Annotated in this window: 46 protein-coding genes and 1 pseudogene (1 of these 47 only partly in view); 31 read left to right on the top strand and 16 right to left on the bottom strand. The window is 64.0% G+C overall.

The window, feature by feature from the left end; translation table 11 throughout:
- Window positions 1-425 precede the first annotated feature (425 nt).
- The 4 genes from IVA82_RS29935 to IVA82_RS29920 all read left to right on the top strand — a co-directional run bounded on the left by IVA82_RS29935 (window position 426) and on the right by IVA82_RS29920 (window position 3117).
- Entirely contained in the window at window positions 426-980 is a 555-nt protein-coding gene (locus tag IVA82_RS29935) for a TetR/AcrR family transcriptional regulator (protein ID WP_247383042.1), read from the top strand.
- 50 nt (window positions 981-1030) lie between these two features.
- A complete protein-coding gene (locus IVA82_RS29930) occupies window positions 1031-2224 on the top strand; it encodes an MFS transporter (protein WP_247383041.1) in 1194 nt (397 codons plus the stop codon).
- Window positions 2225-2359: 135 nt separating this feature from the next.
- Window positions 2360-2779 (top strand): DUF4118 domain-containing protein, encoded by a 420-nt coding sequence (locus IVA82_RS29925; RefSeq protein WP_247383038.1) that lies wholly within the window; start codon window positions 2360-2362, stop codon window positions 2777-2779.
- A gap of 140 nt (window positions 2780-2919) precedes the next feature.
- Entirely contained in the window at window positions 2920-3117 is a 198-nt protein-coding gene (locus IVA82_RS29920) for a hypothetical protein (protein ID WP_247383037.1), read from the top strand.
- Window positions 3118-3420: 303 nt separating this feature from the next.
- On the opposite strand, the gene IVA82_RS29915 is transcribed toward IVA82_RS29920, so the two are convergent.
- Window positions 3421-4392, bottom strand: a complete 972-nt coding sequence (locus IVA82_RS29915) for a LysR family transcriptional regulator (RefSeq protein WP_247383034.1) — start codon at window positions 4390-4392, stop codon at window positions 3421-3423.
- A gap of 118 nt (window positions 4393-4510) precedes the next feature.
- On the opposite strand from IVA82_RS29915, the gene IVA82_RS29910 reads away from it, so the two are divergent.
- From IVA82_RS29910 to IVA82_RS29860, 11 genes are all read left to right on the top strand, one after another.
- Window positions 4511-5548 (top strand): class 1 fructose-bisphosphatase, encoded by a 1038-nt coding sequence (locus IVA82_RS29910; RefSeq protein ID WP_247383033.1) that lies wholly within the window; start codon window positions 4511-4513, stop codon window positions 5546-5548.
- An 11-nt stretch (window positions 5549-5559) separates the two neighbouring features.
- Window positions 5560-6435: a phosphoribulokinase gene (locus tag IVA82_RS29905; RefSeq protein WP_247383032.1), complete on the top strand. Its 876-nt coding sequence runs from the start codon at window positions 5560-5562 to the stop codon at window positions 6433-6435.
- A gap of 16 nt (window positions 6436-6451) precedes the next feature.
- Complete coding sequence (gene tkt, locus IVA82_RS29900; protein WP_247383031.1) at window positions 6452-8476, top strand: transketolase; 2025 nt, start codon at window positions 6452-6454, stop codon at window positions 8474-8476.
- Window positions 8477-8487: 11 nt separating this feature from the next.
- A complete protein-coding gene (fba, locus tag IVA82_RS29895) occupies window positions 8488-9573 on the top strand; it encodes a class II fructose-bisphosphate aldolase (protein ID WP_247383030.1) in 1086 nt (361 codons plus the stop codon).
- A 42-nt stretch (window positions 9574-9615) separates the two neighbouring features.
- A complete protein-coding gene (locus IVA82_RS29890; protein ID WP_148741586.1) occupies window positions 9616-11076 on the top strand; it encodes a form I ribulose bisphosphate carboxylase large subunit in 1461 nt (486 codons plus the stop codon).
- 11 nt (window positions 11077-11087) lie between these two features.
- Complete coding sequence (locus IVA82_RS29885) at window positions 11088-11495, top strand: ribulose bisphosphate carboxylase small subunit (protein WP_247383029.1); 408 nt, start codon at window positions 11088-11090, stop codon at window positions 11493-11495.
- 98 nt (window positions 11496-11593) lie between these two features.
- Window positions 11594-12529 (top strand): CbbX protein, encoded by a 936-nt coding sequence (gene cbbX, locus IVA82_RS29880; RefSeq protein WP_247383028.1) that lies wholly within the window; start codon window positions 11594-11596, stop codon window positions 12527-12529.
- Complete coding sequence (rpe, locus tag IVA82_RS29875; protein ID WP_247383027.1) at window positions 12526-13263, top strand: ribulose-phosphate 3-epimerase; 738 nt, start codon at window positions 12526-12528, stop codon at window positions 13261-13263. Before cbbX ends, rpe begins: the two co-directional genes overlap by 4 nt.
- 228 nt (window positions 13264-13491) lie before the next feature.
- On the top strand, window positions 13492-13698 hold the full coding sequence (locus IVA82_RS29870) for a hypothetical protein (RefSeq protein WP_247383025.1): 207 nt from the start codon (window positions 13492-13494) through the stop codon (window positions 13696-13698).
- Between the two features lie 169 nt (window positions 13699-13867).
- Window positions 13868-15406 carry a Do family serine endopeptidase gene (locus IVA82_RS29865; RefSeq protein WP_247383023.1) on the top strand — a complete coding sequence of 513 codons (1539 nt, stop codon included), beginning with the start codon at window positions 13868-13870 and terminating at the stop codon, window positions 15404-15406.
- 273 nt (window positions 15407-15679) lie between these two features.
- Window positions 15680-16042, top strand: a complete 363-nt coding sequence (locus tag IVA82_RS29860; protein WP_247383022.1) for a hypothetical protein — start codon at window positions 15680-15682, stop codon at window positions 16040-16042.
- Between the two features lie 6 nt (window positions 16043-16048).
- On the opposite strand, the gene IVA82_RS29855 is transcribed toward IVA82_RS29860, so the two are convergent.
- On the bottom strand, window positions 16049-16366 hold the full coding sequence (locus tag IVA82_RS29855) for a DUF6496 domain-containing protein (RefSeq protein WP_247383021.1): 318 nt from the start codon (window positions 16364-16366) through the stop codon (window positions 16049-16051).
- Between the two features lie 90 nt (window positions 16367-16456).
- Window positions 16457-16651 (bottom strand): DUF3072 domain-containing protein, encoded by a 195-nt coding sequence (locus IVA82_RS29850; RefSeq protein WP_247383019.1) that lies wholly within the window; start codon window positions 16649-16651, stop codon window positions 16457-16459.
- Between the two features lie 115 nt (window positions 16652-16766).
- On the opposite strand from IVA82_RS29850, the gene IVA82_RS29845 reads away from it, so the two are divergent.
- Window positions 16767-16988: a hypothetical protein gene (locus IVA82_RS29845; RefSeq protein WP_247383055.1), complete on the top strand. Its 222-nt coding sequence runs from the start codon at window positions 16767-16769 to the stop codon at window positions 16986-16988.
- A gap of 321 nt (window positions 16989-17309) precedes the next feature.
- Here IVA82_RS29845 and IVA82_RS29840 read toward each other — a convergent pair whose 3' ends face one another.
- Both IVA82_RS29840 and IVA82_RS29835 read right to left on the bottom strand, forming a co-directional pair.
- Entirely contained in the window at window positions 17310-17549 is a 240-nt protein-coding gene (locus IVA82_RS29840; RefSeq protein WP_247383018.1) for a hypothetical protein, read from the bottom strand.
- A gap of 123 nt (window positions 17550-17672) precedes the next feature.
- Window positions 17673-17930, bottom strand: coding sequence for a hypothetical protein (locus tag IVA82_RS29835; RefSeq protein WP_247383017.1), 258 nt, complete (start codon window positions 17928-17930; stop codon window positions 17673-17675).
- Window positions 17931-18069: 139 nt separating this feature from the next.
- Here IVA82_RS29835 and IVA82_RS29830 point away from each other — a divergent pair, with 139 nt between their 5' ends.
- Window positions 18070-18291: a hypothetical protein gene (locus tag IVA82_RS29830; RefSeq protein WP_247383016.1), complete on the top strand. Its 222-nt coding sequence runs from the start codon at window positions 18070-18072 to the stop codon at window positions 18289-18291.
- Here IVA82_RS29830 and IVA82_RS29825 read toward each other — a convergent pair.
- Window positions 18288-19778: an HWE histidine kinase domain-containing protein gene (locus IVA82_RS29825; RefSeq protein ID WP_247383015.1), complete on the bottom strand. Its 1491-nt coding sequence runs from the start codon at window positions 19776-19778 to the stop codon at window positions 18288-18290. The two genes, IVA82_RS29830 and IVA82_RS29825, sit on opposite strands and share 4 nt — an antisense overlap.
- Window positions 19779-19789: 11 nt before the next feature.
- Window positions 19790-26080, bottom strand: coding sequence for a HAMP domain-containing protein (locus IVA82_RS29820; RefSeq protein ID WP_247493663.1), 6291 nt, complete (start codon window positions 26078-26080; stop codon window positions 19790-19792).
- A gap of 261 nt (window positions 26081-26341) precedes the next feature.
- On the opposite strand from IVA82_RS29820, the gene IVA82_RS29815 reads away from it, so the two are divergent.
- The gene (locus IVA82_RS29815) at window positions 26342-26638 is read left to right on the top strand and encodes a hypothetical protein (RefSeq protein ID WP_247383013.1); all 297 of its coding nucleotides are present in this window, start codon (window positions 26342-26344) and stop codon (window positions 26636-26638) included.
- 6 nt (window positions 26639-26644) lie between these two features.
- On the opposite strand, the gene IVA82_RS29810 is transcribed toward IVA82_RS29815, so the two are convergent.
- Window positions 26645-27154 carry a DUF4142 domain-containing protein gene (locus IVA82_RS29810; protein ID WP_247383012.1) on the bottom strand — a complete coding sequence of 170 codons (510 nt, stop codon included), beginning with the start codon at window positions 27152-27154 and terminating at the stop codon, window positions 26645-26647.
- Between the two features lie 94 nt (window positions 27155-27248).
- Here IVA82_RS29810 and IVA82_RS29805 point away from each other — a divergent pair, with 94 nt between their 5' ends.
- The 3 genes from IVA82_RS29805 to IVA82_RS29800 all read left to right on the top strand — a co-directional run bounded on the left by IVA82_RS29805 (window position 27249) and on the right by IVA82_RS29800 (window position 27975).
- A complete protein-coding gene (locus IVA82_RS29805; protein WP_247383011.1) occupies window positions 27249-27443 on the top strand; it encodes a hypothetical protein in 195 nt (64 codons plus the stop codon).
- A gap of 108 nt (window positions 27444-27551) precedes the next feature.
- The gene (locus IVA82_RS48625) at window positions 27552-27683 is read left to right on the top strand and encodes a hypothetical protein (RefSeq protein ID WP_256469734.1); all 132 of its coding nucleotides are present in this window, start codon (window positions 27552-27554) and stop codon (window positions 27681-27683) included.
- An 85-nt stretch (window positions 27684-27768) separates the two neighbouring features.
- The gene (locus IVA82_RS29800; protein ID WP_247383010.1) at window positions 27769-27975 is read left to right on the top strand and encodes a hypothetical protein; all 207 of its coding nucleotides are present in this window, start codon (window positions 27769-27771) and stop codon (window positions 27973-27975) included.
- A 144-nt stretch (window positions 27976-28119) separates the two neighbouring features.
- Here the strand turns inward: IVA82_RS29800 and IVA82_RS29795 are convergent, their stop codons facing one another.
- Window positions 28120-28374 carry a hypothetical protein gene (locus IVA82_RS29795; protein WP_148741604.1) on the bottom strand — a complete coding sequence of 85 codons (255 nt, stop codon included), beginning with the start codon at window positions 28372-28374 and terminating at the stop codon, window positions 28120-28122.
- Window positions 28375-28553: 179 nt separating this feature from the next.
- Between IVA82_RS29795 and IVA82_RS29790 the strand changes: the two genes are divergently transcribed.
- Window positions 28554-28718: a hypothetical protein gene (locus IVA82_RS29790; protein ID WP_247383008.1), complete on the top strand. Its 165-nt coding sequence runs from the start codon at window positions 28554-28556 to the stop codon at window positions 28716-28718.
- A 22-nt stretch (window positions 28719-28740) separates the two neighbouring features.
- Window positions 28741-28905: a hypothetical protein gene (locus tag IVA82_RS29785; RefSeq protein ID WP_247383007.1), complete on the top strand. Its 165-nt coding sequence runs from the start codon at window positions 28741-28743 to the stop codon at window positions 28903-28905.
- On the opposite strand, the gene IVA82_RS29780 is transcribed toward IVA82_RS29785, so the two are convergent.
- From IVA82_RS29780 to IVA82_RS29750, 7 genes and pseudogenes are all read right to left on the bottom strand, one after another.
- The gene (locus IVA82_RS29780) at window positions 28876-29364 is read right to left on the bottom strand and encodes a DUF3147 family protein (RefSeq protein WP_247383006.1); all 489 of its coding nucleotides are present in this window, start codon (window positions 29362-29364) and stop codon (window positions 28876-28878) included. The two genes, IVA82_RS29785 and IVA82_RS29780, sit on opposite strands and share 30 nt — an antisense overlap.
- The gene (locus IVA82_RS29775) at window positions 29364-29711 is read right to left on the bottom strand and encodes a DUF3147 family protein (RefSeq protein WP_148741608.1); all 348 of its coding nucleotides are present in this window, start codon (window positions 29709-29711) and stop codon (window positions 29364-29366) included. Before IVA82_RS29775 ends, IVA82_RS29780 begins: the two co-directional genes overlap by 1 nt.
- A complete protein-coding gene (locus IVA82_RS29770; protein WP_247383005.1) occupies window positions 29708-30310 on the bottom strand; it encodes a phosphatase PAP2 family protein in 603 nt (200 codons plus the stop codon). Before IVA82_RS29770 ends, IVA82_RS29775 begins: the two co-directional genes overlap by 4 nt.
- 42 nt (window positions 30311-30352) lie before the next feature.
- The gene (locus tag IVA82_RS29765; RefSeq protein ID WP_276578021.1) at window positions 30353-31411 is read right to left on the bottom strand and encodes an SDR family oxidoreductase; all 1059 of its coding nucleotides are present in this window, start codon (window positions 31409-31411) and stop codon (window positions 30353-30355) included.
- Between the two features lie 50 nt (window positions 31412-31461).
- On the bottom strand, window positions 31462-32073 hold the full coding sequence (locus IVA82_RS29760; RefSeq protein ID WP_247383003.1) for a DUF4142 domain-containing protein: 612 nt from the start codon (window positions 32071-32073) through the stop codon (window positions 31462-31464).
- Window positions 32074-32158: 85 nt separating this feature from the next.
- Window positions 32159-32386, bottom strand: coding sequence for a hypothetical protein (locus IVA82_RS29755; RefSeq protein ID WP_247383002.1), 228 nt, complete (start codon window positions 32384-32386; stop codon window positions 32159-32161).
- Between the two features lie 183 nt (window positions 32387-32569).
- Window positions 32570-32716, bottom strand: a pseudogene (locus IVA82_RS29750) (thiamine pyrophosphate-binding protein); the annotation flags it as partial.
- A gap of 136 nt (window positions 32717-32852) precedes the next feature.
- Here IVA82_RS29750 and IVA82_RS29745 point away from each other — a divergent pair.
- The 8 genes from IVA82_RS29745 to IVA82_RS29710 all read left to right on the top strand — a co-directional run.
- Window positions 32853-33227 (top strand): PRC-barrel domain-containing protein, encoded by a 375-nt coding sequence (locus IVA82_RS29745; protein WP_247383001.1) that lies wholly within the window; start codon window positions 32853-32855, stop codon window positions 33225-33227.
- Window positions 33228-33247: 20 nt separating this feature from the next.
- On the top strand, window positions 33248-33409 hold the full coding sequence (locus tag IVA82_RS29740; protein WP_247383000.1) for a hypothetical protein: 162 nt from the start codon (window positions 33248-33250) through the stop codon (window positions 33407-33409).
- A 191-nt stretch (window positions 33410-33600) separates the two neighbouring features.
- The gene (locus IVA82_RS29735; RefSeq protein WP_247382999.1) at window positions 33601-34752 is read left to right on the top strand and encodes an HlyD family secretion protein; all 1152 of its coding nucleotides are present in this window, start codon (window positions 33601-33603) and stop codon (window positions 34750-34752) included.
- Complete coding sequence (locus IVA82_RS29730; protein ID WP_247382998.1) at window positions 34749-36362, top strand: DHA2 family efflux MFS transporter permease subunit; 1614 nt, start codon at window positions 34749-34751, stop codon at window positions 36360-36362. The genes IVA82_RS29735 and IVA82_RS29730 overlap by 4 nt, the downstream gene beginning before the upstream one ends.
- Before the next feature lie 164 nt (window positions 36363-36526).
- On the top strand, window positions 36527-37528 hold the full coding sequence (locus IVA82_RS29725; protein WP_247382997.1) for a nitronate monooxygenase family protein: 1002 nt from the start codon (window positions 36527-36529) through the stop codon (window positions 37526-37528).
- A 108-nt stretch (window positions 37529-37636) separates the two neighbouring features.
- On the top strand, window positions 37637-38053 hold the full coding sequence (locus tag IVA82_RS29720; RefSeq protein WP_247382995.1) for a hypothetical protein: 417 nt from the start codon (window positions 37637-37639) through the stop codon (window positions 38051-38053).
- A 292-nt stretch (window positions 38054-38345) separates the two neighbouring features.
- Entirely contained in the window at window positions 38346-39920 is a 1575-nt protein-coding gene (locus IVA82_RS29715; protein ID WP_247382993.1) for an alkaline phosphatase D family protein, read from the top strand.
- Window positions 39921-40105: 185 nt separating this feature from the next.
- Window positions 40106-40557, top strand: partial view of an aldo/keto reductase gene (locus IVA82_RS29710; RefSeq protein ID WP_247382992.1) — the 5' portion only. Its footprint extends 367 nt past the window's final position; only the first 452 of its 819 coding nucleotides appear in the window; it begins with the start codon at window positions 40106-40108; its stop codon lies off the right edge, out of view.

Genomic DNA, 40557 nt, shown 5'->3' with positions numbered 1-40557 from the left:
ACTCATCGGCAGCCAACGTCACCTCCCGCGAATCCATCATCGCCAGAGAATCACATCCATCGGCCACAGGTTAGATTTGCTTGCTCCACAGTCAAAAAATCACACCCTCTGAGGTGCGCGCTCTGCGGCGCATCGCGCCGCAGAGCAAGCCTCGAAGGGCGACGGCCCGGCTGCATCTCGGCCGTTCATCCTTCGAGGCTCGCTCTGCGATTCTCTGCATCGCAAGGCTCGCACCTCAGGATGACGAAATATGAAGCTTCGGTCCGAGGAAGTCACGAAGTTGGGCGACACACCCAAAGTTTCTCAACATCACAACCAATTGCCTTGATTCGGAAACGATCATTCCCTATCCTTCCGCGATGCAAAAGGCCGCCCGCCGATCCCTGCCTGTTGCCCGTCCGCCCGGGCGTCCCCGCGAGTTCGACATGGACACTGCGCTGGACAGGGCCGTGCGGGTGTTTCGCGAGCGCGGTTATCATGCCACCTCGATCGGCGACCTCACCGCGGCGATGCGGCTTGCGACCGGCAGCGTCTACAAGGCGTTTCGTGACAAGCATGCCGTGTTCCTCGCAGCCTTGGAGCGCTACGTCGCGCTGCGCCAGGAGCAGACCCGCAATGCCGCGGCGAAGGGCACCAATGGGCGGGAGCGGCTGCGTCACGTGCTGCTGTCCTATGTCGAGCACTCCCAGGGCAGCGAGGGGCGGCGCGGCTGTCTCGTGGTCGGCAGCGCGGTCGAGCTCTCCGCGCTCGATCCGGTGGTCGGGGCGCGCGTCAATTCGCAGCTCAAGACCAACGAAAGCTTCATCGCCGGCCTCATTCGCGAGGGCCAGGCTGACGGCTCTATCCCCCGCCATGTCGAAGCCGACGACACCGCGCGGCTGATGATCTGCATCACGCAGGGCCTGCGCGTCGTCGGCAAGGCGCGCCTGCCGCTCGATGGCGAGCGCCTGGTCGGCGTCGCGATGAAGCTGCTCGCCTGAATTCTTGTCATATTAGGGAATAAATGTTCCCTATCTATGGAGTCCCGCAAATGACGATGAATGCCACGATCGAGACCGCGCCCGAGCCGGACGCGGTGTCGCAGCGACTGACCTTCGTGCTGGCCGCGGCCTGTGGCATGGTCGCCGCCAACATCTACTATGCCCAGCCGCTGATCGGTCCGATCAGCGCCGCGCTCGGCCTGTCGCATGCCGCGGCGGGGCTGATCGTCACCATGACGCAGATCGGCTACGGCACCGGGCTTCTGCTGATCGTGCCGCTCGGCGATCTCGTCGAGAACCGCACGCTGATCTGCTCCGTCATCACGCTCGGTGCCGCGGCGCTGCTTGCCGCCGCGTTCGCCACCCATGCGTTGCCGTTCTTGATCGCCGCATTATTCATCGGGCTCGGCTCGGTCGCGGTGCAGATCATTATCCCCTATGCGGCGCATCTGGCGCCGGAAGCCATCCGCGGCCGCGTCGTCGGCAACGTCTCGACCGGCCTGATGCTCGGCATCATGCTGGCGCGCCCGGTGTCGAGCTTCGTCACCGCGGCCCTGTCGTGGCACGCTGTGTTCTTCGGCTCGGCGGCGCTGATGATCGCGCTTGCCGCAGCGCTCTGGATGACCCTGCCCAAGCGCAAGCCGGTGGCGCGCATGCACTATGGCGAGTTGCTGCTGTCGATGCCGCATCTGGTGCGCACCACGCCGCTGCTGCGGCGCCGCGCGCTCTATCAGGCCAGCCTGTTCGGCGCCTTCACGCTGTTCTGGACCGTGGCGCCGCTCCAACTCGCGAGCGCATTCGGCTTCACCCAGCGCGGCATCGCGCTGTTCGCACTCGCCGGCGTCGCTGGCGTATTTGCGGCGCCGATCGCGGGACGGCTGGCCGATCACGGTCATAGCCGCGTGGCAACCCTGGTTGCGATGCTGCTCGTCGCCGTGGGCTTCCTGATTACGTATCTCGGCGCGGCCGGATCGGCGTTCAATCTCGCCTGCCTGTTTGTCGCCGCCATCGCCATCGATTTCGGCGTGCAGGGCAATGTCGTGCTGGGCTTTCGCGCCATCTTCGGGCTCGGGCACGCGCACCGCAGCCGCCTCAACGGCCTCTACATGGCGACGTTCTTCGCCGCCGGCGCTGCAGGCTCCGCGCTCGGCGCGTGGGCTTTCGTCCAAGGCGGCTGGACGCTGGCATCGGGGATCGGCCTCGCCTTGCCGGTCGTGGGCTTGCTGTATGCCGCGACCGAGTAGCAAGCTGGGGCAAACACGGTGTGCGCCGGGCCGTTTACCAAGACCTCGTGGCTGCGATTTCCGCCTCGCGATTTGCCCGCCGCTGTTGTACTTTGGTCGTAATCGGGCCTGGTCAACAGGTGGCAGGGGAGGCTTATGGAGCGTGCGGGACTGTTCGGCGTACCGCGGGTACGGCCGTGGGGGTGGCAGGCGTTCGTGCTCGGATTTGCGATCGTGGCCGTGTCGGCCTCGGTTCAGGGCATCTGCGTCGTGCTCGGCGCCAAACTTTATTTCGCGACCTTCCTGCCCAGTATCTTCGTGGTGGGAATTCTGGCCGGCGCGCCGGCCGCGGTATTCGCGGCGCTCCTCACCGTTCCGGTGGTGTGGTGGGCATTCATGCCGCCGTTCTTCGAGTTCAATGCGCTGACCAGCGCCAATACCGATTCCATCAACCTGTTCTTCCTGCTCGCCGTGCTGCTGATCGGCCTTGCCGATCTCTGTCGCGAGACCATGGCGATCATCAGCCGCGGCGGCTTGAGGCCGTCTGGCGAGAGCGCGGCAACGAATTCGCAATAAAAGGGCCGGGCGCGAGCGGGGCGCGTTGCGTCGGCGCAACAGTCCGGCAACCATTTGCGCGCTCGCCCTGCGCCGCTAACTTTTCGAAAAAGATTTGGCCGCAAGTTCTCCCGCGGGAATGACGAGGGAGTTTTCGAAACATGAACGGCCAGGCCATTTTGGAGAACGTGCGCCGCTATCGCGGGATCGCATCGCTCTATCGCCAGACCGCCGTCTTTCGGCCGAGCCAGAGCTGGTCGCTTCTGGAGCAGGCCGGGGAATGGGAAGCACGGGCGCTGAGGGAGCTGGAAGCCTATTTCGCCGGCCGCGCGGATCACGCCGTCCAGTTCGCTGCCTGATCGTTAACCATCGCCGCGGTCGTACAGGCGCGGACCTGATCTTGCGTGGTGGGTTGTCCGCCTCTACCGGAAACCGTGCTGTGCAAGGCTCGCGAGCGGGCGGATCCAGGCAGACGGTGGCAACTACGGAGTTGTCTCGGTGCTTGTGTGTGCTAGCAAGGCGCTGACCACGATATTTACGTCGGCCCGGGGGCACGCGATGACCACCTTCAACCGCATCTTCACGACCGAGCGTTTGCTCCAGATCATCGTCATCCTGGCCGCGACGGTCGCGATGAAACTGATGGGCTGAACGCCGGCGAGCTATCGCCCGCCGAATTCGGGCACCTCGGGCAGATAGTTCGAGCCCTCCGAGCCCAGAAAATCAAACATCGCCTGCGCCGGCGGCAGCAGCACCTTGTCGCTGCGGCGGATCACGTACCATTGCCGCACGATAGGCAGGCCCGCGACATCGAGCACGATGAGCCGGCCCTCAGTGAGCTCATGCGCGACGGTGTGGGCCGAGATGAAGGCGACGCCGAGTCCGGCGATCACCGCCTGCTTGATGGTCTCGTTGCTGCTCATCTCCATGCCGATGATCGGCTCCAGATCCGACTTCTGGAACATGCCCTCCATCAGCGTGCGCGTGCCTGATCCCGGCTCGCGGGTGAGGAAGGTTTCGTGCACGAGGTCGGTCAGGCTGAGGCCGGCATCCTTCTCCAGCCAGTGCCCCTTGCGGGCGACGATGATGTGCGGATTGCGCCCGAGCTGGCGGACGTCGACGCTGACGTCGGCCGGTGGCCGACCCATCACGGCCAAGTCGAGGTCATAGCCGTGCATGGCCTCGCGGATCTCCTCGCGATTGCCGATGGTCAGCTTGATCTCGATCTTCGGATACCGCTTCGAGAATGCCGCTATCGCGTGCGGCACGAAATATTTTGCGGTCGAGACCGCGCCGAGATGCACCGTGCCGCCGGTTCGCCCGGCGAGCAGGTCGAGCGCGCCCTGGCAGTCAGCGATTGCGGCTTCGACGCGCTCGGCGAGCGTGAGAACCTCCCTGCCTGCCTCCGTCAGCAGCATGCCGTCGCCGGTCCGCTGCACCAGCGGCAGGCCTGCGAGATCCTGAAGCTGGCGCAGCTGCTGGGTGACCGCCGGCTGCGTCAGCCCCAGATGGCTCGAGGCCGCTGTGACGCTGCCCTTGGCCGAGAGCGCCACAAGCGAACGCAGCTGCCGGATCGTGAGATGCCGGAGCTGCGCCACCAGGCGGGTATTATAAGATAATTCTTTGGCGCTCATTATGATTAGAAATTTTCCTTATTAAGCCATCCCTGTCAATCTCCTGATGCTGGGACGGACCATACCAACCTCCGCCAGGGAGGGAACTGGAGACGGCGCCAGCAAGGGATGGACGCACATGACCGGGCAACTCAGGCTGGACGACCACCTTCAGCGGTATTCCGAGACCGCACCCCACGCGCTGGCGGTTGCAGCCGCGGTCGATGCCATCGCGGCGGCCGCAATCGAGATCGCCGACCTGATCGGTACCGGAGATCTCGCAGACGCATCGGGCTTCACGACCGGGCGCAACAGCGACGGCGATCTCCAGTGTAACCTCGACGTCCAGGCGGATGCGATCCTTCGCCGCTACCTCGGCAAGTTGCCGATTGCGGCGCTCGCCTCGGAGGAGATGCGCGAGCCACAGTTCGGCGACCGCGACGCGAAGATCTGCGTCGCCTTCGATCCGCTCGACGGCTCTTCCAACATCGACATCAACATGACCGTCGGCACGATCTTCTCGATCCTGCCGGCGCCGGACGATCTCTCGCTCGCCTTTCGTCAGCGCGGCTCGGCACAGCTTGCGGCGGGATTCGTCACCTACGGCCCACAGACCTCGTTGGTGCTGACCCTCGGTGACGGCGTCGACATCTTCACGTACGACCGCAGGTCCGGCGGCTTCCGTCTGGTGCGCAGCGCCGTGCAGATTTCCGAGGCCTGCGACGAGTTCGCGATCAACGGCTCCAACCGCCGGCATTGGGATCCGCCGGTGCGTGCCTTCGTGGACGAGTGCCTCGCCGGGGTCGACGGGCCGGCCAACCATGATTTCAACATGCGCTGGATCGGCTCGCTGGTCGCGGAGGCCTATCGCATTCTCACCCGCGGCGGTGTCTTTCTCTATCCGTCCGACGCGCGCCCCGGCTATGGCGATGGCCGCCTGCGCCTCACCTACGAGGCGCACCCGATGGCCATGATCATCGAGCAGGCCGGCGGCTCCGCCTCGACCGGGCGCGAGCGCATCCTCGAGCTGTCAGCGGAAAGCCTGCACCAGCGCGTGCCGCTGATCATGGGATCGAGCAATGCGGTGCAGCGCGTCGCAGAATTGCATTGTGACCCGCTGCTGGTCGCAAGCGTCTCCGCGCCCTTGTTCGCGCGGCGCGGTTTCTTCCGGCTTTGAGGAGATAGGACATGTCCAGGAAGCATCCGATCATTTCCATCACCGGCTCCTCCGGCGCGGGCACGACCTCGGTCAAGAAGACGTTTGAGCAGATATTCTTCCGCGAACGCGTCAACGCCGTCTACATCGAGGGTGACGCGTTTCATCGCTACGACCGCACCGAAATGCGCACGCAGATGGCCAAGGAGGCCGAGCGCGGCAACAAGCATTTCAGTCATTTCAGCCCCGAGACCAATCTGTTCGAGGAACTGGAGCGCGCGTTCCGCGACTATGGCGAGACCGGCACTGCGACGACGCGGCACTACGTCCATGACGCCGAAGAATCCGCCTTGCACGGCGCGCCTCCCGGCACCTTCACCGAATGGAAGCGGCTGCCCGAAAACTCGGATCTGCTGTTCTACGAAGGTCTGCACGGCGCCGTCGTCACCGACAAGGTCAATGTCGCGCGCTACGCCGACCTCAAGATCGGGGTGGTGCCCGTCATCAATCTCGAGTGGATCCAGAAGCTGCACCGCGACCGCAGCGCCCGGGGCTATTCGACCGAAGCCGTCACCGACACCATTTTGCGGCGTATGCCGGACTACATCCACTACATCTGTCCGCAATTCACCGACACCGACATCAACTTCCAACGCGTGCCGACGGTTGACACTTCAAATCCGTTCATCGCGCGCTGGATTCCGACGCCGGACGAATCGATGGTCGTGATCCGTTTCAAGAACCCGCGCGGCATCGACTTTCCCTATCTGCTCTCGATGCTGCCGCACAGCTTCATGTCGCGCGCGAACTCCATCGTGTGCCCGGGCGCGAAGCTCGACCTTGCAATGCAGCTCATCCTGACGCCGCTGATCATGCAGCTGATCGAGCGCAAGCGAAATTTGAAGTGAACAAGGGGAGAATCCGATGAACATCTCCGTCCACGCCGAAGCCGACCTCTATGCGGTCAGCCACAACGATCTCGCCAACGCGGTCCGCTTCCTTGCGATCGATGCCATCGAGACCTCGCAGTCCGGCCATCCCGGCTTGCCGATGGGCATGGCCGACGTCGCGACCGTGCTGGTCTCGCGCTTCCTGAAATTCGACTCGGCGCATCCGAACTGGCCGGACCGGGATCGCTTCGTACTGTCCGCGGGCCACGGCTCGATGCTGCTCTACGCGCTGCTCCATCTCACCGGGGGCGATGTCAGCCTCGACGACATCAGGGCGTTCCGGCAGTGGGGCTCGAAGACGCCGGGCCATCCGGAATACGGCCACACGCCGGGCATCGAGACCACGACGGGGCCGCTGGGGCAGGGGATCGCGACCGCCGTCGGCATGGCGCTCGCCGAGCGGATAGCCAATGCGCGGCACGGCGATGGTCTGGTCGATCATTTCACCTATGTGATCGCCGGCGACGGCTGCCTGATGGAGGGCATCAGCCAGGAGGCGATCTCGCTGGCGGGGCATCTGCAATTGTCCCGGCTGATCGTGCTGTTCGACGACAACGGCATCTCGATCGACGGGCCGACCTCGCTCGCGACATCGGACGACCAGCTCGCGCGCTTCGCCGCCTCCGGCTGGTCGGTGCGCCGCATCGACGGGCACGATCCCGAGGCGATCGCGCAGGCGATTGCCGAAGAACGTGAAACCTCACGGCCGTCACTGATCGCCTGTCGCACTATCATCGGCTATGGCGCGCCGGATCGCCAGGGCACCGAGAAGGCGCATGGCGCTCCGCTCGGTCCCGAACAGACGGCGGCGGCGCGGCGAACGCTCGGCTGGGACTACCAGCCCTTCGTGGTGCCGATCCCGATCCTGAAAGCGTGGCGGATGGTCGGCCAGCGCGGACAAGTGGCGCGCCTGGCCTGGCTCGATCGCTATGAATGCGCGGCGCCCGAGCAGCGCGACCTGTTCATCGAGGGCAAGGCAGTTGCGCTTCCCGCCGCTTATGCGCTAGCCGCGGCGAAATTGCGCGAGCGCTTTGCCACCGAGCGTCCGAAGCTGGCGACCCGGCAGGCCTCGCAACAGGTGCTCGACGGTATCGCCGGGACAATCCCCGGCCTGGTCGGTGGCTCGGCGGACCTGACCCACTCGAACCTGACGCACGCCAAGGTGCAGACGCCCGTCACGCGCGCCGCATTCGCAGGTGACTACATCCACTACGGAATCCGCGAGCACGGCATGGCGGCCGCGATGAACGGCCTCGCGCTCCATGGCGGGTTCATTCCCTATGGCGGCACCTTCCTCGCCTTCTCCGACTACAGCCGGCCGGCGATCCGGCTTGCGGCCTTGATGCGGATCCGCGTGATCCACGTGATGACCCATGATTCCATCGGGCTTGGCGAGGACGGACCGACACATCAGCCGGTCGAGCATCTCGCGGCGCTGCGGGTGATTCCAAATCTGCTGGTGTTCCGTCCTGCTGATGCGGTGGAAACGCTGGAAGCCTGGGACTGCGCGCTTGGGGCCGAGGATCGTCCGTCCGTGCTATGTCTGTCGCGCCAGGCATTGCCGACCTTCCGCAGCGATGCACGCGGCAGGAATCGCGTGGCGCGTGGTGCCTATCTCCTGGTCACGCCGGATGGCGGCCGTGACGTGACGCTGATCGCGACCGGCTCGGAAGTGTCGATTGCGCTGGAAGCGGCCCGCCTGCTTGCGACCGAACACGTCCGCGCGGCCGTGGTCTCCGCGCCTTGCTTCGCCCTATTCGAGGAGCAGTCGGAGGACTACCGCGCCGAAGTTCTCGGCGCCGCGCCGCGCATCGGCATCGAGGCCGCCGTTCTTGGCGACTGGCCACGCTGGCTCGGTGCCGATGGTGAGTTCGTCGGCATGCGCGGCTTCGGCGCCTCGGCGCCGGCGCCCGTGCTCTACCGCGAATTCGGCATCACCTCGCAAGGCATCGCGGACGCCGCCCGGCGGGCGATCGCCCGCGCAGGCAAGACACAATAGGAGGACATCCCGTGGCACGTATCACCCTTCGGCAATTGCTCGATCATGCAGCTCACCATGGCTACGCGGTGCCGGCGTTCAACATCAACAATATGGAGCAGGGGATCGCGATCATGCAGGCTGCGGCCGAGGTCGATGCGCCCGTGATCATCCAGGCCTCGCGTGGCGCTCGCAGCTATGCCGGCGATCTCATGCTCTCGCACATGATCGATGCGCTGGAGCGGACCTATCCGGACATTCCCCTGTGCATGCACCAGGACCACGGCAATGACGAGGCGACCTGCGCATCCGCCATCGCGCACGGATTCACCTCGGTGATGATGGACGGCTCGCTCAAGGCCGATGCCAAGACGGCCGCCGATTACGACTACAACGTCGCGATCACCCGCCGCGTCGTCGATCTCGCCCATTGGGTCGGCGCGTCGGTCGAGGGCGAGCTCGGCGTGCTCGGTTCGCTCGAGCACGGCGGCGGCGAGCAGGAGGACGGTCACGGTGTCGAAGGCAAGGTCAGTCACGACCAGTTGCTGACCGATCCCGACCAGGCCGTCGACTTCGTCCGGGCAACTAAAGTCGATGCGCTTGCTATTGCGATGGGCACCTCGCACGGCGCCTACAAGTTCAGCCGCAAGCCGGATGGTGACATCCTGGCGATGCGGGTTGTCGAGGAGATCCATCGCCGGCTGCCGAACACGCACCTTGTGATGCACGGCTCATCCTCGGTGCCGCAGCCGCTGCAGGACATGTTCAACCAGTTCGGTGGCGAGATGCCGCAGACCTGGGGCGTGCCGGTGGAGGAGATCGTCCGCGGCATCAAGAGCGGCGTGCGCAAGGTCAATATCGATACCGACTGCCGGCTGGCGATGACGGCGGTCTTCCGCAAGGTTGCCGCGCAGGCGCCATCCGAATTCGATCCGCGAAAGTTCCTCAAACCCGCGATGGATGCGATGCGCGTTCTGTGCCGCGAACGTTTCGAGCAGTTCGGTACCGCGGGTCATGCCGGCAAGATCAAGGTGGTCCCGATGAGCGAGATGGCGCGGCGCTACCGCGCCGGCGAATTCGACCCGCGGATCGACGAGCGCGAACCCGTCGCGGCCTGAGCCATTCAGAAGAGCAGAAGAGAGAGAAACAAGGAGACAGTCATGAACGCACATACCGGCACGGTCCGCGGCAAGGAGCGCTATCGCTCGGGCGTCATGGAATACAAGCGCATGGGCTACTGGGAGCCCGACTACGTGCCGAAGGACACCGACGTCATAGCGCTGTTCCGCGTGACGCCGCAGGAGGGGGTCGACCCGATCGAAGCATCCGCTGCGGTCGCCGGCGAATCCTCGACTGCAACCTGGACGGTGGTGTGGACCGACCGCCTGACGGCGGCGGAGAAATATCGGGCAAAGTGCTATCGCGTCGATCCCGTGCCGGGCTCGCCGGATTCATATTTTGCCTACATCGCTTATGACCTCGACCTGTTCGAGTCCGGCTCGATCGCCAACCTCTCCGCCTCGATCATTGGCAACGTCTTCGGCTTCAAGCCGCTGAAGGCGCTGCGCCTCGAGGACATGCGTTTTCCGGTCGCCTATGTGAAGACGTTCCAGGGGCCGGCGACCGGCATCGTGGTTGAGCGCGAGCGGCTCGACAAGTTCGGCCGGCCGCTGCTGGGCGCGACGATCAAGCCAAAGCTCGGCCTGTCCGGCCGCAATTACGGCCGCGTGGTCTACGAGGCGCTGAAGGGCGGGCTCGATTTCACCAAGGACGACGAGAACATCAACTCGCAGCCGTTCATGCACTGGCGTGATCGCTTCCTCTATTGCATGGAAGCCGTGAACCGTGCGCAGGCCGCCTCGGGCGAGGTGAAGGGAACCTATCTCAACATCACCGCCGGGACCATGGAGGACATGTACGAGCGTGCGGAATTCGCCAAGGAGCTCGGATCGTGCATCGTCATGATCGATCTCGTGATCGGCTACACCGCGATCCAGTCGATGGCGAAATGGGCGCGCCGTAACGACATGATCCTGCATCTGCACCGTGCCGGCCACTCGACCTATACGCGGCAGAAGAGCCACGGCGTGTCATTTCGCGTCATCGCCAAATGGATGCGGCTTGCCGGCGTTGACCACATCCATGCCGGCACGGTGGTCGGCAAGCTCGAGGGCGATCCCAACACCACGCGCGGCTATTACGACGTCTGCCGCGAGGACTTCAATCCGATGAAGCTCGAGCACGGCCTGTTTTTCGACCAGTCCTGGGCGAGTCTGAACAAGATGATGCCGGTGGCGTCGGGCGGCATCCATGCCGGCCAGATGCATCAACTGCTCGACCTGTTAGGGGAGGACGTGGTGCTCCAGTTCGGCGGCGGCACCATCGGCCACCCCATGGGGATTGCGGCCGGCGCGATCGCCAATCGCGTCGCCCTGGAGGCGATGATCCTCGCGCGCAACGAGGGCCGCGACTACGTCCATGAAGGTCCGGAGATCCTGGCCAGGGCGGCCGAGACCTGCACGCCGCTGAAGGCAGCGCTCGAGGTCTGGAAGGACGTCACTTTCAACTATCAATCCACCGACACGCCGGACTTCGTGCCGACAGCGTTGGAAACCGTTTGAGGAGACATGAGATGAAACTGACGCAAGGCTGCTTCTCGTTCCTGCCCGATCTGACCGACGACCAGATCACAAAGCAGGTGCAATATTGCCTGGCCAATGGCTGGGCGGTGAACATCGAATTCACCGACGATCCGCATCCCCGCAACACTTATTGGGAGATGTGGGGTCTGCCGATGTTCGATCTCCAGGACGCCGCCGGCGTGATGATGGAGCTCGCCGAGTGCCGCCGGGTGTACGGCGACCGTTACATCCGTATCAGCGGCTTCGACTCCAGCCATGGCTGGGAATCGGTGCGGATCTCCTTCCTGGTCAACCGCCCGCCGCAGGAGGCCGAGTTCGAGCTGGTGCGGCAAGAGGTTGGCGGGCGCGCGATCCGGTACACCACTGTGCGAAAGCCGGCGGCCCACGCCTCGCAATAGACGTTTCCTTTCCGCGCGGAGCACTCCCTGCTCCGTATCCTTGGCGGACCACTGCTTCGCCGCTTCCCCGCGGCGAAGCCCTTTTCTTCGAGGTGCCGATGCTTGATGTGCCCCATGCAACGACCACTGAAGGCGGCGGCGAGACCAGGTTCGATCTCCGCAAGGAAGCTGAAGCGGCCGGAATCACGGATACGCTGCAGCAGCTCGAGCAGGAGCTGGTCGGCTTGAGGCCGGTCAAGAACCGCGTACGCCAGATCGCCTCGCTGCTGCTGATCGAACGCATTCGCCAGCGTGCGGGCTTGGCCTCTGCGCCGCCGACGCTGCACATGTCATTCACGGGCAATCCCGGCACGGGCAAGACCACCGTGGCGCTGCGCATGGCGAAAATTCTGCACGGCCTCGGCTTCGTGCGGCGCGGGCAGGTGATCTCGGTGACGCGCGACGATCTCGTCGGCCAATATATCGGCCATACCGCGCCGAAAACAAAAGAGATATTGAAGAAGGCGATGGGCGGCGTGCTCTTCATCGACGAGGCCTATTACCTGCATCGGCCCGACAACGAGCGCGACTACGGCCAGGAGGCGATCGAGATCCTGCTCCAGGTCATGGAGAACCAGCGCGAGGACCTCGTCGTGATTCTTGCGGGCTATGGCGAGCGGATGACGAGCTTCTTCGCCAGCAATCCCGGCTTCCGCTCGCGCATCGCGCATCATATTGACTTTCCGGACTATGGGGAGGCCGAGCTTCTCGTCATCGCGGAGCTGATGCTCAGGGAGCGCGGTTATCGCTTCTCGGCCGCCGCGCGCGAGGCCTTCGAGAAATACATCGAATTGCGCCGGACCCAGCCGTTCTTCTCCAATGCGCGCTCGATCCGCAACGCGGTCGACCGCATCCGCTTGCGACAGGCCGATCGGCTGGTCTCCGATCTCGACCGCATGCTTGATGTCGCCGACCTTGAAAGGATCGATCCCGCCGACGTGCTGGCGAGCCGCGTCTTCAGCGGCGGTGCCGATGTCCGGAGTGCAAAGCCATGACCAGAGAGATTTTCATTGCGCCGTCGATCCTGGCTGCGGATTTCGCACGTCTCGGCGAGGAGATCGCAGCCATCGATGCGGCCGGCGCCGACTGGATCCATTGCGACGTGATGGACGGACACTTCGTGCCGAACATCAGCTATGGCGCCGACGTCATCAAGGCGATCCGGCCGCTGACGAAGAAGGTCTTCGACGTCCATCTCATGATCGCGCCGGTCGATCCTTATCTGGAGGCCTTCGCGAAGGCGGGCGCCGATGTCATCACCGTGCATGCCGAAGCCGGTGTCCATCTCGACCGCTCGCTCCAGGCCATTCGCGCGCTCGGCAAGCAGGCCGGTGTCAGCCTGTGCCCGGCGACCCCGGAACACGCGATCGAATATGTGCTTGACCGCGTCGACGTCGTATTGGTGATGACGGTCAATCCGGGCTTTGGCGGCCAGTCCTTTCTCGAATCCCAGCTTGAGAAGATCAGGCGCATTCGAACGATGATCGGCGACCGGCCGATCCGGCTCGAGGTCGATGGCGGCATCACGCGCGACAATGCCGCTGCCGTTGCCGCCGCGGGCGCCGATACGCTGGTAGCGGGTTCGGCCGTGTTTCGCGGCAACGGCAGTGCCGACTATGCCGGCAACATCGCAGCCATCCGCCTCGCCGCCGAGGCCGGCCGGGTTCGCAAGCTGCAACCTAGTTCCACGCAGCCGATGCGCGCCGGCGAAAGCGCGCGCCTCCGGTAGACTACGGCAGCTATGAACGGCGAGCGCCGGCTCTACGCCCAGCTCGCTGGCCGGCGAGCCATGTTCCACGGTGTAGAGTCTGCGCCGATTGGAACTAAATTCCTCACGCGCGTTTCTCAAAACTTAACTGCGATCAGGCGGGCCGTGCTCGCAGCAAATGTTTTGCACAACCGCCATCGGCCTGACGCAAATCAGGAGGATAAGCCAGTGAACGCGAGGGAGGGTCTCATGGAGAACGTACGTCGCTACCGGGCGCTGGCGTCCCTCTGTCGTCAGCAGGCGGCCTACCGGCCGCTCCAGAACTGGGAATTGCTTGGTCAGGCCGAACACTTCGAGTATCTTGCCGAGGTCGCGCTGAAGGCGCATTTCGACGCGTGCAATGCGCAACGCGAAGAGGGCGGTGTCGCAGCGTGGGAGACCCCGGTCGCGGCTTGACAGCACTGTTGTGTTTTTTGTGTTTTTCCGTATGGACCGCTGACGCTGCCTCGGCAAATTGCGGCCGCGACTCCTTTGCCAAGATTTAATCGCGTGGACGGGACGCCGTAAGGTGCCAGCGCCCATGTTGCGTGCAAGGCGACGCCTTCACCAACATGGACATTTCGACATGACCGACCGCGTCAATTCCGACACCAGCACGTCCCGCAAGATTCTGAGGCCGCGCCGGCTTGCGCTGCTCGGCACCGTAGCCGCGCTCGGCGTGGCGATGCTTGCTGCTTCTCCCGGTCCTTCGCCGTTCGGTGCGACCTCCTTCGTTGCGCCGGCGCAGGCGGCGGAAGCCGCCGCAACGCCGCCGGGCTTCGGCGACCTCGTTGCCAAGGTCAAACCTGCCGTCATCTCGGTGCGGGTCAGAATCGACCAGGACAACGACAAGAGCGCGATGCTGCAACAGAACCGGATGAACTCCGATGAGGATTCGCCGTTCGACCAGTTCTCCCGGCAGCTTGGTTTCCGTGGCCCCAACGGCGTGCCGCGCCAGCGTCACCAGGTGATCACCGGCGAGGGCTCGGGCTTCTTCATCTCCGCTGACGGCTATGCGGTGACCAACAACCACGTTGTCGACCATGCGCAGTCCGTGCAGATCACGACGGACGACGGCGCGATCTACACCGCGAAGGTGATCGGCACCGATCCGAAGACCGATCTGGCGCTGATCAAGGTCGATGGCAAGAAGGATTTCCCGTTCGTCAAATTCTCCGACCAGAAGCCGCGGATCGGCGACTGGGTGGTCGCGGTCGGCAATCCCTTCGGCCTCGGCGGCACTGTGACCGCCGGCATCGTCTCGGCCAGCGGCCGCGACATCGGCAACGGTCCCTACGACGACTTCATCCAGATCGACGCCCCCATCAACAAGGGCAATTCAGGCGGTCCGGCCTTCGATATGACCGGCAACGTGATCGGCGTGAACACCGCGATCTTCTCGCCCTCCGGCGGCTCGGTCGGCATCGGCTTCGACATTCCGGCCTCGACCGCAAAGCTCGTCATCGCGCAGCTGAAGGACAAGGGCGCAGTCACCCGCGGCTGGCTTGGCGTCCAGGTGCACCCCGTGACGGCGGATATTGCCGACAGCATCGGCCTGAAGGAGGCAAGGGGCGCGATCGTCGACAATCCGCAAGGTGGCAGTCCGGCGGCGAACGCCGGCATCGAGGCCGGCGACGTCATTACGGCCGTCAATGGCACTGCGATCAAGGACTCGCGCGATCTCGCCCGCACCATCGCCACATTGGCGCCGGGCAGCTCGGTGAAGCTCGATGTCTGGCACGAGGGCGAGAGCAAGACGATGACGCTCGCGCTTGGCGAGCTGCCGAAGGAGCGGCCGGCCCAAGGCTACGGAAAGACCGATGACGACAAGGTCCAGCCGGACGCCGGCACGCCGCGCCTTGGCCTCAGCCTGGCTCCCGCAGGCGACGTGCAGGGCGCCGGCCAGAACGGCGTCGTGGTGACCGAGGTCGATCCGCAAGGTCCGGCCGCGCAGCGCGGCATCCAGACCGGCGACGTCATCCTCAATGTCGGCGGCAAGGCCGTCGCCAGTGTTGGCGACGTCCGCTCCGAGCTGACGCAGGCCAGATCGTCCGGCAGGCGCAGCGTGTTGTTGCAGGTGAAGAACGCGGAGGCGACCCGATTCGTCGCAGTGCCGCTCGCGTAAGTCGTACGCCTACCCGCACAAGTCCAAAAAGGCGGTCTTCGGGCCGCCTTTTCCTGTCGACACGCAAGTTTCCCAGAGAGTGCCGATAACATTCTCGTCAACGGCAGGAATGATGACAGGTTCGTCCGAAAAAGCCGCGTTCGCTTATCAGACTTGGGAGTTGCATGTGCTCGGCGGCAATGAAGCTACCGGCGCGAGTTGCAAGGATGGAACTTCGAGCGTCCGGCCGCTTTGTGGAACTGGCCGGCGGTTCGCATTTGATCGGTGCCGAAGATGGTTCGATTGAAGCTCTTTCTGAGAAGTGCGCTGCTCGTCGCGCCCTTCGTGCTGTCGATCGGAAGCGCCTTGGGCCGCGACGATGGCCGCTACGCCGATTCTCCGCTCAAGCCGTGGTTCGACAGCCTGCGCAGCCATCTCGGTCCGTGCTGCTCGGATGCGGACGGGCTTGCCGTCGCCGATCCCGACTGGGAATCGCACAACGGGCACTATCGCGTGCGGCTCGATGGGCAGTGGGTCGAGGTGCCCGATGAAGCTGTCATCACCGAGCCGAACCGTGCCGGTCGCACCATGGTGTGGCCGGTCAAGACCTCGTTCGGGATATCGATCCGTTGCTTCATGCCGGGCAGCATGATCTGACGCCGGTCAGCGCGACCGCTTGGCGGATTTGCGCTTTGACGTCTTCTTGGACGTTTTCTTAGATGCCTTCTTGGATGTCTTCTTCGACGTTCTCTTGGACGTTCTCTTGGCGGTCTTCCGCTTCGAGGCTTTCTTCGGGAGCTTCTTGCCCTTCTTGCGCGCCTTCGAGAGGCCGATCGCGATCGCCTGCTTGCGGTTCTTCACGCGTCCGCCACGACCGCCACGTCCACTCTTTGCGGTGCCCTTCTTGTAGCGCCGCATCTCGCTTTCGACATCACTGCCGGAGCTGCGCGAGTAGCGGCGCTTCTTTGCCTTGCGTGCCATCAATGTTCTCCCTTGGGCCGAGGGGAAAACCGTTCGTAGCAGGCATGGTTCCGAAACCATGCCCTGCGACACGCCAAGGCAGCAGGCAGGCTAGAATGAATTCGCCAGCTCGATCTCCGCCTCCAGTGCCTGGATGCGACGCGCGGCTTCAGCGAAGGACAGATCCCGCGCGTATTGTGCAGGCTGGTAAGTCTCTTCGCTGAGCCGCTTCAGCTTGAGCCCCTGTGTCCGCGTCATCTGCTCCGAAAGCACGGCCCTGGCGTCGTACCGCACCTGAATCTGCATTTCCCATCTCCGTTCTGAATTCGTGGCTTGACTATATGTTCTTATTTTGTTCTAACAAGCCATGGACAACAGAATTAATGAAATCCGACGGAAAATCAGCGCCTTGCGGCTGGAAATGGCCGAGATCGAGGCATCTGTCCGCGACCTCGTTAACCGTGATCGCGACTGCACCGAACAGGCGCTGTCGCAAATGGGCCTCCGGCGGAAAATCAACCTGCTGATCACCGAATGTGAGGCGGCGGGCGGTGGCGACGTCCTGCCCGACATTGGGGACAGGGTGCGTCTTCGGACCGTCAGGCAAGTTGGCAAGCCAGCAGGCGCGACCGCGCCCCGCTGAGATTTTTTTTGGTGGCCCACCGTGGAGGAGCGCCGGACGCCCGCGCGCCGAGCTTTTCGAATTGGACTCCGCCATTGGGCAATTGCATTGCGAGGGTCTCGACGAGGCGACAACGCAAGCTCTGATCGCACGCAAGCGCGTACGGCTCGAGCATCTCGTGAAGATGAATTCCGCAGGCGGCGGCCTTAACATCGCTGACAATCGACGCAGCTAGCGCGGGGTGCACATCCACCGCAGCGCGGTGTGACCGGTGCCCCGGCATCGCTGAACAGAAAAGCCCCGCGTCACCGCGGGGCTTTGTGATTGAGTCGTCGACGGCACTCACTTGGTGTTGGTGGTGCCCTTGTTCGTCATGGTACCGCCCTGATCGGAGCCGGGACCAGAGCCGCCTTGGCCGGAGGGGTCAGCGCCCTTTGAGGATTTGGTGTTGGCGCCCGTGGTCTGCGACGATGACATCGAAGATCCTTGCTTGGCCTTGTGCGACTTCGCTTGAGCAGCGAAGGGGGCCGCGGCAAGGCCGGTTGCCAACATCATGGCGAGAGCGAGCTTGGTCGTCTTCATTGCGCGGGAACTCCTGAGTTAAAATGACGCAGGCAGCCAACTGCCGTTCGCTGCAGGAGTTCCCCGCAAAACGTTGCGCCGCTTCACATCTGCTTCAAAATTCCTTGCGCTATTCCTTGCGCTTCAAAATTCCTCGTTCTCGGCGAGAATGAACACGACACCGGTGAGTGTCGCTCCGATCGCGAACGTGGTCACTAGCGTGATAATGAAGACGATGGCGGCTTCACGGCCGCCGTTGTGGATCAGCGCGGCGACGGCAGGGTTCGTGAGTGCGAGCACAAGGCCGAAGACGAGGCCCAGTGCCGCGCCCATCATCGCGTGCGTCATCACGCGGATGGCGCCGGTGCGAGAGATAAGTCCGGAGGGCTTCTTCGTGCGCATGGAGCCGCCCCTTTGATTTGCAGGGAAACGCGACCGAGGATCGCAGGTTCCACTTACATGAACAAATTGTCACGGCAGGCTTCATCCGGCGTTCAGGCCGGACTTGCGAGGATGGCGCTATCAACACGGGACATTCGATATGGGCAAGGTTGTCTTTCTTTACCGCTCGCTGGCCTATCACAGCGCGGCCGCGGATATACTGCGCAAGGCGCGCAAACTGCCGCACGGCGCGGAACGAAGTGCGGCCCGCCGCTACGCGAGGGCGCTACGCGATCTCGCTCAGACGGAAGCCTGGCTCGAAGGGCGCGTCGCCGAGGAAGCGCGACCGCTGCGGCGAATGAGGAGGGCGGCGTCCGGCTAGCCCGACGCGCGCTGCAACTCCGTCGACGCGGCGGTGCCGAATTTGTCGGGTGCGGAGGACGCTGCAATCTTGCGGGTCAACGGCACCTGCAGGCGGCACAACAGCCCCTCGGGCCGCCAGTCGAACAGCGCCTGTCCGCCGAGCTGGGATTCGACGCTCGCCAGCAGGCTGCGTGTGCCGAAGCCGCGCGACTTCGGCGGCCTCACTAGCGGGCCACCGGATTCCTCCCACGTCACGGCGAGTGCGTCGTTATCGACCTTCCAGCCGATCGTGAGCCGGCCGGACCGCGTCGAGAGTGCGCCATACTTTGCGGAGTTGGTGAAGAGTTCATGCAGCGCCAGCGCCAGCGTCTGAGCGGTGGCAGGCACGAGCTGTACCTCGGGACCCGCGAGCCTGATCTGGCCGCCGAGCGAATAGGGCGCAAGTTCCTCGTCGATCAGCTTCGACAATTCGGCGCCCTGCCAGCTCGACAGCGACAGGATGGTGTGAACGCGTGCCAGCGCATTGATGCGCCCTTCGACGGCATTGACATATGCCTTGACCTCGTCGGCACGGGTGAGGCGCACGATCGATTGGGCCAGCGCCAGCGCATTCTTGGCGCGATGGTCGACTTCACGTGCGAGCAGATTCTGCCGCTCCTCGGCACGCTTGCGTTCGGTGATGTCCACGGTGACACCGCTCACCCGCACCACGCGGCCGCTCCCATCGACGGTCGCGGCAGCCGTGCCGACGCACCAACGCACGTCGCCGTCGGGCCGCACAATGCGGAACTCCGTTTCATAAGCGCGCGAGCCCTTGTTGAATTCGGCGATCGCCTTGCGCAACTCATCGACGTCATCGGGGTGCAACAGAGCCTGAACGTTGGCCGGATTGACGTTAAAATTCTCAGGGCTAACGCCGAAGATGCGATACTGGCCTTCATCCCACATCCAGTCGCCGTTGATCCAGTCCCAATCCCACGATCCCATCTTGCCGGCGGCGATCGCCATGCTGCGCCGCTGTTCGCTCTCCCGCAGCTTTGCGGTGGAGTTTTCCAGCTCGGCGGTGCGCGCGCGGACGCGATCCTCGAGCTCCTGGTTCAGCCGCTCGAGCTCGCGCGTCTTGCGATAGAGCTCGGAAAAAACCTTGATCTTGGCGCGCAGCACCTCCGGCACGACCGGCACCGGAACGTAGTCGACCGCGCCCATCTCGTAGCCGCGGAGGCGATCGATATCGCTCACTTGAATGGCCGAGATGAAGATCATCGCGGTCTTCTGGAAGCGCGGATGCTCCCGGATCATCGCGGCAAGCTCGAAACCGTCGAGGTCCGGCATGCAGACGTCGACCAGGATCACGGCGATCTCGGTCTTCAGCAGCACCTCCAGCGCCTCGCGACCCGACGACGCGATCACGAGGTTCTCGCCGAGTTCCTTCAAGATGACCTCGTAGGCGAGCAGCTTGGCCGGCTGGTCATCGACGAGGAGGATGTTGACCTTTTCGTGGTCCATTCTGGTCCCGATCAGCGATGCAGCCACATGCGAATCGCAAGCAGCAATTGGTCGGTGTTCACGGGCTTGGCGAGGTAGTCGGACGCGCCGGCTTCCAGGCATTTCTCGCGGTCGCCCTTCATCGCCTTGGCGGTCAGCGCGATGATCGGCAGGCGGGCGAAGGCCGGATTCTCGCGAATAACACCGATGGTCTGATAGCCATCCATCTGCGGCATCATGATGTCCATTAGGACGATCGCGATTTCCGGATTGGACTCGGCCAAGGTTACTGCCTCTCTTCCGGTGGTCGCAGTCAACACCTTCATGCCCCGCCGTTCCAGCACGCTCGACAGTGCGAAGATGTTGCGGGCGTCGTCGTCGACGAGCAGCGCGGTCTTGCCGATCAGGTCCTCGTCGGAACTGTTCAATTTTTCCAGCATACGCTGTTTCTCGACCGGCAGCTCCGTGATCACGCGATGCAGGAACAGGGCGGTCTCGTCGAGCAGACGCTCCGGCGATTCCACGCCCTTCACCACGATGCTGCGCGCCATGGTGTGCAGCTCCGCATCTTCCTCCGCCGAGAGCTCGCGGCCGGTGAACACTACCACCGGAATGTTCGAGAGTGCATCGTCCTTGCGGATATGGTCCAGCACCTCGAAGCCGCTCATATCGGGAAGCCGCAGGTCGAGTACGATGCAATCGCAGGGTGCCTCACGCAGCATCGAGAGCGCATCGGCGCCGGTACCGGTCGTCACGATCTCGATGTCGTCGTGATCCAGCAGCTCGCGAATCGAGAGCTGTTCGGCTTCGTTGTCCTCGACGATCAGGAGCCGCTTGCGCCGCGGCCGCGCATATTCCTTGATCTGCGTCAGCGCCGCGGCGACGCCTTCGGTCGTCGTCGGCTTGTTCACGAAGGAGAAGGCGCCGCGGGCGAGCGCATGCTGACGGTCCTCGTCGAGCGTAATGATCTGCACCGGAATATGGCGCGTCAGCGGATTGTGCTTGAGCTGGCTCAGCACCGTCCAGCCGAGCATGTCGGGCAGGAAGACGTCGAGTGAGACGGCTCTCGGCTGATATTGCTTCGCAAGCTCAAGGGCCTCCGCGCCGCGTGCGGCGACCAGCACCTTGAATCCCTTGTCGCGGGCGAGATCGACCAGCACGCGCGCATAATGCGGGTCGTCCTCGACGATCAACAGGATGCTGTCACCGGGCTCGAGATTGAGCCGATCGTCGGGAAGCTGCTCGATGACACGCTCGGGCGCCGTCGCTGCCTGCTGAAGTGCCGGCGGTTGGCTGTATTGTTGTGGCGCGGCGCGCGGTGCAAGCGTCGGCCCTGAATATTTCAGTGGCAGATAGAGCGTGAAGGTCGAGCCCCTGCCAGGCGCGCTGCGCAGGTGGATTTCTCCGCCCAGCAGGCTTGCGAGCTCGCGGCTGATGGCAAGGCCAAGGCCGGTGCCGCCATATTTGCGGCTGGTGCCGGCGTCGGCCTGCTGGAACGCCTCGAAGATCAGCTTCTGCTTCTCCAGGGGGATGCCGATTCCGGTATCGGACACTTCGAACGCGATCACGGCCGGTGCGGTGTTCAGCACCGGATGATCCGTACTCCAGCCGCCGAGCACGGCGCCGACCTTCAACCGCACTTCGCCTTCGGCGGTGAACTTGAAGGCGTTGGAGAGCAGGTTCTTCAAGACCTGTTGCAGGCGCTTGGAGTCGGTGACGAGGCTGCGCGCGAGGTTCGGATCGACGTCGATCTTGAACGACAGGTTGCGATTCTCCGCCTCGTGCCGGAACGGCCGCCCGACGGTATCGAGCAGGTTCGCCGTCAGGATCTCCTCGGCGTCGACCGTCACCGTGCCGGACTCGATCTTGGAAAGATCGAGAATGTCGCTGATGAGGTTGAGCAGGTCGGTGCCGGCACCGTGGATGGTGCGGGCGAACTCGACCTGTTTGGCCGAGAGGTTGCCGTCCGGATTGTCCGTGAGCTGCTGGCCGAGGATGAGGATCGAGTTCAGCGGCGTGCGCAGCTCGTGGCTCATATTGGCCAGGAATTCGGACTTGTACTTCGAGGTCAGCGCGAGCTCGGTCGCCTTTTCCTCCAGCGCGCGGCGGGCCTGCTCGATCTCCTGGTTCTTGCGCTCGACCTCGACGTTGCGCTCGGCGAGCTGCTGCGCCTTCTGCTCGAGCTGGTCGTTGGTCTGCTGCAACTCGCGCTGCTGGGTCTGGAGCTCGCCGGCGAGCTGCTGCGACTGCTTGAGCAGGCCTTCGGTCTGCATCGTCGCCTCGATCGAGTTGAGCACGATGCCGATGGAATCGGTGAGCTGCTCCAGGAAGGTCATCTGCGAGGTCGTGAACGAGGCGAGCGAGGCGAGCTCGATCACGGCCTTGACCTGGCCTTCGAACAGGACCGGGAGCACCACGAGGTTTTTCGGTGCGACGCGGAGCAGCGCCGAATTGATCGGCACCACGTCGGCGGGAATGTCCGCGACCACGCGCGGGCGCCGGTCGAGCGCGCATTGGCCGATCAGCCCGTCGCCGAACTGCAGCACCTGCTGATACGGATAGACGCCGTCGCCGGCGTAGGAGGCGAGCAGGCGAAGCTGCGGGCTATCCTCGTTTTCGACCTGATAGATCACGCCGGTATGCGCGCTCACCAGCGGCGACAATTCGCTGAGCAGCAGCCGGCCCACAGTGGTGAGGTCGCGCTGGCCCTGAAGCATGTTGGTGAATTTGGCAAGGTTGGTCTTGAGCCAGTCCTGCTCGGTGTTCACGTCCGTCGTCAGACGGAGGTTCGTGATCATCGTGTTGATGTTGTCCTTCAGCTCCGCGACTTCGCCGCGGGCGTCGACCTGGATCGATCGGGTGAGGTCGCCCTTGGTCACCGCGGTCGCCACCTCAGCGATCGCGCGCACCTGCGAGGTGAGGTTGGCCGCCAGCAGGTTGACGTTGCCGGTGAGGTCCTTCCAGGTGCCGGCGGCGCCGGGCACGTTGGCCTGACCGCCGAGCCGGCCTTCGACGCCGACTTCGCGTGCCACCGACGTCACCTGGTCGGCGAAGGTCGCGAGCGTCTCCGTCATATTGTTGATGGTGTCGGCGAGCGCCGCGACCTCGCCCTTTGATTTCACGGTCAGGTTCTGCTTCAGATCGCCGTTGGCGACCGCGGTCACCACCTTGACGATGCCGCGGACCTGCTCGGTCAGGTTCGCCGCCATGAAATTGACGGTGTCGGTGAGATCTTTCCAGGTGCCGGCGACGCCCGGCACCTGCGCCTGGCCGCCGAGCTTGCCTTCGGTGCCGACCTCGCGGGCGACGCGGGTGACCTCGCCGGCGAAGGCGTTGAGCTGGTCCACCATGGTATTGATGGTGTTTTTCAGCTCCAGGATCTCGCCCTTCACGTCCACTGTGATCTTGCGCGACAAGTCGCCGCGCGCGACGGCGGTCGTGACTTCGGCGATGTTGCGGACCTGCGTGGTGAGGTTCGCAGCCAGCAGGTTGACGTTGTCGGTGAGGTCCTTCCAGGTGCCACCGACGCCGGGCACCACGGCCTGACCGCCGAGCCGGCCCTCGGTGCCGACCTCGCGGGCCACGCGCGTCACCTCGGCGGCGAAGGAGCGCAGCTGCTCGACCATGGTGTTCAGCGTGTCCTTCAGCAGAAGGATTTCGCCGCGCACGTCCACCGTGATCTTCTTCGACAGATCGCCGCCGGCGATGGCGGTCGCGACCTCGGCGATGTTGCGGACCTGAGCCGTCAGGTTCGAGGCCATGAAGTTGACGTTGTCGGTGAGGTCCTTCCAGGTGCCGGCGACGCCGGGCACCTCGGCCTGGCCGCCGAGCTTGCCTTCGGTGCCGACCTCGCGCGCCACGCGCGTCACTTCGCCGGCAAAACCGTTGAGCTGGTCCACCATGGTGTTGATGGTGTTCTTCAGCTCCAGGATTTCGCCGCGCACGTCGACGGTGATCTTGCGCGACAGGTCGCCGCGCGCCACGGCGGTGGTCACTTCGGCGATGTTGCGGACCTGGGCGGTGAGGTTGCCCGCCATCGAGTTGACGCTGTCGGTGAGATCCTTCCAGGTGCCGGCGACGCCGGGCACGTTGGCCTGACCGCCGAGCCGGCCTTCGGTGCCGACCTCGCGCGCCACGCGCGTCACCTCGCCCGCGAAGCGGTTGAGCTGGTCGACCATCGTGTTGAGGGTGTCCTTGAGCTGAAGGATTTCGCCGCGCACGTCGACGGTGATCTTGCGCGACAAGTCGCCGCCGGCGATGGCGGTCGCGACCTCGGCGATGTTGCGGACCTGAGCCGTGAGGTTGCCCGCCATCGAGTTCACGGAGTCTGTGAGATCCTTCCAGGTGCCGGCGACGCCGGGCACTTCGGCCTGGCCGCCGAGCTTGCCTTCAGTGCCGACCTCGCGCGCCACGCGCGTGACTTCGCCGGCAAAGGCGTTGAGCTGGTCGACCATGGTGTTGAGCGTTTCCTTCAACTGAAGGATTTCGCCCGAAACATTCACCGTGATCTTCTTCGACAGATCGCCTTTCGCGACGGCGGTGGCAACCTCGGCGATGTTGCGGACCTGGCCGGTCAGGTTCGAGGCCATCGAGTTGACCGAGTCGGTCAAGTCCTTCCAGGTACCGGCGACGCCACGCACCTGGGCCTGGCCGCCGAGCTTGCCTTCGGTGCCGACCTCGCGCGCGACGCGCGTGACTTCGCCGGCAAAGGCATTGAGCTGGTCCACCATCGTGTTGATGGTGTCCTTCAGCTCCAGAATTTCGCCGCGCACGTCCACGGTAATCTTCTTGGAGAGATCGCCGCCTGCGACTGCCGTGGTCACCTCGGCGATATTGCGGACCTGCGCGGTCAGGTTCGACGCCATCGAGTTGACGCTTTCGGTCAGGTCCTTCCAGGTGCCGGCGACGCCAAGCACGTTGGCCTGGCCGCCGAGCCGCCCCTCGGTGCCGACCTCACGCGCCACGCGCGTGACTTCGCCCGCGAAGGCGTTGAGCTGGTCGACCATGGTGTTGAGCGTTTCCTTCAACTGAAGGATCTCGCCAGACACGTTCACGGTGATCTTCTTCGACAGGTCGCCGCCGGCGATCGCGGTGGCGACGTCGGCGATGTTGCGGACCTGCGCGGTCAGGTTCGACGCCATGAAGTTGACGTTGTCGGTGAGGTCCTTCCAGGTTCCGGCCACACCGGGCACCTGGGCCTGGCCGCCGAGCTTGCCCTCGGTCCCGACCTCGCGCGCCACGCGCGTCACTTCCGAGGCGAACGAGTTGAGCTGGTCCACCATGGTATTGATGGTATCCTTCAGCTCCAGAATCTCGCCGCGCACGTCCACGGTGATCTTGCGGGACAAGTCGCCGCGCGCCACGGCGGTGGTGACGTTGGCGATGTTGCGCACCTGCGCGGTGAGGTTGCCGCACATCGCATTGACGGAATCGGTCAAGTCTTTCCAGGTGCCGGCGACGCCGGGCACGATCGCCTGGCCGCCGAGCTTGCCGTCGGTGCCGACCTCTCGCGCCACGCGCGTCACTTCGGAGGCGAAGGAGCGCAGCTGGTCCACCATCGTGTTGATGGCTTCCTTGAGCTGGAGGATCTCGCCGCGGACATCGACGGTGATCTTCTTGGACAAGTCGCCGTTGGCGACCGCGATCGTCACCTCGGCAATGTTCCGAACCTGGTTGGTCAGGTTGTTCGCCATCGAGTTGACGCTCTCGGTCAGATCCTTCCAGACGCCGGTCACTTCCGGCACCTGCGCCTGTCCGCCGAGCTTGCCTTCGGTGCCGACCTCGCGCGCAACGCGCGTCACCTCGGAGGTGAACACGCCGAGCTGCTTGATCATGGTGTTGACGATGGTCGCCGACTGCAGAAATTCGCCGCGAAGGGGGCGACCCTCGACGTCGAGCTTGACGGTCTGAATCAGGTCGCCTTGCGCGACGGCTGCGACCGCGCGCGTGACCTCGCGGGTCGGCCACAACAGGTCGTCGATCAGCGTGTTGACCGAGCCTTCCATATCGGCCCAGGAGCCCGAGGCCAGCCCGAACTTCACGCGCTGCCGCGTCTTGCCTTCGCGCCCCACCACCTGGCCGACCAGTTCGAGCTGCTGCGCCATCCGCTGGTTGGCGGCGATGATTTCATTAAAAGTGTCGGCGATCTTGCCGTCGATGCCAAGATAGTCGCCGCTCATGCGCACGGAAAAATCGCCGCTGCGCATTGCCTGCAATGCGAGCAGCAATTCCGGCCGGGAATCCGGGTCCGACGCATCGTTGATTTTTGGCTTTGGGACGCGACGACCGGAGCGTGATGCAGTTCCGGGATCGAGGTCGCTCATCTGATTCCCCCGCAGGCGTCGGCCAAATCCGGCCAGACGCAATTGTCAAACTAGAGCGTCAGCCAAATTCGAAATCAAGCGCCAAGGTTGCGGCGCGCGAAAATGGAACCTGCTCTGCTCAGCCCAATTGCGATAACGGTGAGGGAGGACGTCGGTTCCATTTCTTTCAGAAGAAGTCTCCGTCCCGCAGGTGCCCTGGATAGAGGCCCTCCGGAACAGAGCACAGGCCCTGCGGTTAGCCCGCAAAACATGGAGAGACGCATGCGAGCCGTGTTTGCCGCGATTATCGTCAGCTTGTTCGCCGCCGGATCGGCGCTGGCGCAGGGGGGCGCACCCAGCGGCCGCGGGGCCGTTACCGGTGATCCCGCCGCAAGTTCCGCAACCCCGCGCGCCGATTCGCCCACGACAGGCGCGGCGACAAGGCCGAGCCCGAGCGGCAGCGGCACTTCGACCTCGGGCGGCAAGGATGACAATGGCGATGCGGGCCGTGACAAGATGCCCGAGAGCGACCGTACGGTGCGCCCCGAAAGCCAACAGCGGCATTCGGACGACAAATGATCGCGGCTACTTGTCGGCCATCGTGCGCTCCGCGTCCTTGACCTGGCCGCGCAGCCTGGGCAGCTGTTCGCGCGCGAAGGCGGCCAGTGCGGGATTGTCCGGCCCGTTCAGATAGTGCTCGAGCAGGGTGATAACGGACTCATATTCGGGGATTTGCGCGGCATAGAAGCTTCTGACGTAAGTTGGTCCGTCCGAGGCTTCGCGCTCGACGAGGCTGGCGCCGGGCGCGGTCTTGCAGGCGTGTGGCTCGGCACCAATCGCTTGCTGAATTTCCTTCAGCGCCTTGTCGCGCTTGGCTGCCTCCTCGACTCGCAAGGCGGCAAGATTTTTGACCTCCGCATTGCCCTGCAGGTCGGTGCCCTCCAACAGGTCCTGCTGAAAGTGGCTGAAGGCGTAGAGGCTGCTGACGACGTCGTTCGCGGTCGGCGTGCGCTCCCTAGGCGTTCGCTCGCCGATGTTGTCCGCAAGCGCCGCCGTGCCGATGAATGCCAAGACGATCACGACAAGAACTCGCATGACTATCCAATGGCCGATGGCGCGCGAAGTTCCGCGAAGATTACGATCTGGTAGGGCGGTTGCGGGACCGAGGTTCCGGCCCCATGTTTTTAGTATGAAGCAATCAGAGATCTTCAGAGATAACGCCGAAAACTGCCTGCAGCTCGCCGAACGCGCGGAAGGGCAACCAAGCTACAAGCGCTATTCGCGCATGGCGGAGGCCTGGATGGCGCTCGCGAACGAGCAGGACTGGCTCGATGGCGAAATCCCGCCCGTTACGGACCGCGTCCCCCACAAGCAGGATGTGTGAGCGCTCACGCTTGCGCGAAACTCCGTGTCCTCACGGAATGAAGGCGACAAATCCACGATGATTAGGGAATAGTCGATCTGATTTTCGGTTCCAGAAGGAGGATTTGCGATGGCTCCACGTCTAGCCCTTCTCTCACTCATCCTCGCCTTCGGCGTCTCCGTCGCGTTCGCGACGGTGACCACCGTGCGGCAAGTGCATCTGGCGAGTACACCGGCCACGGTGCGCGCGGCCCACAGCTAGCAACAAGTCGCTCTCGCACGGGCCGGAACCTTCGACACGCCGGCGCGTAAGCGCTTCCAGACATCAGAGGAGGCGAGAGGACATCATGGTCCATTCCGATCAAGGCATCGTCAGAGACAAGCGCGGTGAACAGCAGCCGCGCGATAAGCAGCGTGCGCAGAGTGTGCACAAGTCGGGGCCGAAGGGTTCGCCCTCGCGAGAGGCGACACGCGATCCCAAGCTGAACGACGACAGCAAGACGCCCGGCTCAGGCATGACACCGGATGATTCCGACGGCGCGCCGAGCGGCTAGTTCTCACGAGGAACGAATCCGCGCGCGGAGAGTCGAAGGTTTGCTTCCGGCTGTCATGCCCCCGGTGCGCCGGAAGCAGTCTCCAAGGGCGGTCCTGGCACACCTGTGCCGGGGCCGTTTGCTTATGAAAATCTCCGATCCCATTCAGTCTTCCGTGTCGCCCGGCTGAGCTCGATTGCCCCGGATGTGCCCGTCGGCCCCCCGCCCGAACACGCCATAATTGCTTGATTTGATCCCTGGTGGGCCGTCGGGGACGGCACCGGCAAGCCCGATCTTGAGAAGCTCGCGGACCGCTGCGGCACGCGTCGGCATACGATGCTTGAAGCGGAAATCATCGACTGCGGCCAACTCTTCCGGCGAGAGCATGACCTGGAGGCGCTCGGCGCGAAGATCATTCATGACTCACCACATCGAAGGTGCAGATTGAGTAGTTTACTCAACCGCCTAACCTGACGCGGGTTCCACAAAAGTCGGAAAGAGCATTAAATTAGTAAAATAATCCAATAAAATCAATAGTTTGTGTGTTGGGGAGGTGCGAGGACTGATGCATGCTGCGGGAAAGGGAATGGAGACTCACCATGACGGATGAAGTCAGGTTACCCCGCAAGCTTTCCGAAGAACCGGAAGCACCCAAGCCGGTGCGTGCGAGCCATCAGAAGGTTATCGAGCAAGTGGAGCGCTGGGCCAATAGCCCGGGCCTGCAACCGCCGGAGCCCCAACCGCCGGAGGAGCGAAATGCGTAAGCGGTCGATGCCACACACATTCATGGAGCGTATCGAGGCGCAGAAATGCCGGCTTGAACGTCAGTTGGCGAACCTGCCGGATGGCAAGCAGCGCGACGCCGTTGCTGCGCGGCTCGAGCAGTTTCGCGCCGCGGCCGAGATGCACGAATTTCTGTCGTCACGGGAGGTGGTGGGGGTTCTTCGCTGATGGTGGCCAGCGCCCGCACCGTCGCGCACGATGGGACACGATGCGGAGCTTCCGCCTGAGCCACCACGCCGACACTGAGACAACGGCCCATGCCGTCAGGGCTGCGGCGAAGGCGCCAAGGACGCTTGCAGTTGCGGTGAGATAGAAAACGGCAGCGAATGCCACAAGACCGATACTTCCCCAGGCAGCGCCGGCCGCATCGAGCGCAGCCGCCTCTTGCCCGCGCCGCCGACCGCTGAGACCGGCCTTTTCCTTGGTGCGGCGCTCATGGCTTTCTACCAGCGTGGCGCTGGCGCAGAAGATGGCGGGAAGCGCGAGGAAGAGACCACCGACAGACACACCGAAGTTCGCACCCAGGGCACCTGTGAGCACGGTCGCCAAGCCGCCCAGCAGGAAGCGAACGCCATACTCGTACCAGCGAGTCTGTTCCAGCGCGGAGAGTGACAGCTTGACCGGCATCAGGCCGCCCCTCCCAGGCCCGCGAGCAGTCCGAAGGCGACCGCAAGCCACACGGTCAAAGCGAGGGTGGTAGCCGGCAACGCATTCAGACGGTATCGCATCAACAGATGGCAGACGACGACGCTGTAGCAGCCGAGGGCAACAGCGCCATAGATCATGGTCCAGCTTTCGGCGGCGGCATAGTGAGATCCGTGCCGGACGACGGCGATGCCAAGCGTGGCCAGCGCGACGGAAGGGGCGGCGCCCAGGAGGCCGGCAAAGCTCTTCGGCCTGAACATGTCGCCGAGGATCGCGAACGCGGAGACGATCACGCCGCCGGCAATGAAGCGCACGATATATTCGGTCATGACCGTGCCTGTGACTTGTCTTGCCGGCTGCGCGATTCTTGCCGGCTGCGTGACTTTGCCAGCGTCAATGGCCGCACGAGTCTTTCCACGACAGCGCCGAGCGCGAAGCCTGCCACCACGTCGCTCGTCCAATGCGCGAGCAGCGCAATCCGCGTCAGCGAAAGCGCGACCGCAACCGAGCGCACCACGCGCCGCGGCGTCGGCGGCAGCAAGCCCGCCGCCGAGGCAAGTGCGCCCATATGAACGGCGTGGCCGGAGGGGAAGGCGTCGCGCGGCTGTCCGGAGACAGGGACGCCCTTTTGATGTCCGCGTACTGTCAACCGGTCCGGCCTGGTCTGATCGAACATGGATTTCAGGACATGTGGCAGCAAGGCGGTCGCCAGCGAAACAGTCAGAACGTGGTTGGCGATGCGGCGCTGCCGCGGCTGCACAAGGTGGGCATAGAGCCACCCGGCCGCAGCCAGCGCGAGCAGCACGTGCTCGTCAGCGCCCCAGGTCAGGGTCTGTGCGGTGCGCTCGATGCCTGAATTGGTGTGCACCGCGATTTCGTTCGCGATGGCTGTGTCGATGCGGGTGGGTCTGACCTCTACTAACGCCATCGTTCTGCGGTGAACTATCCTTAATGATCCTCTTGTAAAGCTTCAGTGACAATGAAGGTTCCTCGCCGGCGCGCCGCACTCCTGCGGCCCCGATCGCGACGACGGTTGGCCAGCTCCGCCGGAAGCGCCATACACTTGGCCGGTGGCATAGCTGGCGTCAGCCGCCGCAAGCTGCAGGTAGATCGAGGCGAGCTCGACTGGCTGGCCCGGACGGCCAAGCGGCGTCATGCCGCCGAATTTCTCGAGCTTCTCCATCGTCGCCCCGCCGGACACCTGGAGTGGAGTCCAGATCGGTCCCGGCGCGACGCCATTGACCCGGATGCCCTTCGAGGCGAGTTGCTTTGCCAGCGATTTCACATAATTCGTCGTTGCGGCCTTGGTCTGCGCGTAATCGTAGAGATCCGGCGAGGGATCGTAGGCCTGTTCGGACGTCGTGCCGATGATGCAGGCGCCGGGCTTCAGATGCGGCAGCGCCGCCTTGATGATCCAGAACGGAGCGTAGACGTTGGTTCTCATGGTCGCGTCGAAATCCTCCGACGTGACCTCGAGGATCGAGGCCCGCGTCTGTTGCCGCGCCGCGTTGTTGACGACGATATCGAGCCCGCCCAGCCCCTGCACGGCCTCTTCGACCAGCTTCTTGCAGAATGCCTCGTCCCTGAGATCGCCGGGGATGGCGAGGCCGTTGCGCCCCTCCTTCTTGACCAGCGCGATCACCTCCTGCGCATCAGGCTCTTCGGCCGGGTGATAATTGATGGCGACGTCGGCGCCTTCGCGCGCGTACGCAATCGCGGCCGCGCGCCCCATGCCGGAATCGCCGCCGGTGATCAGCGCCTTGCGGCCGGCCAGGCGGCCGGAGCCTCTGTAGCTGGTCTCGCCATGGTCCGGGCGCGGCTCCATCTTGCCGGCAAGACCGGGCCAGGGCTGCGACTGCTTCTTGAAGGGGGGCTTCGGGTAGCGGCTGACGGGATCGATCGGGTCCTGCTCGGCCATGGACGTATTTCCTTTCGCTGTTGAAGAGGTCAGCGAAGCCGCAGCAAGCGTTGCGCTCGCCGCATGAACGACGCGCCGGCGGGATATCGAGGGTCTGGTTTGATCGGCCATGATCGTCTCCGAGAACGTTGCGCTTCAACGTGCGGAGACGGCGATCGTTGCTAGGTCGAGGAGGATGCTGGATGCCCGGCGTCCTCAGACAATTCTTGCTTGAACTGTTCTGACTTGGACTGTCCGACGCTCGGCGCCTTGCCGAGTTCCTTGGCCATGTCGAGATGATGCTTGAGCGCCGGCAGCGTCTTGCCGGCCCAATCCTTCAGCTCGGCATTGTCGCCGCCCTTGGCGTAACGGTCGAACAGCGAGACTGCGTCTTCATGCGCGCTGACCTGATAAGAGTTGTAATCCGAGCTGAAGTCCTTTCCGTTCGCGCTCTTGAGCTTGTCGAGCTTGCTCTGATGCGAGCTGTCGAGCGCCGTCGGCACGGTCGCCTGAACCTTGCCGTTGCCGAACAGGCCTTTCAGCTCGGTGTTGGTCTTGGTATGATCGGTTACCATCTGCTGCGCGAAGGATTTTTCCTGCGCGTTGCCCTTCTGCTCGGCGAGCTTGCTCGATTCGATCTCGAACATGTCGCTGATGGCGACTTCCTTGACGAAATCGGCGGTGGTTGGTGCGACGCCGAGCGCTGAATTGATGCCGGTCTTCTCGCCGACTGATTGGGCAAGCGCGGGGCCTGCAAGAAGCACGCAAGCAAAAGCGATGATGGTTCGTTTCATGGGCGGTTCTCCGAGGTGACTGCGCAGCCGCGCTGCGCGTCGTTGCGCCGATCAACACGGTGCAAAGTCGGACGTTCCTAACCGGCTAGTCGGTTCGATTGCGGCCGGTGCGCGGATTGATCGGGTCGGTCGGCTCGCGCCGAAGTCTCTCCGGCAGGAATGCCTCGGCGGACGAAGCGGAGGGCGCCGAGCGAACGTCGGCATGACGCTGCGCCCGCTCGTGCGGTGTCTGGTTGGGGTTGATCTGCCGCTTCACGTCGACGCCATCAACGGGATCGTTGACGCCGTGCTGGATGTCGCGAAAGTCGCTCATGGTTCACTCCTTTCCGGGCAGGATCGACTCGAGCATCTGCCGTGCCGCTCCCTTGATCACCCCGGCTTCGTTCGGATCGCCCTTCATCAGTGCGAGCGAGAAGTTTTTCGCCTGCTGCAACGTGACGTGTGGCGGCAGCGGCGTCTCGGCCGCGCCGCCGACGAGGCCGACCTCCATGGGAAGCCGCGCCTGGACGAAGCCGATCTTGCCGTCGGCGCGTTGAAGCGCGCCGAATATGCCGTTGATGCCATCTCCGGGATAGCCAAAGATGTGGCGCACGCCCCATTGATGCAGACGCTGGACGATGAAGTCGGAGACGGTGTGGGTCATCGCGAGTGGCTCCCTGGTGTGACGATCGAGAACCCTCCGTCTCCGGTGATGTTCCTCAACTCTCGCGGAACATGCGCCGGAACGATCGCTCGTTTGTCCGGGTTATCTTTACTTAGGCTGAGTGGGAGAAAATGAGATGTTGAATCGAGGCGAACTGGACCAAAACGAGATGGGCCGGTTGATCGGTAGCGACAAGGTCGAGGGAACATCGGTCTATGGCGCCGATCGCAACAAGATCGGCTCGATCGAGCGCGTGATGATCGACAAGATCAGCGGCAAGGTGTCCTACGCCGTGCTCGGCTTTGGCGGATTTCTGGGGCTCGGTAACGACCACTATCCGTTGCCCTGGCAGTCGCTGAAATATGACACCGAGCTCGGAGGATACATCATCGGCATCACCACCAAGGAGCTGAGCCGCGCACCGAAATATAGCGAAAAGGGCGAGTGGAACTGGGGGGACGACGCGGCGGTGCGCGGGATCAACGCCTATTACGGCGTTCCCTTCCCTTAGGGATCACCGAGGAACACGCGATGAGCAAGGAAAAGCCTACCGACGATCCGCGGCGCCAGAGTGACTGGGGATCGCACCGCCAGACGGACAAGCCCTGGAAGGGCAATCCGGAGAAGGAGCAGGGATCGGACGACGAGGTCAAGCCCGATCTCGAAAAATGGCATCAGACGAAGACGCACTGAGCAAGGCGCCGAGGCGCTCGAGATGGGCGCGGCACGCACGGGCCCGCGCTTCTTTTTTGGCCAATGCAATCACGAATGACGGTAATGCCGGCCGCAGTCGGAACCTTGCTTTGACGCTGGCGGTTAGGCTCGCGGCGAGCGCGCCGGCCTTGGCCGCCCTGCCGGTTTAGTCCCGAGAAAGGGTGTTCGCCGTGGATGCTCAGACACGGGAGCGTGGGCCGTCTGCGGAGCAGCCGCAGAGGGCGAAGGACGCTCCGAAAGCGTCTCCCGATCAGATCCACAATGCCAACGACCAGAAGCAGGCGACGCCGCCGCTGCGCGAGCGGCTTCGCGAACATTGGCTGCTCGCAACCCTCGGCGCCACCTTGCTGATCGCGGCCCTGGTCGGCGGCCTGCTCTACTGGCTGGAGATCCGCCACTATGAATCCACCGATGACGCTTTCGTCGCCGCGCGCAGCTTTTCCGTGGCTTCGAAGGTTGGTGGTTACGTCACCGACGTCCTTGTCACGGACAACCAGCATGTCAATGCCGGCGACTTGCTGGCCAAGATCGACGAGCGCGACTACCGCATCGCCGTCGATCAGGCCGCGGCGCAGGTCGAGGCCTCCAAGGCCAACATCGCTAATCTTGATGCGCAGATCGACTCGCAGCGCGAGCAGATCAAGCAGGCGCAGGCGCAGCTCGAACAGGCCCAGGCCCAGCTCCGGTTCTCGCAGGAGGAATTTGCGCGCGCCGAGGATCTTGCCGAGAAGGGCGCCGGCACCGTGCAGCGCCAGCAGCAGACCCGTTCCGACCTTCAGGCGCAGCAGGCCAATACCGAGCGCGCCAAGACGGCGGTGACCGCGGCCGAGCTCGGCATCAAGACGCTCCAGGCCCAGCTCGAGGGCGCCAAGGCGCAGCTCGGGCAGTCGCAGGCGCAACTCGATCAGGCCAAGCTGAACCTGCAATATACCAACGTCGTCGCGGCGCAGTCTGGCCGCGTCGTCAAGCTGAGCGGGGCCAAGGGCACCTTCGTCACGGCGGGACAGAGCCTGATGATGTTCGTCCCCGACGAGGTGTGGATCGTCGCCAACTACAAGGAAACCCAACTCAACGACATGCGGCCCGGCCAAACCGTCGAGATCCGCATCGATGCTTATCCCGGCCGCGAGCTCACCGGCCATGTCGATTCCGTGCAGCCGGGCTCGGGCACCGCGTTCAGCCTGCTGCCGGCGGAGAACGCCACCGGCAACTTCGTCAAGGTGGTGCAGCGTGTGCCGGTGAAGATCGCGGTCGACAACTGGCCGGCCGATCTGCCGGTCGGCCCGGGCATGTCGGTCGTGCCCTGGACGAGGGTGCGGTGACCGAGGTCGCGCAAGGCAGCGCAGGTGGCTGGTCGCCGGAGCGCTCGGCGGCCGGCGGGCACAATCCGTATCTGATCGCGTTCGTCGTCTCGATCGCGACTTTCATGGAGGTGCTCGACACCACCATCGCCAACGTTGCGCTGCGCCACATCGCCGGCGGGCTCGCGGTCGGCATCGACGAGAGCACCTACGTCATCACCAGCTACCTCGTCGCCAACGCCATCGTGCTGTCGATCTCGGGCTGGCTCTCGACCGTGATCGGCCGCAAGCGCTTCTATATGATCTGCGTCGCGACCTTTTCGGTGGCCTCGCTGTTGTGCGGCCTCGCCTGGAGTTTGCAGGCGCTTGTGTTGTTCCGGATTCTGCAGGGGCTGGGCGGCGGTGGCATGGCGACCAGCGAGCAAGCAATCCTCGCTGATTCTTTTCCGCCGCAAAAACGCGGCCAAGCGTTTGCGATCTATGGCGTCGCAGTCGTGGTCGCCCCAGTGATTGGCCCGACGCTCGGCGGCTGGATTACCGACACCTACTCCTGGCACTGGGTGTTCCTGATCAACGTGCCGATGGGTCTGATCTCGCTGTTCCTGGTCGGCACGCTGGTCAAGGAGCCGTCGGGCGCGGAAGAGGAGAGGGCGGAGCTGCTGAGCAAAGGCCTGCGCGTCGACTACATCGGCTTCCTGCTGGTCGCGATTGGGCTCGGCTCGCTCGAATTCGTCCTTGACGAAGGCCAGCGCAATGATTGGTTCGGATCGAACATGATCCTGTCCTTTGCACTGCTTGCCGCCTTCTGCCTGCTCGCATTGATCCCGTGGGAGTTGATGCGGGATGATCCCATCGTCGACATTCGCCTGCTCGGCAGGCGCCAGTTCGGGTCCTGTTTCCTGGTCATGCTTGGCACATTTGCCGTGCTGATCTCAACAACGCAGCTATTGCCCCAGCTTTTGCAGACGGAGCTGGGCTATACCGCCATGCTCGCGGGACTGGTGCTGTCGCCGAGCGGCGTCGTGACGATGATGTTGATGCCGGCGGCGGGACGACTGGTCACGATAGTGCAGCCGAAATATCTGATCATGTTCGGCGCTGCGACTGCCGCACTTTCGATGTGGCATCTGACCGGGCTTACCGGGGACATCACCTACGGCTACGCCGCGCTGGCGCGAATCTATCTCGCGGTCGCTCTTCCCTTCCTATTCCTTCCGGTGACAACGGCATCCTATGACGGCTTGCCACCCGAGAAGACCAACCAGGCCTCCGCCCTGATCAATGTCGCCCGCAACATCGGTGGCTCGATGGGCGTGGCGCTGGCGCAAACGCTCTTGGCGCAGCGCCAGCAATTCCATCAGAGCCGCCTGATCGAGCACGCCGCGCCGTCCGATCTCGGCTATCAGCAAACCATCGACGCCATGACGCGCTTCTTCCAGGCCCAAGGCTCGAACGCAACGGATGCTGCCTCGCAGGCGATCGCCTGGATCGGCCAGACCCTCCAGCGGCAGATCGATCTTCTTGCTTATATCGACGTGTTCTGGACGCTTGCCGTTATTGCGGCGTTGTTGATCCCGATTGCCGCGGTCATCCGGCCGATCGATTTGCGCGCGCCAGCGCGCCGCCATTGATGTCTCCGTCGGTGACGGACCCGTATTGGGAGCTCTATCGGTAGTCGAGGAGCGCCTGGACCGTGGAGATGGAGATCGGGCCGTTCCGAGAGAGGTGGTGACCGCGGCGCAAAAGTCTGGCTAGACTGATCCCAACGCGAACCAAAGCTCCGGGAGGGCCCTGCGTGAAGACTGCGATCACCGAACTGTTCGGCATCGAGCACCCCATCATCCAGGGCGGTATGCATTTCGTCGGCTTTGCCGACCTGGCCGCCGCCGTCTCCAACGCCGGCGGGCTCGGCATCATCACCGGCCTCACGCAGAGGACGCCGGAGCTGCTGGCCAAGGAGATCGCGCGCTGCCGCGACATGACCGACAAGCCGTTCGGCGTGAACCTCACCTTTCTGCCGGCCTTCTCCGCGCCGCCCTATCCGGAATACATCGCGGCGATCGTCGAAGGCGGCGTCAAGGCCGTGGAAACCGCGGGCCGCAGCCCGGAAGCTTATATGCCGGCCCTGAAGGCGGCAGGCATCAAGGTGATCCACAAGTGCACCTCGGTACGCCATTCGCTGAAGGCCGAGCGGATCGGCTGCGACGCCGTCAGCGTCGACGGTTTCGAGTGCGGCGGTCATCCCGGCGAAGACGACATCCCCAACATGATCCTGCTGCCGCGCGCGGCCGAGGAATTGAAGATCCCGTTCATTGCCTCCGGCGGCATGGCCGACGGGCGCAGCCTCGTCGCGGCACTGTCGCTGGGCGCGGCCGGCATGAACATGGGCACGCGCTTCATCGCCACCAAGGAAGCGCCGGTGCATCAGAACGTGAAGAACGCGCTGGTCGCGGCGACCGAGCTCGACACAAGGCTGATCATGCGCAGCTTGCGCAACACCGAACGTGTGCTCAAGAACGCCAATGTCGATCGCCTGCTCGAGATCGAGCGCGAGAAGGGCGCCAAGCTCACGATCGACGACATCCACGATCAGGTCGCCGGCGTCTATCCCAAAATCATGCTGGAAGGACAGATGGATGCCGGGGCCTGGAGCTGTGGCATGGTCGCGGGTCTGATCCACGACATCCCTTCCTGCAAGGAACTCGTCGATCGCATCATGGATGAGGCCGAAACCATCATCCGCAGCCGCCTGATGGGGTTCTTGGACGGGACGGGTGCGGCGCGAAAGGTCGCCTGAAACCGTCAAACTTCTTAACCACGGCGGCACTGGCCCGCTGGAATTGCGCGCGGCGCCTCCTAAATAGGGGTAAATTACCTCTTTCATAATCAATTTCAGGAGGCGTCCGTGGTCCTGAAGAGCGTTCATTTTGCTGTTGCCGTTGCCCTCATACTCGCAGCGGGCGGCGTCGCGCGCGCTGACGACTACAAGCCTGACGAATATCTCGGCCTTGATCTCTCCAAGGCGGTGCTGTCGCCGAAGCGGCTCGGGCCCGAGACGCGGTTCGCGCCGCTCGCCCTCGAAGCGCGCGGCGGCAATGACGCGCAAGCGCGCATCGAACCGATGGACGTACCGAAGAAGGTTGTCGCCGAACGCGTGCACGTACCGGAGCCGAAGGTCGCGCACGCCAAGCCCTCGCAGCCGCGCGGCGCGGCCCGCACCAAGCTCGCACGTCGCCACGCCAATCCGCTGGATGCGCAGGCAAGGGATACCCGCATCCAGACCTGGCCGTGCCGGTCCGGCGGCATCTGCAACTGGCGCTGAGCGAACCGTTGCTGATGGTTCACCTCGCCCCGCTTGCGGGGAGAGATCGGATTGCATTGAAGACGCAAGCCGGGTGAGGGGGACTCTCCACGAGTCCGTCTGTCACCTCCCTTGCGGAGACTCTCCCTCACCCCAACCCTCTCCATGCAAGCGGGGCGAGGGAGTAGACCATCGCCTCAGCTCAGCCCGTCATCTACGCGTCGCAAAACCGTAGGCGTGGAGTCAACAAACCGTAAGCTGGGAGTCAAGGAGCGCAGGCACCTTCCGTCACGATTCGACGAAGGTCTCCTGAATGGCAACGCTCCGCGCGCAGCGCGCATGGACCCGGCGGCAGTTTTTGGTCCGCTCCACCTCCAGCCTCGCCGTCGCCTCGCTGGGCACGCTCGCAAGTCCGTCCATCAGCCGCGCCGCCGACCGCCCGCAGATCGCGGGCGGCATCCAGTCCGGCGATGTCTCTGACGGCTCTGCAATCGTCTGGGCCCGCGCCGACCGGGCCGCGCGGATGCAGGTGGAGTGCGCGACCGTCGAAAGCTTCAGGACAATCATCGCGTCAGCGTCGGGTGATGCGACGCCGGAGGCCGACTTCGCCTCAAAACTGCTATTGAACGATCTGCCGGCCGGCCAGGATATCTTCTATCGCGTGCGGTTCGACGACATCGCGACCGGCATTGCCGGCGAAAGTCGCGTCGGCCATTTCCGTACCGCGCCGGCCGCGGGGCAGTCGATCTCTTTCGTCTGGTCCGGCGACACCGCGGGGCAGGGCTGGGGCATCGACGTCTCGCGCGGCGGCTATCGCAGCTATCGCACCATGCTCGATAACCGCCCGGACTTCTTCATCCACTCCGGCGATCACATTTACGCCGACTGCACGATTCCCGCTGAACAGAAGCTCCCGAACGGCGAGACTTGGCGCAATGTCGTGACCGAGGAAAAATCGAAAGTCGCGTACACGGTGGCGCAATTCCGCGGCAACTACAAATACAACCATCTCGATGAGAATTTCCGCGCCTTCCACGCGCAAGTGCCGATGTTCGCGCAGTGGGACGATCACGAGGTCACCAACGATTGGTCGCCGGCCGGCAGCTACGACGACGCCGGCTTTGAGGACGACGGCACGCCGCGCCTGGTCGCGCGGGCGCGCCGCGCCTTCTTCGACTTCATGCCGATCCGCGACATCGGCGCGCGGAAGGGTCGGGTCTATCGCAAGATCGGCTACGGCCCGCTGCTCGACGTCTTCATGATCGACATGCGCAGCTTTCGCGATGACAGCTGGAACAAAGGCGACGACCATCGCGGCTGGATTTTGGGCGCCGAGCAACTGGCCTGGCTGAAGCGCGAGCTCGCCGCCTCGCGCGCGACCTGGAAGGTGATCGCGGCCGATTTGCCGATCGGCCTGATCAGTCTCGATGCGGTCGCGCTCGGCGACGGGGCGCCCGACCGGCGCGAGCATGAGATCGCGGATCTGCTGGCATCGATCAAGCGCGCAGGCGTCCGCAACGTCGTCTGGTTCACGGCTGACATGCACTACACTGCCGCGCACTATTACGATCCGAACAAAGCCCAATTCCAGGATTTCGATCCGTTCTGGGAGTTCGTCTCCGGCCCGCTGCATGCCGGCACTTGGGGGCCGGGCGAGCTCGACGACACCTTCGGTCCGGTCGCGATGTATCAGAACGGATGCAGTGAAGCGCAGGGCGAGAACCTCGCGCCGTGCTTCGGCTTGCAGTTCTTCGGCAAGGTCGACATCGACGGCGCGACCGGCGTCATGACGGTGACGCTGAAGGACGTCGACAACCGCGATCTCTGGTCGGTCGAGATCGTACCGCAGCCGCAGGCGCGTCCGGCTGTGGTGGCGCAGCATTCGTGAGGCACGGGTAACTCGCTCCGCCGGGTATGACGGTGAGGAAGCACCTAACCCGATCTTGATTGGCCGCCGCGCTGCCACGCGGTATGATGCCTATTCCCGCCACCTCTTTTTCATCACCGAAGAGCCCGTTCCCGTGGTCTCGCCGCACGCACCGGGCGGGCTGGAATTCGTCAGGAGTTGATCCAATGGACAATCTGAAGACACAGGGCATCAGCATGCCCAAGCTCGGGCTCGGCACCTTTCGCATGCAGGGCGATGCCTGCCGCGCCGCGGTGGAGAGCGCGCTGTCGCTCGGCTATCGCCACATCGACACTGCCGAGATGTACTCCAACGAGGAGCCGATCGGTGCCGCGCTTGCCGCCGCCGGGGTGGCGCGAGGCGAGCTGCATGTAACGACAAAAGTCTGGCACGAGAATTTGGCGCCGGACGCGATCCGCCGTGCCTTCGATGCCAGCCTGAACAAGCTCAGGCTCGATCATGTCGACCTCTATCTCGTGCACTGGCCGTCAAAAGCCGCGAACTGGGGCGCGGTGTTCGAGACCCTGATGAAGCTGAAGGAGGAGGGCCGCACGCGGGCGATCGGCGTTGCCAATTTCACCACAGCGTTGCTCAAAATCGTGGTCGACGACATCAAGGC

It is taken from the genome of Bradyrhizobium sp. 142 (assembly GCF_023074015.1).
GTDB lineage: Bacteria > Pseudomonadota > Alphaproteobacteria > Rhizobiales > Xanthobacteraceae > Bradyrhizobium.
This window is presented reverse-complemented; position numbering and strand designations above follow the sequence as displayed.

Excerpts from the sequence above, each read along its gene's own strand:
- IVA82_RS29850 (WP_247383019.1), bottom strand. The coding sequence starts at position 16,651 with ATGCAGATTCAGGTGCGGTACGACGCCAGGGCCGTGCTTTCGGAGCAG.
- IVA82_RS29795 (WP_148741604.1), bottom strand. The coding sequence starts at position 28,374 with ATGAATGATCTTCGCGCCGAGCGCCTCCAGGTCATGCTCTCGCCGGAA.
- IVA82_RS29785 (WP_247383007.1), top strand. The coding sequence starts at position 28,741 with ATGGAGCGTATCGAGGCGCAGAAATGCCGGCTTGAACGTCAGTTGGCG.
- IVA82_RS29830 (WP_247383016.1), top strand. The coding sequence starts at position 18,070 with ATGGGCAAGGTTGTCTTTCTTTACCGCTCGCTGGCCTATCACAGCGCG.
- IVA82_RS29715 (WP_247382993.1), top strand. The coding sequence starts at position 38,346 with ATGGCAACGCTCCGCGCGCAGCGCGCATGGACCCGGCGGCAGTTTTTG.
- IVA82_RS29845 (WP_247383055.1), top strand. The coding sequence starts at position 16,767 with ATGGCCGAGATCGAGGCATCTGTCCGCGACCTCGTTAACCGTGATCGC.
- IVA82_RS29755 (WP_247383002.1), bottom strand. The coding sequence starts at position 32,386 with ATGAGCGACTTTCGCGACATCCAGCACGGCGTCAACGATCCCGTTGAT.
- IVA82_RS29835 (WP_247383017.1), bottom strand. The coding sequence starts at position 17,930 with ATGCGCACGAAGAAGCCCTCCGGACTTATCTCTCGCACCGGCGCCATC.
- IVA82_RS29800 (WP_247383010.1), top strand. The coding sequence starts at position 27,769 with ATGGTCCATTCCGATCAAGGCATCGTCAGAGACAAGCGCGGTGAACAG.
- IVA82_RS29890 (WP_148741586.1), top strand. The coding sequence starts at position 9,616 with ATGAACGCACATACCGGCACGGTCCGCGGCAAGGAGCGCTATCGCTCG.
- tkt (WP_247383031.1), top strand. The coding sequence starts at position 6,452 with ATGAACATCTCCGTCCACGCCGAAGCCGACCTCTATGCGGTCAGCCAC.
- IVA82_RS29925 (WP_247383038.1), top strand. The coding sequence starts at position 2,360 with ATGGAGCGTGCGGGACTGTTCGGCGTACCGCGGGTACGGCCGTGGGGG.
- IVA82_RS29920 (WP_247383037.1), top strand. The coding sequence starts at position 2,920 with ATGAACGGCCAGGCCATTTTGGAGAACGTGCGCCGCTATCGCGGGATC.
- IVA82_RS29815 (WP_247383013.1), top strand. The coding sequence starts at position 26,342 with ATGCGAGCCGTGTTTGCCGCGATTATCGTCAGCTTGTTCGCCGCCGGA.
- IVA82_RS29915 (WP_247383034.1), bottom strand. The coding sequence starts at position 4,392 with ATGAGCGCCAAAGAATTATCTTATAATACCCGCCTGGTGGCGCAGCTC.
- IVA82_RS29780 (WP_247383006.1), bottom strand. The coding sequence starts at position 29,364 with ATGCCGGTCAAGCTGTCACTCTCCGCGCTGGAACAGACTCGCTGGTAC.
- IVA82_RS29930 (WP_247383041.1), top strand. The coding sequence starts at position 1,031 with ATGACGATGAATGCCACGATCGAGACCGCGCCCGAGCCGGACGCGGTG.
- IVA82_RS48625 (WP_256469734.1), top strand. The coding sequence starts at position 27,552 with ATGGCTCCACGTCTAGCCCTTCTCTCACTCATCCTCGCCTTCGGCGTC.
- IVA82_RS29775 (WP_148741608.1), bottom strand. The coding sequence starts at position 29,711 with ATGACCGAATATATCGTGCGCTTCATTGCCGGCGGCGTGATCGTCTCC.
- IVA82_RS29865 (WP_247383023.1), top strand. The coding sequence starts at position 13,868 with ATGACCGACCGCGTCAATTCCGACACCAGCACGTCCCGCAAGATTCTG.
- IVA82_RS29885 (WP_247383029.1), top strand. The coding sequence starts at position 11,088 with ATGAAACTGACGCAAGGCTGCTTCTCGTTCCTGCCCGATCTGACCGAC.
- IVA82_RS29825 (WP_247383015.1), bottom strand. The coding sequence starts at position 19,778 with ATGGACCACGAAAAGGTCAACATCCTCCTCGTCGATGACCAGCCGGCC.
- IVA82_RS29745 (WP_247383001.1), top strand. The coding sequence starts at position 32,853 with ATGTTGAATCGAGGCGAACTGGACCAAAACGAGATGGGCCGGTTGATC.
- IVA82_RS29840 (WP_247383018.1), bottom strand. The coding sequence starts at position 17,549 with ATGAAGACGACCAAGCTCGCTCTCGCCATGATGTTGGCAACCGGCCTT.
- IVA82_RS29760 (WP_247383003.1), bottom strand. The coding sequence starts at position 32,073 with ATGAAACGAACCATCATCGCTTTTGCTTGCGTGCTTCTTGCAGGCCCC.
- IVA82_RS29860 (WP_247383022.1), top strand. The coding sequence starts at position 15,680 with ATGGTTCGATTGAAGCTCTTTCTGAGAAGTGCGCTGCTCGTCGCGCCC.
- IVA82_RS29935 (WP_247383042.1), top strand. The coding sequence starts at position 426 with ATGGACACTGCGCTGGACAGGGCCGTGCGGGTGTTTCGCGAGCGCGGT.
- IVA82_RS29765 (WP_276578021.1), bottom strand. The coding sequence starts at position 31,411 with ATGGCCGATCAAACCAGACCCTCGATATCCCGCCGGCGCGTCGTTCAT.
- rpe (WP_247383027.1), top strand. The coding sequence starts at position 12,526 with ATGACCAGAGAGATTTTCATTGCGCCGTCGATCCTGGCTGCGGATTTC.
- IVA82_RS29855 (WP_247383021.1), bottom strand. The coding sequence starts at position 16,366 with ATGGCACGCAAGGCAAAGAAGCGCCGCTACTCGCGCAGCTCCGGCAGT.
- IVA82_RS29905 (WP_247383032.1), top strand. The coding sequence starts at position 5,560 with ATGTCCAGGAAGCATCCGATCATTTCCATCACCGGCTCCTCCGGCGCG.
- IVA82_RS29820 (WP_247493663.1), bottom strand. The coding sequence starts at position 26,080 with ATGAGCGACCTCGATCCCGGAACTGCATCACGCTCCGGTCGTCGCGTC.
- IVA82_RS29870 (WP_247383025.1), top strand. The coding sequence starts at position 13,492 with ATGGAGAACGTACGTCGCTACCGGGCGCTGGCGTCCCTCTGTCGTCAG.
- cbbX (WP_247383028.1), top strand. The coding sequence starts at position 11,594 with ATGCTTGATGTGCCCCATGCAACGACCACTGAAGGCGGCGGCGAGACC.
- IVA82_RS29790 (WP_247383008.1), top strand. The coding sequence starts at position 28,554 with ATGACGGATGAAGTCAGGTTACCCCGCAAGCTTTCCGAAGAACCGGAA.
- IVA82_RS29740 (WP_247383000.1), top strand. The coding sequence starts at position 33,248 with ATGAGCAAGGAAAAGCCTACCGACGATCCGCGGCGCCAGAGTGACTGG.
- IVA82_RS29910 (WP_247383033.1), top strand. The coding sequence starts at position 4,511 with ATGACCGGGCAACTCAGGCTGGACGACCACCTTCAGCGGTATTCCGAG.
- IVA82_RS29810 (WP_247383012.1), bottom strand. The coding sequence starts at position 27,154 with ATGCGAGTTCTTGTCGTGATCGTCTTGGCATTCATCGGCACGGCGGCG.
- IVA82_RS29805 (WP_247383011.1), top strand. The coding sequence starts at position 27,249 with ATGAAGCAATCAGAGATCTTCAGAGATAACGCCGAAAACTGCCTGCAG.
- IVA82_RS29770 (WP_247383005.1), bottom strand. The coding sequence starts at position 30,310 with ATGGCGTTAGTAGAGGTCAGACCCACCCGCATCGACACAGCCATCGCG.